This is a genomic window from Mumia xiangluensis (genome assembly GCF_010994095.1).
In the GTDB taxonomy this organism is placed as follows: Bacteria; Actinomycetota; Actinomycetes; order Propionibacteriales; family Nocardioidaceae; genus Mumia; species Mumia xiangluensis.
Window position 1 is genome coordinate 397830 of sequence record NZ_WJYO01000005.1, and the last position, 57671, is coordinate 455500.

Sequence of the window (57671 nt, forward strand, 5' to 3'; positions counted from 1 at the left end):
CGAAGGCGATTCCTCGAACCATTCGCCCGGATAGTCGTGCCAGGCAAGCCGCAGCGTATCGAACGCTCGCTTCTTCGAAGCTGGGTTGTCGCCACTCTTGAGCTTCACTGAGAAGTAGTAGGTCGTGGATTCGAATCGAGTGGCAAGCGGTGCTTTGGTGTCATCCCTCATGCCGAGGTAGTTCTGAAGGAGCCGGTTGCCTTGACCTGTGTCTTCAGCCACCAGGTCCCAGAGATCGTTCGATTTCGCGCCCGCCTGTGCAGGACCGTAGAACGAGGAGACCAAGACGGTCTTACCCGAGCCACTCTCGCCGAATACTGCGATGTGCTGCTCCCGGACCCTGGGGTATTTGGCCATGGCGGGAACGTACCTCATCCATTCAGTGCGAGCGGGCGATCCGCCGAGCAGCCAGTCGAGTCCCGGTAGAGGGGTAGGGCAGCGCGGTCGCCGAGGTGGTCCAGGCAGCGGCAGCCTCGACGCCCGCGGAGTCGGGCAGCGACAGTTGCGCGATCGGCTGCAGTCGCTCGGTCGTACCGTCGGGCGCGGTCGTCCCCCGCCGCCAGCGACCTCAGGGCGACGACGTCCGCTGTCCGCTTCTTGAGCTGCACGTCCACCTGGCGTGCGCGGTGCGCCGTCGACCTCCGCCATCGCAGTACCGAGCGCCTTCGTCGACCCGACTAGCTGTACCCGGCCATCAGGTTGGTGGCAGTCGGCTGATCGGCGGCTTGCCTCCGAGTGCGCCAGCGCGTCGTACAGCTTGCTCGGTTCCTCGTTGAGGATCTGGCCGAGCTCCCCGTATGACAGGAGGGGCCGGAAGTTCTCCATCGGCGGCTTCGCCCTAGCGCATGACCTCCTTGGCGCCGTGCGTCATGCTAACGTCATGACGTGGCGATGCTTCAGCTCAAACGGCTTCCGGACGACCTCCATGCCGCACTGCGCGAGCGTGCCGAGGCCGAGGATCTGTCGATGAGCGATTTCGTCATCCGCTTGCTGCGGGCTGAGCTCGCGGTCCCGTCACGCCGCGCGTGGCTCGACGACGTCGCCAGCCACCGGCCCGAGGAGCCGCTCGGGCTCGACATCGAGCAGGTGATGGACGACGTACGTGAGTCCGAGCGGTGATCGTCCTCGACGCGAGCGCCGTGGTCGATCTGCTTGCTGGTACGACGCGCGCGCCGCAGGTTGAGCGCCGACTCGCGAAGGACGATATGTGGGTGGCGCCGGAACTGCTGGTGGTCGAGGTGGTCTCCGCGCTCGCGCGGTTGGAACGCGGACGCGACCTGTCGCCGCGAGTCGCACGCCAGGCGATGGACGACTTTGCCACGATGCCGATCCGGCTCCTCGGGAATCAACCCCTCGCGGCGGCTGCGTGGCTATGGCGGACGTCGACCCGGGCTGCCGACGCGTTCTACCTCGCGTGCGCAGCCGCTGTCGGCGCCCCGCTGGTGACGACGGACGGCCGTCTCGCTCGCGGTGCGCCGGACGGTGCGCAGGTCGAGGTCATCGGCTGACCGACGACGCTCGCGATGGTTCCTGCGATGACACAGAGGTGTTGATACATATCGCGGACAAAACGCCAGCGCTCCCCCTAGCGTCGAAGAGAGAGCGGCTACGGAAGGACGACCGATGGAAGCCATCAACACCGCTGGCCTGAGGTTCATGATCGATGCGCCGGTTGTCCATCCGGCTCCCCTCGCCGCTCTCACCGCCGAGGCATGGGTGCGCCCAGCAGGCCTCGACCAGGTCAACGGCGCGTACCCGCTCGCCGTGACGCTCGCTGCCTGGCCCAGCGTGGCAGTCGGAGTCAGGGCTACAGCGCAGGGAACAGCTCGCTGGACCCTGTTCGTCGGCGACATCAACACCGCCACGCCGGTCAGCGCCGCTGAGACAGCCTTCGACGGCACCGGCCATGGCCCCGGGCACGGGTTCAACACAGGCGTCGAGCTGCCGATGAGCGAACGATGGGTCAGGGTGTCGATTGGCGTGGACAGCGGCGTGGTGGAGGTATTCCTCGACGCCGACCTCAAGATCCGAGTCCCCACAGGCATCGCCACCTCCGGGATGAACGTCACCGGCGTCATGTTCTGCTCGACGTACGGCACGGGCTTCACTGCTACGTGCGATTTCGCCGGCGGCCGGTTCTGGTCCCATCGGCTGACCCAGGCCGAAGTCAGCTGGTCGGCGAACACCCCACAGCTGGCCGACTACGACTCTGCCCCGGCCGAATGGACGGTGGATCAACCTGAGCCGTGGATCAACCGATGCGGCCCCGCAGCAACCCAGCCGGTCTCCATCCTGCCCAACGGGAACATCGGCCCGCTGGTGACCACCGCCGACAGCCTCGGACCGATCCCTCAGATCTTCGACACGACGCCACCCGGTCAGTCCACGCAGCCACCGCCTTCCACCGACGAGCCTGATGTGCCAGATGGAGACCAGGACCGGCTCTTCATCTCCCACACCTTGCCCGACAACGTCGTCCACACCGGCCGCCGTGTCGTCGAGCTCGCTGTTCTCCCCGCCGATCACGCGCCGGCGCCGGCACCGGGTCCGCCGCACACCTCCAGGGGTGTCGCACCGCGATCCACGACGCCAGGCAGCGGACAGCCCTTGGCTGCACCGCTGGGCTCACCACCTCTGAACGACCTTCGGATGCGGTCCATCACGACGAGCGACGACTACCAGCCGCCCGCGCGGACGACGCAGACCGAGCAGGACCTCGAGGCGGCGATCCGTACGGGGCAGTCCATCGGGTATCTCGCGCCGACGTCGTTCCCCCTCATGGCGGGATCGATCGACGCAGTCTCGATGGAGGGGGTCAAGCAGGCTCTGAAGGGTGTCGACGCGCATCTCCTCGCTGCGGCGATGGCCAGTTCCGGCAGCCAGCTCATCGTCTATCCGACAGCGGAGGGCACCTACTTGTGGAGGCTGGTCCCGAAGCGGACCGCAACTGCTCCACGCCCGAGGCTGTTGTTCATCGAGACCTACACCCTGACCAGCTTCCTCGGCCGGTACGGCGCAGGTCGGACCCTGAAGACCCTCACGCTCCTGCCGGGGGAGAAGGTCCGCATGCAGGTCCGCAGCTACCACCGCATGTCGCACACCTCAGCCCGGGCCTCGTCGGTCCTCGACTCGTCCAGCCATGAGGCGGAGTCGGAGTTCGAACGCCTGGCGATGCAGGAGGACTCGACGACCAGCGACATCGCCTCCAGCTTCGAGTACCACGCCGACATCGAAGCGCGCGGTGACGCAACGTGGGGCTGGGGGAGCGCAAGCGTCGACGTGTCCGGCGGCATCAAGGGCAACAGCGCGGCGGACCGAGAGACGTTCGCCAAGTCGACCAGCAACGCCCTCGAGAAGCACACCTCACGGGCATCCGCGGCACGCGAGGTGTCCGTCACCACCGCAGACGAGGTCGCGGAAGAGTCGTGGGAGGAGGCGGACAACGAACGCGTCCTGGAGAACATCAACCTCTCCCGAACCCTCAACTACGTGTTCCGGCAGATGAACCAGGAGTACGTCACGGTCCTCCACCTGACCGACGTGAAGGTCGCCTACTTCGACGGCCTGCGGGAGTCTCGCGACGAAGTCCCCCTGCACCAGGCCGAGATCCTCATCGACCGCCACGCCGCCAAGCTCGATCCTGTGAGTGCACGCGCCGAGCTCAGGCGCGAGATCGAGACGCTCCGCGCGATGAGCGCGTCCGCCGGCGACCTTATTGCCACCCGCACGATCCAGGCGCCCGAAACTGACGACCCGGCCCACGTCCACTACCGCGTCGACACCAACTACACGAGCACCGTGACCGTCGACGACCAGCCGACGCCGTTCACGGTCCCCGGCGTCGTCCTGTCCACGAGCCGCACCGTCATGCGGACCGACGGTGTTCTGGTCGACGCATTCACCGGACAGGGCAACGCGCTCGACAGCTACTCGACAACCCTTCAGGAACAAGAAGCACGTCGAGTCACCCTCGAGAACGACCAGGCCGAGGCCATGACGGCGCTCCTCACCAGAGCCGCCGCGGCAGGTGCGGACGAGCTCACGGGCTACGCCCAGGTGATCGAAGCAGCCGCGATGCTGCGCCACGGCATGGCTCCGCTCGTCGCGCCATCACCTCTGGCGGTCCCCCCTCTATCGCTCGACGGCAAACCGTCCCCGGTATCCCCATGAGGCCGATCGACCGTCCGCAGCAGACGGTCAAGCGCTACCCAGGGATGAGCTACGCCGTGTACGGGCAGACGCTCGTCAAGACGTTCGGCGCCTATTGCATCGCCTGCGAGGCGCCGCTTCCGTCCGGGGTTCAGGTCGAGCACCGGTTGGCGCAACAAGATGGCCGAAACGCGACGGCGATGAAGTACGACACCTTCGAGCTTCAGTACCTCGTCGCGTGCGGTGCCTGCAACAGTCGAAAGTCGGCGAAGGTGGCGACCCTTGCCGACCTCGGAAAGTACCTGTGGCCCGACGCCATCAACACCTTCACTGCCTTCCAGTTCGCCAGCAACGGAGCAGTCCTCGCGTACGCCGACCTCGATGCCTTCCGTCAGGACCTCTTCCCAAACAGCAACGTCCGCCTCGTCGTCGACCAAGCGCTGGCGAAGAGTCTCGAGGATGGTTCGCTGGGCTCTCGCGCCCAGGCGACGATCAACCTCTGGGGCTTCAACAGCATGGACGTCGGGGCCTTCCGGACCGAAGTCGCCGCGGACATGCGGATGGCCACACGCAAGAGCGCATACGCGGCCGCTGAAGCAGTGGTCACCGAGGTGCCGGCGATAGCGGGCACCAGTCCGGCACTGCCTGCCGCGGTCGCGTACGCCATCATCGGAACCGGCTACTGGACGATCTGGCTGCAGCGCTTCCTCCGGCATGGTCGCACCGACCTTGTCCAGCGGATGTTCACCGACGCCAGGCTCAAGGAGAGTTTTCCCAGCGCAGCCGACTGTGTCTCGTTCACCGGGGACACCCTCACGCTGAAGCCGCACGCCGAACCCAAAGCCATCGAGAATTTCCAGGATCAGGCATGGGTCAGCTCGCGAGACTACGTCGAGATGCTCGGGTACGAAGCAGCAGGCAAACGAACGTACACAGGACCGTGTCCCAGGATCGGTGGCCGCGGTGGGCCTAAGAAGCGAGGCCGCGACAGCGATGACGACTCCGGCAGCGACGACGACTCGGGCAGCGATGACGACTCCGGGCTCACCCAGCCGAGCCGGAAGCGGGCCCGCCGACCGGACGAGTCATCGTCTGCAAGCTCCTCCCCAGAGGTTTCCTTCGCTGACGACTCCTCCGACGACGACATGGATGTCAGCGCGCCGGTGTTGACGTCATCGCCTGCGACCACCCATGTCGCGCTCAGCAACAGCAGGGCCGTGCGCCGCTCGGACCGCCTCACCAAGCACTGACCGACCCGGCCACCTCGCTCGCCGCCGGCGACGACGTGTTCGTCTACAAGAGCTGGCTCAGGCGTGATCGTGTGATATCGCATATCGCGCTTGCGCGAAGTTGCGCTAGCGGCGATAGTTCTTGTCATGGCTGTGACCTCCGCCACAGAGCAGATCACCCCTGACGGCGTCCTCACCCGCATGCGCCTCCTCCTCCCGGACCTCCCTGACTCCACCCGCCACACCGCCCAGCGGATCCTCGACGACCCGCGCTCCGCCGTCGCCGGCACGATCAACGACCTCGCCGCCAGTGCTGGCACCTCCACGGGCGCTGTCTCCCGCCTCTGCCGGGCACTCGGCCTCGACGGCTACCCGGCACTCCGGGTCAGCGTCATCACCGAGGCGGCCGCGACGGCGTACGGGAGCTGGAACGCCGACATCAGCCGCGAGATCGGCCCCAACGACTCGCTCGCCGACGTCGCCCGCACGCTGGAGGCCGTCCAGGCCCGCGCCGTACACACCACTCTCGCCGGCCTCGACCTCGACGCCGTCGCCGCGGCGGCGGCAGCGATCAGCGGCGCGACCCGCGTCAACGTGTACGCCGTCAGTGGCAGTGGCGTGATGGCGCGCGAGCTCGAGCTCCGGCTGAGCCGCATCGGTGTCGCGTGCTGGACGTACGCCGACGTCCACGACGGGCTCGTCGCCGCCGCGCAGCTCACCGACCGCGACGTCGCGATTGCCGTCTCGTACTCCGGCGAGACCGACGAGACCCTCGACATGCTCGCCACCGCACGCGAGCACGGCGCGCGCACCGTCGCGATCACCGCCGGGCCGCGCTCGCGCCTCGCCCAGCTCGCCGACCACCTCCTCGTCACCGTCGCCGAGGAGACCACGTTCCAGGACGGCCCGCTCGCGTCCCGGCACTCCGAGCTTGCCGTCGTCGAGATGCTCTACCTCGCCGTCGGCCAGCACGACTACGACCGCACCGTCCAGCTCTTGTCCGTGACCGAGCGCGCCGTACGACCGCGCCGACCCGAACGCCGTACCCGCTCCACCCGCACGAACTCACGCTGACCCACGCACGCAGCACAACCCGACAGCTCACCCGCTGACCCCTGGAGGAACCATGACCCCGGAATCCGACCAGCCCCACGGCCTCAGCCGCCGATCCATCCTCCAGATCGGAGGAGCGCTCGCCGCGGCCGGCGTCGTCAACCCGTTCGGAGCAGGAACGGCGAGCGCCGCAACCACCCCCGCCAGCGCCGCAACCGCGGCCGCCGCGACGGGCACCGCCGCCGCAGTAACCGGCACCACGGGCGGCCCCCTCATGAACAACGGCAAGTTCCCGATCGGCCTCTTCTGGCCGCCACCACCCACCGAGACCACCGTCGAGCGCTACCGCGAGATCGCAGAGGCCGGGTTCGGCTACGTCCACGGCGGCAACTACTCGAACTCCGACGTCCAGATCTCCACCCACATGCTCCGCGTCGCCGACGAGGCCGGTGTCCAGGTGCTCGTCGAGGACCCGGACGTCAAGTGGCTCCTCAAGAACATGAACGTGGGTGACTCGTCCAAACCGAACACCATCAGCGAGGACGAGCTGCGCCAGCGGATCACCGCGGCGGTCAACCGGTACGCCCCGTCGTGGCGCGCGGTCGGCGGTCGGCTGCACATCTCGAGCGGCACGGGAGAGGGCTCGATCGGCTGGGTGGCGGACGGCGCTGCCTGGAAGGACTACACGTTCGCCTTCGACACCGAGCCACTGCGCACGGGCGTCGGCGGGTACGCGCAGGCCGGCTGGGCCTTCCGCATCCAGGACGAGCGCAACGCGTACGTCTGGCTCCTCTCGACCCAGGGCTCCGACGGCAAGGCGGTGCTCAAGAAGGCCGTGTTCGTCAACGGTGCACCGACCGTCACGCAGGTCTCGCTGCCGTATCAGCTCGAGGTCGGCAAGAACTACCACGTCGAGACGACACTGAGCGGCTCGACGTTCACCACCCGGATCGACGGCGTCCTGGTCGACACGACGACGAACACGACGTTCGCCACGGGCTCGGCCGGCTTCCGCGAGGCCGGGCCCGAGTCGGCGTACTTCGACAACGTCGTCGTCACTGGCTCCGGCGGAGCGACGCTGTTCGAGGAGGACTTCGACGGCGGGCTCGAGGCGTGGCGACTGCCCGCGGGATCCGGGTACGGCGCGTTCGCCGGCCTGCACCTGTACGACGAGCCGGGCGTCCCCCAGCTCCCGCTGATGGCGAAGGCTGTCGCGATGGCGAACGAGGCGTACCCGGACGCGCTGTCGTACGTGAACATGCTGCCTGGGTTCGGTGCCGGGTACGAGCAGGCCGCGCGCGACATCGACTCGCCGGTGCTCTCGTTCGACCGCTACCCGATCCTGGCCAGCGGCGAGGACCTCGGCTACTTCCAGAACTGGGCCGAGGTGCGTGCTGCGGCGCTCAAGCACGGCCGCGACTCGTGGGTCTACATCCAGAGCGTCGGCTACGCGAACCACGCGATCCCGACCAAGGCCGACATCCTGTGGCAGATCTCGATCAGCCTCGCGTACGGGTGCAAGGGCATCCAGTACTTCACCTACTGGACTCCCGACCCGGCCCGCGGTGAGGCGTTCACGACCGGGCTGATCACGGTCGAGGGGAAGCGTACGGCGCTGTACCGCTACTCCAAGGACATCAACACGAAGTTCCTCGCGCCTCTCGGCAAGCAGATGCTCGGCCTCACGTCGACCGCGGTGCAGGCCGCGGGGATCGCGAGTCCGCCGGCCGGGCTCGCCCCGTTCGCCGCGGACGCGCTGGTGTCGGCGGTCAGCGGTGACCCGGTCGTGCTCGGCCGGTTCACCGACGGCGATGGCACGCTCCACACGCTGGTCGCGAACTACTCGCGCCACGAGCGGGCCCGCGTACGCCTGACGCTGCCCGCGGGCGCCGACGCGTACGTGCCCGACGAGGACCGCTGGGTGAGCGCCGGTGACGGCCACCTGAACCTGAAGGCGGGGGAGTCGGTGCTGCTCCGGGCGCGGTAACCCCTGAGCCGCGTGTCCGGACCGCTAGGTGCCGGCCGCGACCGAACGTGCGCGGTGGCGGCGTACGGCGGCGCGGTTGGCGCAGCGGACCGAGCAGTAGCGCTGGCGGCCGTTGCGGGTGACGTCGACGACGACGTTCGTGCACGGATCGCCAGGGTCGGTGCCGGCCTCGCAGCGGCTCAGCCGGTGCATGCCGCGTGTGGTCAGGTGCAGTGCTGTGCCGACGCTGATGACGGCCCGGAGGACGTGGGGGAGGGCGTCGTTGTCGTCGCGGTAGTGCAGGTGCCAGCCCTCGCCGTTGTGGTCGGTGAGCCGCGGGTACGCCGCGACCGTGGCCATCTGTGCGTTGAGCAGCCGCGCGCGTGCGGTGGGGTCGGTGGCGTCGACGATCGCCAGCCAGTCGTCGATGACACGCCGGGTGTCTTCGTGATCGTCGGGACCCACGGGGAAGGTCATCGTCATGCCCAGCTCGCGGGCCCGTGCGGCGATACCGTCGCGATCGTCAGGCCAGTCGTTGGCGAGTGAGGCGGCCAGCAGCACCGCATACTCGCCGTAAGGGTTGAGATGCATAAGACCATTACAGCACCGTTGTCCTCATGAGTACATGCCACCGCACAGCTTCCACGTCTCATGAGCAGGTCAGCACCCACGAGCACGGCTGGCATACCGAGTCCCGTCACGCGACGTCCGAGGGGACGGTCCACTACGTGCGTTGCTCCGAGTGCGGCGCGCGGCGGGTCGACCTCCAACGTCACCCGGCCGAGCCGCCGGTCGCAGCGAGTCGTGAGGTCGTCTGACAGGTGACGGCAACCTCACACGCTCGTCGCGGACTACACGCGCGTCGTCGTGTCAGCCGCGGACGCGAACCTTCACGACCTTCGACACCGACCCGGTCTCGGTGCTCGACGACGGCGTCCGCAGGCGGAAGGACATCGTGCCCTTCTTCTTCGCCTTCACCCGGAACGCCGTACGCCCGTTGTAGTTGGTGTACTCGGCGGCCTTGACGTTGCGCCACGTCCCCTTGACCTTCTGCTGCAGCCGCACGCGCGTCGTGGTGAGGGCGTAGTAGCCACGCGGCCGCTCGACCTTGCTCGTGCCGGTGAGCCGGACGACCTTCCCGACCCGTGTCTTCTTCGGCTTCGCGGCCAGCGCCGACGTCGTACGAGGCTGCCGCATCGTGAACGAGCTCGTCGGGATCGCGTACGTCGTCGCGTTGTAGTCGGCGTCGTACGCCGTGATGGTGCCGCGGATCTTGTACGTTCCCGGGCGGGATACGCCGCCGCAGAAGAAGACCGACGAGGCACCGGACGCCGCGTCGACGCCCGACATCAGGAAGTCGCCCCCGGCGCTGCGGCCGTCGGGGGCGATGACGTCGAGGTCGAGCGTCCAGTCCTCCGCGCCGGCGGCAGCGCCGACCGAGTACGAGACACGGTGGTCGAAGCAGTCGTCCCACAGGACGCCTGAGGCTGCGCGGGCGCTGCCAGTGGTGGCGGCGGTGCTCGGTCCGGCCGCCACGAGGACGAGGCCGGAGGCGATGGCGGTGGATGCAGCGACGGCGACGGCGCGCTTCATGAGGGCTCCTCGAGCAAGGGTTGTGGCTGTTTCGGTAGAGAGACGCTCGAAATCGGCCATCATGACGCGAGCAGGAGCCGCGACTACAGCGTGTGCGTCAGCTGCTCGCGCACACCGGCATACCGCAGCCCGCCGAACGCGCGAAGCGCAGCATCGAGGTCGCGGACGATGGGGATGTTCTCGCCCGTCGTGAACGTCGGCGCGGGGACGCGGATGCGTGCCGGCATCCGCCGCACGCCGCTGGCGGCGGGCTGCAGGACGATCGCGATCGTCGCCCGCGTACGGAGGCGCTTCGGCTCCAGCGTCGTCACGAACAGCTCGCGCCGCAGCGACACCTCCACGGCGACGTGCTCGAGGTCGCTCCATGCCCACGCGGCAGGTGCGAGACGGTTGCTCACGATCCCGTCCGGACCGACCGTGATCTCGGCCCGCCCGCCGCGCACCGTCCCGATGATCGCCGACAGTCCGAGACCGCCGAAGAACACCACGAACACGGCCAGCAGGCCGAACGCGAGCCACTCCTCCTTCAGCTTGTGGCGTTGTACGACGCCGGTGACCGCGAGCCCGACGGCGACGGCGAGCATCCCGCCACCGACCGCCACCGCCGTACGACGGCTGGGGGAGAGGTGACGGTGCAGCGGTCCGTGCGCCGGCGTCCAGGACCCCACGGGTGGTTGCGCAGACACAGCCTCAGCCCTTGCGTACGTCGGCGAGCCGATCGGTCGAGGCCCGCATCAGGTCCTGGAACGACTCCGCCGACGGGCCGCCGAGCCCCTCGGCGCTGACGGAGACGACGTCGTTGCCGATCCGCGCGAACCCGAACGTGATCTCCACCGGGAGGCCGGTCGGCTGCTGCGTCCCGGTGAGGCGGACGTTGATCTGGGCGTCGACGTCGTCGGAGGCTGCGGCGTCGTCGGAGTCGAGGGTCCCCGTGATCCCGGACCCGTTGTCGGCGGTGACCTCGAAGTCCGAGCACGACGCGAGCGCCTCGCTGGTCTCGTCGAAGGCTGCGACGACGGCGTCGTCCGCGTACGAGGTTGCCGCGCTGGTGATCGTGAGGACGCTTGCCCGGTCGAAGCTGGCCTCCGCCGTCGGCGCCTCGTCGGCGCCGTCGAGCTGGAGATCGGTTCCGAGGTCGAGCCCCTCGAGGCACTCGGCATCGTTGAGGCTGGCGCGGGCGCTGTCATCCTCGCCGCCGGCGCTGCTCGCCGGCACGGCGACGAACCCAGCGGGCAGGTCGTCCAGCGTCACGAGCACGCTCTCGAGCTGGTCCTGCGTCAACGTCGACGTGGCCTCTGACGAACCGCCGCCGCACCCGGCGAGGACCACCGGCAGGACCAGGACAGGGAGCAGAGCACGGGCGGACCCGCTACGTCGCCAATTCATCACGCGGCGACAGTAGCGGACCGCCCGTTCACTGCTACACCGCGACCGACGAGCGACGCGCCTTCAGCACGCCGTCCACGATCTCCCACACGGTCACGATCACGACGCCGACGGTGATCCACTGCAGCACGTCGTCCACCGTCGCCGCGCTCCACCCCAGGTGCTCGACCAGCTCCGGGTTCAGGAAGTCCCCGCTCGCCAGCACCGGCAGCGTCACCGCCGCGAAGGCGATCGCGAGCGCGGCGTTCACCGCGGCCGCTGTCCACGTCCAGCCCCCGTAGTGCACCCACAGCGTGAACCCGACCTCGATCGCGATCAGCACCAGCACCACCGGGATCCACCACGACCACAGGTCCGGGTCGAGCACCGCGATGCTGTCGCCGTCCGAGGTGATCGGCGAGCTGGCCTGCTGCCAGATCAGCAGCAGCGCCATCACCCCGAGGAACACCAGGCTCGCGATCGTGTCTCCCCACGACTGCCCTGCCTTCGTCCCGGCGGGCAGCTTGTCGACGGTCCACGGGTCGGCGTCCTCCTTCTCGAGCGCGCCCGTCCAGTCGAGGACGGCGAAGACGGCCGTCACCCAGAACGACACCTGGACGGCCGCCATGAACGCCACTCCGAGGGACCCGATCAGCGCCTGGATCACGTCGCCGCCGTCGGTGAGCTCGCCGATGAGGTTCCCCGCCGCAGCGATCGGCGGGACGATCGCGAGCAGCAGCACGAGCAGGCGAAGCCACATCATGAACACGCGCGGACCGATCAACCGCGGCTCGCGGCCCGTGTACTCGACGGCGACACGCAGCGGGTCGCCCATCTCCTCGAGCACCTCGCGCTCGGCCGCGGGGGAGTCACCCCTCGCGGCGACCGTGTCGGCGATGCGCTCGCGCAGCTCGGCCTCGACGTCACCCCGTGTCCCTCCGGGCAGCCATCGCGTGGCGGCGTGGACGTAGCGGTCGGTGAGTGTGGCGGTCATCGGTTCCCTCCGTCGGTGAAGCGCGTGAGTGCGGTGTCGAGTTCGTTCCATTCGGCGACGAGCGTCTCGGCGAGTCGTACGCCGTCGCTGCTGGTGCGGTAGAACTTCCGCGGCCGAGCCTCGTCGGTGTTCCACTCGCTGGTGAGCAGGCCCTGCTTCTCCAGGCGGCGCAGCAGGGGATAGAGCGTGTTCGCGTCCACCGCGATGCCGGCCTCGTCGAGCGACTCGAGCAGGCCGTAGCCGTAGCCGGGCTCGCGCAGAGACAGCAGGCACGCGAGCACCACGGTGCCGCGGCGCAGCTCCTGCACGTGCTGTCGAGAGAGTTCGTCGTACATGACTGACACGATACTGTGCGACGCACACTATAAGCAAGTCGCACATCAATGCGCGTCGTCTGCCGTCACGGGGACACGTGAGCGACACCGCGCACGACGAGGGGCCGACCGCCTCCCGGCAGCCGGCCCCTCGCCGTGTCACATCACCGACGTCACCGCCGGACCCTGATCGTCACCACCTTCTTGGCTGACGCTACGTCGTCGTTGCCGAGGTACGACACCGTCACCTTCTTCGCCCCGCGCGTCAGCCGCGGCAGCGTCACCGAGCCCTTCCCGCTGGCGTTGACGCGGACGGCGAAGGTCTGCTTGCCGACCTTCACCAGCGCCGTACCGTTCGCCTTCACACCCGGCACCTTCACCGTGAGGGCGACCTTCGCCCGCTTGCGGGTCGTGACCGTCTTCGGCGTCACCTTGACGCTCAGCGCCGTCTTCGCCTTCGTGACCCGCAGGACGACCGGCGCGGAGCTGGCCCCGCCGACGTCGCCCGACCCGGCGTACCGAGCCGTCACCACCCGCGCGCCAGCGGTCGCGAACGCGCCGAGCCGCACACTCGTACGCCCCTGGCTGTCGAGCGTGCCCGTGCCGACCTTGCGGCCGTCCACGAGCACGTCGACCTTGCCCTTGCCGGCCGACGTCGCGCCGTCCTGCGTCACCGTCACCCCCACCGAGGCGACAGCGCCCGACTTGCCAGCGGCGATGCTGGTCGGCTTGACGGCGAGAGACACCGCAGCAGTCGGTACGCCGGGGGCTGCCGTGACCTTCAACGCCACTGGCGCGGACGTGCTCCCCGCGAGCTCGGCGCTGCCACCGTACGACGCCGTCACGAGGTGGTTGCCCGCCGCCGCGATCGCCGGCAGCGCGATGTCCGCGCGGCCTTCGTCGTCGATCTCCGCCGAGCCGGACGCCTCGCCGTCGATGGAGACCGTCACGACACCCTCAGGCTTCGGCTGGTCACCCGGACCCGGTGCCGTGACCTGCACCGACGCCGTGACGCCGGTCTGGCCCGCGACGACCGTGGTCTTGTCCAGCGTCACGGCCGTGGCCGACGCCGGCAGCGGCGGCTCGTACCCGACCGTGGCGATCCACGACCGGTAGTTGCCGTCGGTGCCCGGCACGAAGTGACGCTCGACGTTGCCGCGGCTGTCGATCGCGATCCAGCGGACCTCCGCACCCTCGTCGACCTTGATCCGCTCGCCGCCGTCACGCAGGCCGGCGAACCCGTACGCGGTCGAGCTCAGGTTCGGCACGGTCCCGTCGGTCGTGTAGTAGATCGCGGCCGGCTCGTTGGTGCTGAACTCGACGTTGACCTTGCCCTCGACCGAGCTCGGGCTGACCGTGATCTCCGAGACCGGCGTCACGTCGTCGAGGTCGTACTCACGCGCCAGGCGCGCCATCTCGACCAGACCGTTCGCGAACTCCATCGCCTCCTGGTGCGCGCCGGCACCCGTCGGCGTGGTCGCCTCGAACGCCGGCTGGAACGTCGTGCCGACCTCGAAGTCCCACGCGTGCAGCCCGTACTTGTACCAGAGCATGTCGCCGGAGTTGCCCGCCGCCGAGTAGAGCGTGTCGACGACACGACCCGTACGCGCGGGGGTGACCGTCATGCCGCGGTACCGCTTGATCGCGGTGAGGATGCGCGACGACGACGCCTGGAACATCTCCTCCTGCTCCATCGTCGGCTCCGGTGCCGTGACCCGGCCCTCGGACTTGTACGACGCCGGCGACCACATGAAGTAGTTCCCCGAGCTGTGGACGTTCATCGACCACTTGATGTTCGGGTTGTTCGCGACCACCCAGTCGACGTTGCGCGACTCCGGCTCGCTCAGCTCCGACGGACCCGCGTACGTGCCGCTGGTGCAGGAGTCGCTCGCGCCGGAGTAGCCGTCGAACAGGCTGTACTCGTCGTAGTTGCGGTTGACGTCGACGCCCCACGAGTTGCGCGAGTTCGCGTCCATGCTGCCGGTCTGCGGGCAGTGGTTGACCATGTTCTTGCGCTGCGACGCGAAGTCGTAGAACGAGTAGTGGCCGCCGTCGGGGTTGACCGACGGGAGCACCCAGATCTCCAGGTTGTCGACGAGATCCTTGGTCGCCGGGTGCGACGCGTAGTTGCGCAGCAGCCGCTCGGCCGTCTCCAGCGTCACCAGCGGCGGCACCCACTCGCGCGCGTGCTCCTGGGCGTAGAAGAACACGCCCGGCTTCGAGCCGTCGCGGTGCTTGCCGATCTTGATCGCGTACACCTGCTGCGGGCCGCGCGTCACCTTCGCCGGAGCGAGCAACCCGTCGGTCAGCGTGGTTGCCGCCGTCGCCGGCACCACACCCGCACCGGCGTCGCCGCGGTAGGTGTAGACGTTCACCAGCGCGCTCGCCTCGGGGTGCGCGTTGACCGCGGCCGCGACCTGTGCTGCGGTGCTCGTCGCCGCGCCCGCCGAGTCCGTCGCGGAGGTGACCGTGATCGCCTTGCCGGCGACCGCGACGGACAGCGCCTGGTCGGCCGCGGTCGGGTGCACGACCGTCACCGTGATGCCGTTGCCGCCCTCGGACCCGTATGCCTTGGAGTCGATCGCGATCCTGCGCGGGTTGTCCGCTGCGCTGGCGCCCGCCGGGATGACCGCCTGCGCGGCACGCCGGTAGCCGTTCGTCTGGTGCGGCAGCTCGACGATCTCGGCCAGGTTCGGGAACTGCGTCGCCAGCTGCTTGATCCGGTCGTACAGGTCGGTCGGGTCCATGTAGGACCGGATGAAGTCCTCCTGGTAGCCCTCACCCTTGAACGGGTCGTTCTCGTCACCGGTGGGCAGCCAGTCCTTGACCTTCGCGATCGCCACGTCGCCGCTCGGGCTGACGACGCGGACCCGGTCCGGCCGGGTCGTCACCGCCTGCGCGCCGCTCGTCGGGCTCGCTCCCCGGTGGTACAGGTACACGCCGGAGTCGACGAAGCGGGTGATCGTCTGCGTGCCTCCGCTGCCGAACTCCGTGCCCGCACCGCTGTCACGCTCGACCGTCAGCGCGGCCGTCTCGGCCTGGCCGTTCGCGTACCGTGCCTCCACCGACAGCACCGGGATGCCGAACGACGTGAAGTACTGCGCGCGGGTGATCTTGACGTCCGACACGTCCGGATCGGTCGCGTCGTCGGCGAACTCCTCGTTGGCCGTCACCGCGGCCGCGACCGTCGCGTCGCGCTCAGCCAGCGCCGCCTCGGTGTCGTCCTGCGTGTACAGGGTCTCGCCGGTGGAGAAGCCGGCCTTCTTCAGTGCCTTCACCTCGTTGGGTGTGACGACCGCGTGGACCTCGAGGCCGTCGGGCGTCTGCTCGACCCCGTGGTCGAGGTCGACGCCGGTCGCGACCAGCCGGTCGAGCTCGTCGGCGCCCGGGACCTCGATCTCGACGACCGACGGGATCTCGTCGGGGAGGCGTTCGAGGGTGACCGTGCTCGAGGACGCGGAGTCGGTCGGGTCGGCGAACGCCGCAGGACCGGTCGTGCTGGCGAGGATCAGGCCGGGGACCGTGACCACGAGGGCGACGGCCGCCACCTTCCTGCGCAGGGGAGAGGATCTCTGCATGAGGGACACACCTTTTTCTTGAGGTGAGGAAAAGCGGATGGAGCACACCGTAAGGTGAAATGCGTCACACCGCTTGAGTGGCGCGCGCAGGTCAGTCGGGCAGCCCGAAGCTGAACGTCGAGTACCGGCCGGCGTCGCGCAGGTCTCGCGCGTCGAGAGCAGCCGCGAGGTCCGGGTCGATCGTCGCCCCATCGGTCCCGCCGCTGGTGGTGCGGCCGACCGCGTCACCCGCGAACAGCCGCGCCAGCACGTCGTACAGGGTCGGCAGGACGTCGTCGATGTGCCGGTCGTACGCGTCGATCACGAGCCACGCGTCATCGATGGCGCCGATGAGTGCGAGGGTTCGCTGGAGGCTGTAGCCCTCGAACTGGATCTCGTCGAGCAGACCGCGGGGTGTGAGCTCGAAGGTGAGGTCGACGCACGCGGTCGACATCTGCTGATACTCCGGGTCCTGTGCCTGAGGCAGATACGGAAACCGCTCGGCGATCTGGAAGAAGGCCGCACAGTAGAGGGCGCTGTCGTGGCCGCCCTGAGCCGCCAAGAATCCAGCCTCGACGAGGAGTGGGTCCAACCGGTCGGCCAGCCGTCGTGACGCGTCGCCTCCTGTCATCGCACCAGCGTGCCAGCGGCGCCGTGCGACCGTCGCGCGAGTTTTCGGCCGACGGCGTGGAGGCCTTCGCGGCGTTAAGGTCCCGTCATGAGCGCCGCAGCGAAACAGCCGAAGCTCACCACCAAGGCGTACGACGCCGAGCTGGCGCGCCTGCAGGTCGAGCTGGTCAAGCTTCAGGAGTGGGTACGCCACACCGGAGCCCGCATCGTGATCCTCTTCGAGGGCCGGGACGCGGCCGGCAAGGGCGGGACGATCAAACGCGTCTCCGAGAACCTCAACCCTCGCGTCGCCCGGATCGCGGCGCTGCCGTCGCCGACCGAGCGCGACAAGACGCAGTGGTACTTCCAGCGTTACGTCGCGCACCTGCCGGCAGCGGGGGAGATCGTGCTGTTCGACCGCTCCTGGTACAACCGTGCGGGCGTCGAGCACGTGATGGGCTACTGCACGCCGGAGCAGTACGCGCTCTTCATGCGCCAGGCGCCCGCGTTCGAGCAGATGCTCATCGACGACGGGATCCAGCTGCGCAAGTACTGGTTCTCCGTCTCCGACGAGGAGCAGCTCAAGCGGTTCCGGTCGCGCGCCGACGACCCGATCCGGCGCTGGAAGCTCAGCCCGACGGACATCGAGTCGGTGAACCGGTGGGAGGACTACTCGCGGGCCAAGGACGAGATGATGGCCTACACCGACACGCCGGCGAGCCCTTGGTTCGTCGTCGAGTCGGACAGCAAGAAGCGTGCGCGGCTCAACATGATCGCCCACCTTCTCTCGACCGTGCCGTACGCCGACGTCGAGCCGCCGCGCATCGACATCCCCGATCGGCCGGCACCCTCGGGGTCGTATGAACGCCCACCGCGCGACAACTCGAACTACGTGCCGGACCACGTGGCCGAGCTGCTCGCCGGGAGCTAGGACACCCCGTCGGCACGGTAGACGGTCTCGAAGCGTGGAGCCGCATCCTTCGGTCTCGCGTGCTCGAGGATGCGGGCGATCCCGGTGCCGGGCCGATACAGGAGCAGGTGGTCGAGCTTGCCGGCGCTGGCTCCGTCGAACGCGATGATCTGATCGTCGATGGAGGTCAGCTCGTAGCCGCCGAGGCCCGGATCGTGATCGCCCTGCGTGTAGACCGCCCGGAACTCGAGGGTGCCGTCGCTGTTCGGGCCGTCGCACTTCACGATGAAGAGGATGCCCTTGTACGAGGGACTCGTGCCGGGGCGATACATCACGAGATGGTCGAGCTTGCCAGAGCCGTCGAAGTCGAACGCGATCACCTGGTCGGTGGTCTCCGACAGGTCGAAGCCGCCGATCCCGCTTCTCCCGATGTAGACCGGCGTGAACGCGAGACCGCCCGACGCCTTCACCCCGTCGTACTTCAGGACAAAGGCGATGCCCTTGCCTGGCCGATAGCAGAGCAGGTGGTCGAGCTTGCCCGTGCCGGCGGCATCGAAGGCGATGATCCGATCGCGGCCCGAGGTCAGGTCGAAGCCGCCGATGCCGGAGCCGCCCTGGGGCTGCTGATAGAGCGCCGTGAAGTGCAGGGGTTCGGCTCCGTCCACGCTGTCGCGTCGGACGACGTAGATGGCGCCCTTGCCGGGCCTGTACAGCACCAGGTGGTCGAGCTTGCCGGTGCTCTCGAGGTCGTACGCGATCAGCTGGTCGCTGGTGGACGACAGGTCGAAGCCGGCGATGCCGTTGGTCCCCGCATAGACGGTCTTGTAGATGGGGGTGCCGTCGGCCTGGTCGCTGGCGTGCTTCAGGATCTGCGCGATGCCGGTGCCTGGCCGGTAGCAGAGCAGGTGATCGAGCTGGCCTGCGCTGGCGCCGTCGAACGCGATGATCTGGTCCTCGTACTCGGTCAGATCGAAGCTGCCGATGCCTTGTCCGCCCTGCGGCTGTTGGTAGAGCGCCGTGAACCGACCATTGCCGTCGGGCCCCTTGCCGTCCTGCTTGACCAGGTAGAACGCACCCTTGCCGGGCCGGTACAGCGCAAGGTGGTCGAGCTTGCCGGTGCCGCCGAAGTCGAGCGCGAACACCCGATCTGCCTTCGTCGTCAGGTCAAAGCCGCCGACTCCTGCGATGGCGAGGCGCACGTTCATCTTCTCCAGCACCCGCTTGATCGGAGTGATGGTCCCTCCGCCTCCGCCTCCGCCGAAGAGCAGTCCGACAACCCGGTCGTGCTCGTCGACGACCACCGATCCGGAGTCTCCCGCTCCCGCGAAGGTCATGGTGGGGGAGACGCCCGCGATGGTGACCTGGTGGTTGAACGTGACCTCGCCCACGCCGTTCCCGTACTTGATCGTGACGGTCTTGTCGACGCCGTCGACCTCTCCATAGGTCAACCCGGTCGTACGACCCCGCTTGCGGACCTTGAGGCGCAGCGGCGCGTCGGCGGTGCCCGTGAGGACTCCGACCTCCTGCACCTCGCACACGAAACCCGAGAGCAAGCCGTCGAGGCGGGCGACCGCGGCGTCGACGTCGCCGCCGAGCAGCGCCCGCTTGACGGTGGCGATGGGGCGATACGTGATCGGGTTGTCGTTGACGCTCGGCTGGTCGATCTGCTTGGAGTGTCCGCCATCCCGCCAGCCTTCGTTGACGCACAGCACGTGATAGTTGCTCAGCACCATGCCGTCGCCGGTCTCGTTGTCGACGACGATCGCGCCCAGCGTCCCCGAGTAGAAGCTGTTGACGAAGGCGCTCGGGCCGATGCTGATGCCGCCCTTCAGCGGGCTGTACGAGCCCAGGTCCGCCAGCGGCTCGTAGCGTCCCTCGATGACGTCCGTCGGGATGCCGTCGATCTCGGCGGGGATGCGCTCCTCCTCGGGCACATCACGCTTCTCCGCGACGTGGACCCGGATCACGATCTCGTCGGTGCGTTCGCCGTCGACGTACTTGAAGCCGATGTCGACCGCGGTGACACCGGGCCTGCTCAGGAGCTCGTCCTCGGCGGCTCGCTTGACGGGCAGGATCTCTTGCACACGGTCGGTCACGACGTCTCCCCAAGGGTCGTTTGTACCAGTGGATGTCCCGAGAGGCTGTCAGCGTGGCACATGCGACAGGATCTGGCGCGCCGCACTAGGCTCGACGCCCATGAGCATCACGGTGCGGCCGGCCACGTCGTACGAGGACGTCGCGACCATGGTCGGGCCGAAGCGCCCGGATGCCAACGTGTGCTGGTGCCTCAGCTATCGCCTCACGACGTCGAAGGAGAACCGCGAGCTCGTCGGCCCTGAGCGCGGTGAGCGCGTGCGGGAGCTCGTCCGCCAGGACCCGCCGCCGGGTGTCCTCGCGTACGACGGTGACGAGGTCGTCGGATGGGCGGCGGTGCACCCGCGTGCCGACACGAGCTTCGCCCGCAACCGCAGGATCCCGCACGTCGACGATCTCGACGTGTGGTCGCTGTGGTGCGTGCGGGTGCGGCCGGGACATCGCGGGCAGGGCATCGTGCAGCCGCTCATCGAAGGTGCCGTGGACTTCGCGCGTTCACACGGCGCGCCCGCGATCGAGGCGTACCCGGTCGACAACCGCGGCGCCAAGGTCGACCTGACGATGGCGTACGTCGGCACGCTCGCGATGTTCGAGCGCGCGGGCTTCGAGAAGGTGGCAGACACGGACTCGGTCCTGAACCGCTTCCCACGGGTCCTCGTGCGCCGGGATCTGTGAGGCCGCGTCACTCCCCGGCGATCCGTGCCGCCTGCGTGGCGAGCTGGGCGACCGCATCGTCGCCGACCGCGTCGTTGACCTCGACCACGCCGACACGCGTGCCGACGTTGAACACGACGTAGCCCCCGGCGACCTGATCGGAGTCGAAGGCCGGGAAGTACCAGACCATGTGGTGCGGCTCGGACGACACGAGGACCGGGTCGCCGTACCCGAAGTCGCCACCCTGGATCGCGTCGCACTCCTCGACCAGCGTCACGATCGAGTCCGCGGCCTCGGCGGCGAGCTCCGGGCTGTCGGTCTCCGCGAGCTGCTCGGTGACGTGCCTGTCACCACCCCCGACGAGCCGCCCGTCGATGCGTGTCACGTCGTCGGCGACGACGTCGCCCATCTGGAGGTCGCCCGTGCACGGACCGAGAACCAGCCACGGAACCCGCTTCTTGCGCGTGAAGTGGTGCCCGGTGATGTCGAAGTAGACGGGGGTGCTGACGAGGTTCTTCGCGCTGAGTCCCTCGGCTGTGCTCGTTGATGCTGCAGTCGGCGTGGTCGGTGCGGTCGGCGCGGACGATGTCGGGCTCGCCGTCGAGGGCCCGTCAGCGTGCGACCCCGTGTCGTTGCTGACCTGGACGACGGCGACCGCGCCGCCGAAGCCGGTGAGAGCCGCTGTGGCGCCCGCGATGATCGCGTGGTCGAGCCTCATGGTCGTTCCTCCTGCCGGTGAGGTGCTGCGTGCACCCGTTCACTCCTTCTGATGCACGCGCCCGCGCTTTCGTTGGCGGCCACAGCAGGAAACTTCACGACGTCGCGCGGAGCGCCGCCCGCATGAAGGTGCGAGCCGCGTGGATGCGGTCGCGTACGGTGCCGACGGACGTGCCCGTGATCTCGGCGATCTCGGCGTACGGCAGCGAGCCGAGGTCGCGCAGCACGAACGCCTCCACGACCTGCGGCTTGCTCCGCTCGAGCTGGTCGAGCGCCTCCATGAGGTCCAGCCGCGTCCCCGCGATCACACTCGTCGTCCGCGGGTCAGCGGCCTCGGGCAGGTCCGGTACGCCGCTGTCGCTCGCGCGTCGACGCAGCCGCCGGTAGGTCATCCGCGCGCTGTTGGAGGCGATGACTGTCACCCAGCCCTCGAACGACCCCGTCCCCGTGTAGCCCGTGATGTTCTGTGCGATCGCGACGAGCGCGTCCTGCGTTGCGTCCTCGGCGTCTTCGGTGTGAGGGAGGAAGCGGGAGCAGCGTCGTACGACTGCGGGCCGGACGATCGCGAGCAGCTCCTCGAGCGCGTCGGCGTCACCTGAGCGAGCCCGCGCGACCAGGTCGTCCGGCGCCCAGCCGGGGGAGAGGGAGCTCATGGGCCACTATCTTGGCCCCATGAAGCGGCTCGGGCGCTACCGCCTCGTGCGTGTTCTCGGCTCCGGCGCGTTCGCCACGGTGTGGCTCGGCGAGGATCCCGACCTCGAGACCGAGGTGGCGGTGAAGGTGCTGGCCGACAACTGGGCGACCAACGCCGACGTACGCGAGCGGTTCCTGGCCGAGGCACGCCTGCTGCGTCGGGTGGACGACCCGCGCGTCGTCCGGGTGTTCGACATCGGTGTGAGCGAGGACGACCGGCCGTTCTTCGTGATGGAGCACGTCCGTGGTGGCACGCTCGCCGACCGGATGGGCGGCCTGAGCACGGGGGAGTCCCTCGCGTACGGCGCCGCCACGGCACGCGCGCTGCACGTGCTCCACGAGGCCGGGGTCGTCCACCGCGACGTGAAGCCGAGCAACCTGCTCGTCGACGATCGTACGACGCCTCCGCGCCTCGTCGTCTCGGACCTGGGCAGCGCCAAGGTGCTTGCCGAGGCATCCGGTCTCACGGTCACGACCGGCACCCCGCTCTACATGGCGCCGGAGCAGGTCCACCAGAGCGACGGGTTCGATGCCCGCGCTGACGTCTATGCGGTCGCCGCGGTCACGTACCACCTGCTCGCCGGGCGTCCCGCGTTCGGCGACACCAGCCCGGCAGCGGTGCTGGCCCGTCGTGCCGGCACCCGACCGGCACCGTTGGCGGCCTCCCTCGGCCAACCCGCGGCGCTGGACCGGCTGATGCTGCGCGCGCTGAGCTGGGATCCGAGCAAGCGTCCCGCGACCGCCGCACAGCTTGCGAACGAGCTCGAGCGGTTGGCAGACGACCAGCCGGCGAGCGTACGGCGGGAGGTCTCGCCGCTGCTCGTGCTGGTGATCTGCGTCGGGCTCTTCTTGAGCCTGTTCACGATCACGTACTTCGCACTTCGCTAGCCCGTCGACTCAATACGATATATGATCTGCGCCATGGCCTACAGCACGATCACCAACCTCGACGCAGCCTCCGCCCAGCAGCACAGCCGCGAGCTGCGCGCGCGCCTGCTCTCCAGCGCCTCCACCACGTACGCGACCGGTCCGACCGGCAGCGGCAACGGCGAGCGGGTCCTGGTGCTCGGCGGCACCGGCTACATCGGCCGGGCACTGGTGCCGGAGCTGGCCAAGCGCGGATACAAGCCTGCGGTGCTGGCGCGCGACGCGGCCGTCAAGGACGATGCCGTGTTCGCCGACGCGGAGATCGTGGTCGGCGACCCGACACGCGCGGCGGACGTCGAGAACGCCGTGGCGCTGGCCCCGACGGCGGTGGTCATCTCCCTGCTCAGCGGGCGCCGCCCCAACGACGCCGACGAGTGCAAGGCCGTCGACTACGACGCCGTCATCAACGGCATCCGTTCGGCCGTCGCGCACGACGTCCAGCAGTTCATCCACATCAGCGACTTCGGCGCATACCGGCCCGAGCTGATCCCGCAGGTCTATAAGCTGCAGGTCGAGGGTGAGCTCATCGGCCAGCACCACGGCGCGCTGCCGTGGACGATCATCCGGCCGACCGCGTACTACCCGTACCTCTCGATGACGTTCGGCGACGTCAAGAACGGCCTGCCGTACCGCATCTTCGACCACGGCGAGTACAACGTGGTCAACCCGATCGCACGCGAGGACCTCGCCGAGTTCATCACCAACCAGGTGCTGTCGGCCGACGCGTTCGGTCGCGTCCTGCCCGTCGGTGGTCCGTGGGTCCCCGAGAACGTCGTCACCCTCAAGGACGCCGGCCAGATGATGTTCGACATCACGGGCCGCGAGCCGCAGTGGGACGTCGTGCCGATGGCCACGTGGGACAAGAAGATCGCCCGCCTCGTCCGCATCGGCAAGCTCAGCAAGAAGGTCGCGCCGGTCGCCTACTACCTCGAGGCCGCGAAGTACTGGTCGGTCGTCGACCACGTCGCACCCGCGTACGGCACGCGCACGCTGGCCGGGTTCATGGACAAGCTCAAGGACCGGGAGTTCCCGACGGGCAGCTTCCGTGACCGCATGAAGAACGGCACCGCCGTGATGCCGACCGACATCTGAGTCACCGCAAGGCCGGTCGGCCTCACGCTCGGCGGCTGCGCAGGTGGTCGCCGAGGTGCCCGACGTAGACCTTGCCGGTCGGCCCACTGGTGTCGTCGTAGAAGTACATGCGTGGGTTCGGACGCCCGCCGCCGAGCTGGATCCGGATGTGCGTCCCGTAGAACGCGCGTCCTTCGGAGGCGACCTCCACGGGCACCGCGAACGTCCGGATGCCTCGCAGCTCGCGGTCTCGCTGGGTGTACGAGGTCTCGCCGGTGGCGACGTGCCTCTCGCTGAGGAGCTCGTGGGGGCGGTCGGCCACGTACGTGCGCAGGTTCGCGGCACGGGTCCGGCCGTCCGCCTTCGCTGCGGCGTACTGGTCGAGGATCGCGAGCGCCGCCCAGGTCCGTCGTCGCCATCGTGCGGCCTTCGGATAGCCGTCCAGGGCGCCGGCGCGGTCGGCGAGATCGTCGGCGAGCACGACGTGGGTCAGCTCGTCGCCCGCCGCTGACAGCAGCTCGGCGAAGGTCGCGAACTCCCGATCGGCGATGGGTGGCTGCGGGTCGGGCTCAGGCCGTGGCACGACGGCCGGCGCTGCCGCCGCCTTCTCCGCCGGCGGTCGTACGCCGTCGCTCGGGGCTCGAGACCCCGCACTCCGCTCGTGCTCCAGCTCGCGGATGCGGCGCCGCGCCTTGCGGAGATCGCCCTCGAGCGCGGCGATCCGGCCACGCTCGCGGCCCAGCTCTGCGACCAGCGCGACGTCGGCCGCGGACTCGGCTTCGGCGTCCTGGTCGACCCCCGGCGCAGCCCCATGGGCGGCGAGCGCCTCCTGGATGATCGTGCCCACCTCGCGGGCGGCCGTGGCGACGGTCAGCGCTGCGGCGCGAGGGTTGGTCCGACCGGGCGTGAACGTGACGATCGGGCGTGCCGTCCTCTCCGCTGCCGTGGCGGCGACGACGGCGGACCCCGGACGAGGGAGCGTGAGCCCGCGCGGCCCCACCACGGCCTGAACGGCGTCGCGGACGCGGTCGGGGATCACCAGCACGGGGATGACCGAGCGGGCCGCCGAGGGGACCAGTGCTCGCGCGGCCGCGACGACGGGCGAGGCCGTGTCCTCGGCGCACACGAGCACGGCCAACGACGGCAGGTCGGCGTTCCACCAGCGTTCGATCACCGACACGGGGCCGCCGACGAGATCGATCACCGCGACCGGGTCGGTGAGCGGCTGGCCGAAGACGGTACGGAGCTCCTCTGGCGGCAGGCCGGTCGCCGTGAGCACGTCCTGGCCGAGGGGTCCGGCCTGCATCGGCGCGGTCCCGACGAAGACCGCCCGCGGGTCGGGAGGTCGCTGTCCCGCCTCGAGGGGCGAGGGGATCGCCAGCGCGCGATGGGAGTCGTCGATCTGAACGCGTGCGACGGACTCGATGTGGCTGCCGCCGACCCGAGCCCGGACGTGGCTCACGACGATGTCGTCGCCGGGCTTGCGAACCAGGCTCTGATCGCGGTAGGCGTCCCAGACACGGGCAGGCACGAGAACGACACCACCGCCGAACCGGTGCATCGGTCGTCACCGCCTTTCCCAGGGGAGCGACTACCCTCGCACGTCGCGAGGGTCGCGCGGAGCGGTTGTCCACAGTCACTCCGAGACTTCCACTCACCCTGATCAGGAGTCTCCCGGCACCCGGTGGATGTCGTTAGCCTCGAACGGCTTGCGACCGTCACCGAGCTCACCAGGCGAAAGGCACTCCGTACCCTCATGCCCACCACCGAGGCACCCGAGCACGCCACCGACCCGTCCCGCCGCGCCGTCCTGCGGGGCATCGCCGCATCCGCACTCACCCTGACCGTCGCGCCGATGCCGCGGGGCGACGCCGACCCAACATCATCGTCGTCTCGATCGACGACCTCGGGTGGGACGAGCTCGGCTGCTACGGCAACACCTTCAACGAGACGCCCCACATCGACCGGCTCGCACGCGAGGGCCTGCAGCTCGACACCGCGTACGCCGCCGCGCCGCTGTGCTCGCCGACCCGCGCCGCGCTCATCACCGGTCAGTACCCGGCCCGCACGGGGATCACCGACTTCCTCCGCGGCGAGCCGGCACCCAGCGACAAGCACCTCTCGCCTGACATCCGGACCGTCCCCGACGTGCTCGGACCGTACGGCTACACGACGGGGCTGATCGGGAAGTGGCACCTGACCGAGCGCTACTCCGGCGACTACCGCAGCCGCCCCGGCAACCCGTACGCGCACGGGTTCGACGAGGTCATCGCGTCGGAGCAGAAGTACATCGGCGACGGTGACTACTTCCACCCGTACTTCTTCATGCCGGACCTGCCGGCGCGCGAGCCCGACGAGTACCTCACGGACCGGCTGGCGCAGGAGACCGTCGACTTCATCGGCCGCCACCGTGACGAGCCCTTCTTCCTCCACGTCTCGAACTACGCGGTCCACACGAGGCTGGACGCGAAACCTGATCTCGTGGCGAAGTACGCGGCGAAGCCGGGCGCCGGCGACTCACCGAACCGTCCCGTGCTCGCGGCGATGCTCGAGAGCGTCGACGACCAGGTCGGCCGGATCGCGGCGACGCTCGTCGAGCTCGGCATCGCTCGCGACACCCTGCTGCTCGTGACGTCGGACAACGGCGGCCCGTACCGCGACGCCAACAGGCCGCTGCGCGGAGGCAAGGGCGAGCTGTACGAAGGCGGGATCCGCGTCCCGCTGATCGCGTCGTGGCCAGGCACGATCCGTCCGGGCCGCCGGGACGCGACGCCGACGAGCACGATCGACATCCTGCCGACGGCACTCGATCTGGCGGGTGGACGTCTGCGGGGCAACGACTTCGACGGCGTGAGCATCGCGCCGATCCTCACCGGACGCGGCCGCGTCCATCGCGACTCGTTGTTCTGGGTCTACCCGCACTTCATCGGCAGCACGCATCCGCACGCGGCCGTACGCCGCGGCCGCTACAAGCTCGTCCAGTACCTCCGTGACGGGCGTACCGAGCTGTACGACCTCGCTCGCGACCCGGGCGAGACCACCGACATCTCCGCGGAGGAGGTCGTCACCGAGCGCATCCTGCGGGCGCACCTGCGCGCCCACCTGGCCGACGTCGACGTGCTCCCGCCGCCGCCCTCGCGTGCGGCCTACCCGCACCGCGAGCTCGAGGAGACCTTCGACGGCGACCTCTCGCGCTGGGAGACCCTGCCGGTCGGGGCCGCCTTCGGCGAGGTAGCCGTGCGGGACGGGCAGCTCGCGGTCACCGCCGCGCGGATGACGCATCTCGTCTTCCGCTCCGACGTGGCACCGAGCTCCGACGAGGTGGCCGTCGTCCTCGACACGGGCACCTTCGCCGAGTCCGGGAGCCAGGACACCGTCTTCGTCGGGCTCGCGAAGGACGCCGGCAACTACCTGCTGTTCCGCTACCACAACGGTCTCCACCGGGTCGGTTGGGACCTGCGCATCGACGGCGCGCTGATCACCGCCGGTGGCGAGCCACTGGGGAACCTCGACGGCTCGGTCGATCTCACCGGTCCTGCCGCTCGGTACGCGTTCGTGCTCCGCGGCACGTCGGCGACCGCCTACGCCGACCAGGGGAGCGGGTGGGAGTTCCTCTACTCCGTCGACGTCGGCGGAGCGGTCGACCTCGCCGACCCGGCCGTACGCGCGTCGTACCGGTACGCGGCGAGCGTCCGGCTCGACGACGGCACGATCACGCTCGACGGGATCACGGCTCACCGCGCACGGCCTTTTAGACCACATTAAGGCAATAAAGTGGTGTAAGATGCCAGGATGGACCACGGAGACGGCGGTTTCGCGATCGGGTGGGAGTCCCACCCGTGGGAGCGCGAGCCCGATCGCGCCGCTTCTCGACGTCAGCGCCTGTCCGCTCGCGGCCCGTACGAGGCAGCCGTCCCGGCCCGCATCGCCGAGGTCTCCGTGCAGGTCGGCGCCGAGCTCCAGGCAGAGGCCGAGGACGCGGTCCGCGAGATCACGCGCTTCGACGCGGAGGTCGGCGGCCTCGCCGGCCGACGCGCTGACGCCGAAGAATCCGCTGCCGAGCTGGCTCCGCTGGCCTCGGTGCTGCTGCGGACCGAGTCCGCGTCCTCGTCGGAGATCGAGGGTGTCACCGCGGGAGCTCGAGCGTTGGCCATGGCGGCGATCGCCGCGAGGTCCGGCCCGAACGCCCAGCTCGTCACGGCGAACGTCGCCGCGATGCAGCGTGCGGTCGCGCTGGCCGACGACATCAGCGTCGGCTCGATCCTCGCGGCCCACGAGGCGCTGCTGATCGGTCACGAGTACGCCGCACCCGGTCGCCTCCGCGATCAGCAGGTCTGGATCGGGAGCAACGCCCTCAGCCCGCACACCGCGTCGTTCGTCCCGCCCCACCACTCGCGGGTGGCGGCAGATCTCGACGACCTGATCGCCTTCGTCAAGCGGGCGGACCTGCCTGTCCTGGTGCACGTGGCCATCGCGCACGCTCAGTTCGAGACGATCCACCCGTTCAACGACGGGAACGGGCGTGTCGGGCGCACCCTCGTCCACGCGATGCTGCGTCGCTCCGACGTCACGCGGCGGTTGACGGTGCCGGTGTCGGCCGGTCTGCTGACGGACACGTCCGGATACTTCCGCGCGCTGACGGACTATCGCGCCGGCAACGTCGAGCCGATCGTCCGACAGTTCGCCGACGCATCGTTCCGTGCCGTCGGCAACGGGAGACAGCTGGTCGAGGACCTCGACCGGATCTACGACGCGTGGCTCGAGCGGCTCGGGTCCCGTCGAGGCTCGGCTGCTCGACGCCTCCTGCCGTCCCTGCTGAATCAACCGGCAGTCGACGTCGCCTATGTCGAGAACACCGTCGGCGTCGCGCTCTCCGCTGCCCAGCGCGCGGTCGAGCAGCTGGAGGATGCCGGGATCCTGTCGCGCTCAGGCGATGGCCGACGAAACCGGGTGTGGATCGCGCCGGAGGTCATCGACGCGCTGGACCGGTTCGCCGAGCGCGTGGGCCGTCGCGGCTGGTGAGTGCCGATCGGGGGCGAGCTGAGATGGCTCGCCCCCGATGGCAGGTCGTACGACTCCGGCTCAGCCTGCGGACTGGGCGACCGCGCTGCGCGACTTCTCGACGAGTGCCGACACCTCCGGCAGCACCGCCGTACGGACGTCGACGGCCTTCGGCAGGAGTCCGTTCGCGAACAGCAGGTCGGCGGCGTGCTGCTGCTCGTCCAGGAAGGTGTCGTCGACCGGGTTGAGGCCGAACGGACGGTGCGCGAGCGCGTGCTCCCAGGCCTCGACGCTGGCCGGCTGCCCGTGCGCCTGCGCGTCGGCGACGAAGAACTCGGCAGCCTCGCGGGGGTCGGCGACGATCCGCGCGTCGGACTCCTGCAGCGCGTCGATCACGGCGGCGAGCTCGTCGGTGCGCTCGACCGCGAAGTCGCGCCGCGTGAACCACAGCGACGGGTGGCTGAACAGTCCGTCGGTCTCGACGAGCGTCGTCACCTCGGTCTCCTGCTCGACGCGCGAGAGCTCCGGGTACGACCCGGTCCAGGCGTCGATCGCACCGGCGAGGAAGAGGTCGGCGGCGTCACCGCCCACGTCCACCGGCTCGACGTCGTCCCAGCCCAGACCGACCTGCTCGAGCGCGAACAGGAGCAGCGTCGTCTGCCACGAGCCGTGCCCGATGCCGATCTTCTTGCCGCGCAGGTCGGCGACGGTCGAGATGCCGGAGCCGGCCTTCGCGACCAGCCGGCCGTTCTCGACCCGCGGCTGCGAGATGCCGATGTAGACGAGGTCGTGCCCCTGGCCGAGGCCGGTGATCGGAGGCGTGAAGCCCGTCCCGATCACGTCGTAGCCCTCCTCGGTGAACAGGTGGTCGGCGTGGACGGTCGGCAGCCCCTCGCGGACGCCGGGCTTCGGGCCCGACGGCAGCTCGCGCAGGTCGACCCAGGTCACGTCGTCGAGCTTCTGCTCCAGGAGGTTGCGGTGGCGCAGGACGAACAGCGAGTTGTTGTGCGGGAAGAATCCGACGCGGGTGGTCATGAGGCGCTCCTGAGGGTTGAGGTGAGGGAGTTCGTGCGGTCGAAGGTGACGCGGGGGAGGACTTCGCTGCCGATCCGGTACGCCTCCTCGAGATGGGGGACCGCGGCGAGGATGAAGGCGTCGGTGCCGAGGGCGACGAGCTCGTCGAGGCGCTGGGCGACCTGGTCGTAGCTGCCGACGAGCCCGAAGACCGGTCCGCCGCGGAGCAGGTGGAACCCTGCCCACACGTTCGGCTCGACCTCGAGGTCGCGAGGACCGGTGACCGGTTGCTTGATGAAGCCACGCGCGCGGGCAGCGCCGACGGAGTCACCCGTCGCGTCGAACGACAGCTTCGACGTGTCGATCGCCGGCCACGCGCGCTCGATCTCGGCCCACGCCTCCTCCTCGGTGGGACGGGCGAGGATCTCGACGCGCAGCGCGAACCGCGGCGTACGGCCGTAGGCGGCGCTCTCCTCACGCACCTGGCGGAACTTGTCGGGGAGCGCGCTGAACGGCTCGAGCCATGACAGGTAGTAGTCGGCGTGCTTGCCGGCCGTCTCGATCGCCGCCGGAGACGAGCCCGAGAAGTAGACCTCGGGCACGGGCTGCGCGGCGAGCTCCGACGGGAGGTGCGCACCACGGACGTCGAAGAAGCGGCCGTCCAGGTCGTACGGCTCGGTGCCCCACGCTCCCTTGAGCGCGTCGAGGAACTCGGCCGTCCGGGCGTACCGGTCGTCGTGTGCGACAGTGTCACCCCACCACGTCTGCTGCGGGCCGCCGCCTCCGGTGATCACGTTGTACGTGAGGCGGCCGCCGGTGGCGCGCTGCAGGCTCGCCGACAGCCTCGCCGCGTGCACGGGATCGAGGAACCCTGGCTGGTAGGCGACCATGAACCGGAACGTGCGCGTCTCCCGCGCCAGCAGGGCCGCGGTCGTGAACGGGTCGTCGGTGAACGGGAAGCTCGGCAGCAGCCCGCCGACGAACCCTGCGGACTCGGCGGCCTTCGCGACGTCGGCCATGTGGTCGACGTACGTGTAGCCGTCGTCGCGCCCGCCACGCCGGCCCGGGGTGATGCTCCCGGGCTCGTGCGGTGCCCAGTCGCCTCGCGTCTGCGCGTGGGGTCGGCGGACCGAGGGCTGGTCGCCGTGGGTGCCGATGCGCCAGTAGACGTCGACCATCAGCGGACTCCTGTCGTCTCGAGGTCAGGTGTGCTGGTGCTGCTTGAGGCAGGTCGTACGAGGGGGAGGAGGTGCTCGCCGATCCGGTACGTCTCCTCGACCCGGGGACGGACGTCGAGGATCACCGTCCCGACGCCCTGGCTCGCCAGGCGTGCGAGCTCGTCGGCAACCTGTGCGTACGAGCCGACGAGCCCGCCCGGCGAGGAGTGCCCGCGGGTCGCGAACCCGTCCCACCAGGACGCCCCCGAGGGGAGTGGTACGAGGTCAGGGCTCGCGCCGGTCTCCGCGGCGAGCTCGCCCAGGGCCTCGCCGACGGTCTCGCGGACGAGCAGCGACAGACGGATGCCGAGCTCGACCGCCCGTCCGAGGGCGCGCGCCTGCTCCTGCAGCGCGGGCCCGCGCTCGGCCACCTCGTGCGCCGTCGTGAACACGTGGACGTCGCCGTGCTTGGCGGACAGCCGGAGGGCGTCGTCGTCGCTGCCGGTGAGATGAACACGCGGGAACGGCAGGCCGGCGAGCGCCTCGCGGAAGCCGCCGCCCTTCACCTGGTAGTACGTCCCCTCGAGATCGAACGTCTCGTGGTTCCACACACCGCGGCTGATCGTGAGGAACTCGTCGGCCCGGGCGTACCAGCTCGCCGCGTCGGTGCTCGACGGCCGCCGCTGCGACGGGGTCGCCGCAGTCACGAGCGGCGCCCAGTCGAGACGCCCGGCGGTGAACCGCTGGTACGAGGCGGCGACCTTCGCCGCGTACACCGGGTTGAACGCGGCGACGTGGAACTCGTGCAGCGCGTGCACCCAGCGGGTGTGGCGGAGCGCGTCGCCGACCAGGACCGTCGACTCCTCGCCACCCAGGTCGTACGGGGCGACGACGCCGTCGAGGCCGGCGACCTCCGCCGCGCGGAAGGCGTGCGCGCGCTCCTCAGACGGCGGGAGGTGGCCCCAGTCGCGCTCATCGCGGGTGGCGAGCGTCGTCCAGACTCGGAGGCTCATCGGACCGACGCTCCGTCCTGCTGCTCGGCGACCTGGCGTGCTGCCTCGGCGAGCGGCTCGTGCGCGGCCCAGGACGCGACGTCCACCCGCGACGCGAGGAAGCCGTGGTCGTGCAGGAAGCGCTGCTGCTGGTCGAGCAGTGCGAGACGCTCGCCGTCGAGGGTCGGGGTGAGCGAGAGGTGGACGTCCTCGCCGTACGCGGCGATGACGCCGTCGGCACCGGAGCCGACCTCGCGGCCGAGGATGGCGCGCAGCTCGTCGACGTGCGTCGCTGCCCAGCGCGAGGCGCGGAGGGTCTCGACCAGGAACTGGACGACGATCTCGGGGCGTTCCGCGAGGAGGTCCTCGTGGACCGTGATGGGCCGGGGCGTGCCGTTGTTGACGCGTGACGACCGCTCCGCCGTGGCGTCGAGGTCGATCGCGACGACCGCGCCGAGCTCACGTGCCTGCTCTGCAGAGCGCGCGCCCTTCACATAGACGGCGTCGACGAGGCCGTCGGCGAGCTGCGTCAGCCCGGGCCACGGCGCCGCAGCCGACGGGTCGTTGCCCGGTGCACGCTCGACGCGTGACTCGACCTCGACGATGTCGACGTCGTCCAGGGTCAGGTCGGCGAGCGCGAGCGCGTTGACGAAGCCGTGCAGCGCCATGGCCCGCGGGAAGCTGGTCGCGCGCGAGCCGGCCCAGCCCGGGATCGCGACCCGGCGCCCACGCAGGTCTGCGGGACTGGTGATGCCGGCGTCGGGGCGCGTCAGGATCGACTGCCACTCGTCGATCCAGGTGAGGCCGATCAGCCGGGTCGGGGCGCCTTCGGAGCGCGCGACGAGCGCCGGCACGTTGCCGCCCTCACGGAAGAGGCCGACGAGCTGGTGGTCGAAGTGGTGCCGCGCGATCTCCGGCGGAGCGTCCTGGAGGACGCCGACGGACAGACCGGCAGGGGTGAAGGCCTCGTCGAGCCACCCGAGGTTGTACGCGAGGCCGCTCGCGGTCGGGACGGGGCACCGCGTGTACCAGAGCTGGTTCACGTCGGTCCGTTCGGAGACGCTGGTCATGGGTTCTCCTTCGTGGGGTTGGGGTCGATGCCGAGCTCGCCGAGGAGGCGCTCGCGGAGGTCCACGACGCGCGGGTCCGTGATGGTGCGGGGATGCTCGACGTCGATGCGGACGTCGATCGCCACCGATCCGGAGCGCAGCATCACGATCCGGTCCGCGAGCCGGATGGCTTCGTCGATGTCGTGGGTGACGAGCAGGATCGCGGGCCGGTGGCGCTCGCGGAGCCGGTCGAGCAGGTCGTGCATCCGCAGGCGGGTCAGCGCGTCGAGCGCCGCGAACGGCTCGTCGAGGAGCAGCAGCTGCGGGTCGCGTACGAGCGCCCTCGCCAGCGCCACACGCTGAGCCTCGCCTCCGGAGAGCGTCGCCGGCCATGAGCGGGCGTGCCGCTCGAGTCCGACCTCGGTCAGCGCGGCGAGTGCGGCGCTCTTGTTGCCCTTCGTACGACGCTGGCCGAGGAGGACGTTGCGCAGCACCCGGTGCGCCGGGACGAGTCGAGGCTCCTGGTAGACCGTCGTGACCCGGGGCGGGACCAGGATCTCGCCCGCGTCCGGCTTCTCGAAACCGTTGAGCAGGCGCAGCAGCGTCGTCTTCCCTGTGCCGCTCGGGCCGAGTACGGCCACGAACTCGCCGGGCGCGATCGTCAGGTCGATGGCGTCGAGGACGCGGGTGTCTCCGTACGCCTTGCTGACGGCGGTCAGTCGTGCGGCGGCTCGGCCGGTCGTGGCGGACGGCGTCGTACGGGTGGTGGTGGGCGCGCTCATCGTGCGGCCACCCCCGATCGCCACGGCATCGCGAGGCGCTCGACGACGCGGATCCCGAGATCGATGAGGACGCCGATCACCGCGTACAGGACGATGCAGAGCACCATGTAGTCGTTGCGGAAGTACTGCTGGGACAGCGACACGAGGTAACCGATCCCTGTCGTGGTCCCGATCTGCTCGGCAGCGATCAAGCCCGTGAGGCTGACCGAGAGGCAGATCCGCAGCGCCATGAGGATGTTGGGGAGCGCTGAGGGCAGGATCACCTGAGCGACCAGGCGTGCACCCGACAAGCCGTACCCCCGTGCGGCCTCGACCACCTTGCGATCCACGCCGCGGACACCGAGGTAGGTGTAGGCGTACATCGGCGCCACGGCGGACACCGCGATGAGCACGATCTTGAAGCCCTCGCCGACACCGAACCACGAGAGCAGCAGCGGCACGAGCGCGAGGAACGGGACCGCGCGATACATCTGCATCGTCGGGTCGATGAGGTCCTCACCCAGTGCGGAGATCCCGGACAGGATGCCGAGGACCAGACCGACTGCGACGCCGAGCGTCACCCCGATCGCCGCGCGCCGCCCGGACGCGGCCAGGAAGTCGGTGAGCTGTCCGCTCTCCCACAGCTCCTCGGCCGCCTGCACGACCGACCCGGGCGACGAGAGGATCTGGGGATCGAGCCAGCCTGCGCTGCTCGCGACCTGCCACACGGTGAGCAGCGCGATCGGCACGGCGAAGCGCAGCGTCACCGACAGTGTGCGGCTGCGCTTGCGGCTCCCGAGGAACCGTGGACGGGCGAGCGTCACGGCGGTCCTGTCCGCATCGGCCGGTTCGCCGGCGTCGGCGCGGTCGGTACGAGGCGTCGCATCCAGAGCGGCCGTCATGATCCGAGCTGCACAGCCGCGTCGGAGGACTTCACAGCCTTGCTGATGAACTGGTGCGCGAGGAAGTAGTCCGCGACGACCTGGATCTTCTCCAGGTCCTTGTCCTCGACCGGGGGGAACGGCAGGCTGTAGCGCTCGACCTCGATGTCGCGTTCCAGAGCGTCCCCGGAGGTGGCGGTCGGCCCGGAGTCGGTGAACACGTTCTGGAACTTCGCGGGATCGGCGGTCGCCTCCTTCTGAAGCTCGGCGAGCGTGTCCGTGACGATCTTCAGAGCCTCGGGGTTCTCGTCGACGAGCTCCTGGCGCGCTGCGAGGATCGTGAGGTCGTTGTCCTCGACGTCGTTGTTGGTCACGATCGTCTTGGCTCCGGCTGCGACAGCAGTGGGGTAGCCGCGCACGATCGCCCACCAGGCGTCGACCTTGCCGGACTGGAACGCGCCGGCCGCCTGCACCGGGTTCAGATAGACCTTCTCGACCTCGTCGTGACCGATGCCCGCCTTGTCGAGGGCCAGCCCGAGGAGGTACTCGCCGCGACCGCCCTTGTTCACGGCGACCTTCTTGCCGACGAGCTGGTCGACCGAGGTGACCGAGCTGTCCTTGGGGACGACGAGGCCGTCGCCGACGGGGGCCTTCGGGTCCGTCGTACGGTCGGCGACCGCGAAGATCTTGAGGTCGTTGCTGGTGGAGAGGTAGCCGATGGCGGGGGAGATGGCGCCCTCGAGGAGGGTCACGTCACCGGACCGGACGGCGTCGATCGTGGCGGTGAACGATCCGTACGAGCCGCCCCACTCCACCCGCGCGTCCGCAGCCTCGAGCTTCTCGTCGAGGACGCCGGTCTTCTTGGCGTACGCGAGAAGACCGGCGTTGCCCGGGTCGACGAGCTTGATCACGGTCTGGTCGTCCGACCCGGCGTTCGCGTCTCCGCCGGCGCAGGCCGTGGTCGTCGCAGCAGTGGTGGCGAGAGCGACGGCGGCGGCGAGGTGCCGGAGGCGGAGACGTGGCGAACGGTTTGACATGGCTGCTCCTGGGTGGGCTTTCAGCGGGTCGATCGACCCACGTGAGATGAGTATGTCCATCAACTAGATAGTCATTTACTCATGATCAATTATCGAGACGGGAAGGCGAGGGTTCAGGTCCTGATGAATGGAACGGTCGACGCCTGAGGGCGTCGGCTACCGCGGGTCGATGACCGGGTGGCGGGCGCCGGTGTTGGCGTCGAGCTGGAGCAGCAGGCGGCGGAGCGTACGGAGGTCGTCGGCTCCGATCCCCGTCGCGAGGCGCTCCTCGACGGCGTTGACCGCGGCGTCCGCGGCGTCCCGTCTCTCGAGGCCCGCAGCGGTGATCGAGACGAGGCGGCGCCGGCCGTCCTCGGGGTCACGCGTGCGTTCGACGAGGCCGAGCATTTCCAGCTTCTTGGTGACGAACACGAGGTAGTTCGGGTCCATGTCGAGCAGCTCGCCGAGGCGCTGCTGTGCCAGCTCGCCGTGCTGGCGGAGGACGAGGAGGGCGGCGGCCTCGCGGGGGAGCAGGTCGAGCGGCGCGAGGGCCTCGGTGATCCAGGTCTGGGCGACGCGGCCGATGTGCGACAGCAGGAAGCCGGGACTGCTGAAGCGCGCCTCGGACGTCATGGTCGGGCGGCGGTCAGTCCTGCTGACGGGCATGGTCACCTCGAGTGGGATCGTCGACGCGAGAGGCGCGCAGATCGTCATGATCGCATGACGATATGCGGCGATGACGCAGAACGACCGCCAACCTCCGATCACGGCGAGGTTGGCGGTCGGTGACTGGCTCGGGTCGTTCAGACCTTCGACTTCCGATAGCCGGCGGCAACGGCCGCGCCCTCAGTTCGGAAGCACTCTTCGGGCTTCGTGCGATCGTAGAAGCTCTGCTCCGGCATGTGGTAGATCATGCTGTCGCCGTTGCCCTTGATGGGAGCCCAGGAGGGACAGTCCCACGTAGAGATCGGATCGGTCCGGTTGGGTCGCTGACCAGCCTTGACCTTCAACTTCTGCGACTTGACCCGCGTCTTCACGGTGGAGTACTCGCGTACACCGTCGACGACAGTCCAGCGCTGGAACTTGACCCGGGTCTTGACGCGGTACGTACCCGGATTCAAGCGAACCTTGGCGCGGTTGCGCGTGATGACCTTCTTGCCGCGCTTGACCGTCAGAGTCTTGGAGAGCACCTTCACCTGGCCGCGGACTCGGACCACCGGCTTGACGAGAGCCTTGCCTTCGTACGGCGCGGTCTTGGTCTTGATCTTCTTGATCTTCACAAGCGGCCGCGGCGCGGCCTCGGCGGGACCTGCCGTGGTTGCCACGAGTCCGAGCGCAACCACGATGGCGACGAGGACTGCGATGGACCTCCGCGTCGCCAGCGTCTCGACGGTGAATGAACGATTCACAGAACTACTCCTGAGGGTGTGCCCTTGCGATCACCCGAGACGCGGGCCTGGCCTCATCGGTCGGGTCAACGACCCCCAACCATCTTGGCCTCGCCAGCGCCGAGCTCTCAGCGAATCGAGAAAACTTCCTGCTGTGTGCGGGCCTCAGGTCTTGGGTGGTGTCGTCACGGCAACGGCGACGCTGTTCACCACGGTCGCCGCGACCGTGCGGGTGACAGCTTCAGCGGCCGCGCCTGCTCCCCAGTTCCCGTTCTCGAGCTCCTTGGCGCGGGCAATGACGGGCGAGGTCCACGGGATCTCGCGGTCGAGCTGCGGAAGCGCTCCAGTCGCGGAGATCAGCGCCGTCAGCGCCGCGACTCGTGCGGTCGGTTCATCGCCGTCGACGAGAACCTGCCGCACCGCCGAGATCAGCGCTGAGCGGCTCCCGGTTCCACCGTCCTCGAGGATCGTTGAGGTGAAGAGGCCGAGAGTCTTTCGGCGTCGCCGGCGGATGTCGCCGCGGGCGACGAGTCGGTCGAGCACTGGCTGGCGAAGACTCGGGCCGACCGCTGCCAGGACGGTCTGAACGCCACGGGGCTTGCTGGCGAGGTAGTCCCAGGTCGAGCGGAGGATGTCGTCCTGCGGTGGAGCCTCGCTGACCGCCTCGAGCCGGAGGGTCCCCAGCTTCCCAGGCGTGGCGGTGACGTGGCCGCCTAGCGAGAGGTCCGCGAGGACCGCGCCGGCGAGGGGATAGAAGAGCGTGCCCTCGCCCGCGATGGTCCCCGAGTCAGGTTGGAACAGCAGCAGCATGAGGTCTTCGGCGATGGTCGGACGCGTGCGCTGATCGTCGGGGCTCACCCTGCCAGTCTGCCGGGACCCTGCTCCCGAGGCAGGACGCCCCTGGTGAGGCGGTTTCGGCGAGCGTTCACCTGACCGCCGCCGAGCCGACACCGCACCTCCACCCACCATCGAGAGCCTCCTCGAGGGTGCGCGTCCGCGCGCCCGACAACTTGAGAGAGGTGCCCCTCGTGAGACACGACCGCAGACTCGCGGTGATGATCGTCGCCGGAGCAGCCATGGCGGTGACCGCCGGCCTCGTTCCCGCAGCGGCGAACGCACAGCCAGCGCCGTACCCGACGCCGGACCCGGCGTTCGCGCCGGCTGCGGAGCCTGGTGATCCGAACGCTTCGCCGATCCTCATCTCCGAGGTCACGAACGGTGGCGCCGGAGTCGACTCCAACGCCGACCGGGTGAGCACCGACGACTTCATCGAGATCGGCAACTTCGGAACCGAGCCGGTCGACGTCTCCGACTGGCGGATCCTGCGGTGCGGTCAGACCGGCGACGGGTACGGCCCGCAGAAGGTCGTCCCGGCAGGCACCGTCCTCCAGCCGGGGGAGAAGTACACCGTCGGCAGCGCCACCAGCACGCACAAGGACGTGGTGAAGCGCGACGCCGACTACGACACGACTGGCTCGACGCTCCACAGCTTCGGGTTCGGCGCCTACCTCGAGGACCCGGCGCACCATGTCATCGACCGCGTCGGCTTCTACGCCGACAGCGTCGACAGCGACTGCAAGAACCCCGTCTCGTTGCAGCGGTCGCTCGACCACCGCCTCAGCCAGAGCCACCAGCGCATCGCCAACAACACCGGCGACCCCGAGCAGGACTGGGCGGTCGCGACCCGTACGCCGGACGACGCCAACGCCGCCGCGCCGAGCCCGACACGGGTGGCCGACACGCAGATCCGCATCAGCGAGCTCGCGAACGGCAACGCGACGAGCGATGCGAACCAGTACGTCGAGCTCACCAACTACGGCACCTCCGACGTCGACGTGTCGGGCTGGCGGCTCTTCCGCTGCGGCGAGAACAGCACCTCGTACGTCCAGCACCGCGGGCTGCCTGCCGGCACCACGATCCCGGCCGGCGGCAGCTTCCTCTTCGCCCACGCCTCGGCGCAGCTCGGGAACGACGTCACGCCGAACGCGACGTACACGACGGGGATGCACTGGCGCGACTACGGCGCGATGGTCGTGACCCCCGACGAGGCGATCGTCGACCGCGTCGGCGTGTACGCCGACCGCAACAGCATCTGCAACGCAGGCACCGGCGTGAAGGTCAAACCGAACAACCTGCAGAACGAGTCCCTGCACCGCGTGGCCGACACCGGCGACAACGCGACGGACTTCTTCCTCGCCGCCGAGCGCACTCCCGGTAAGGCGTCCGAGCGCAACGAGCTGAGCGCGACGCCCGCGTTCCAGCGCGGCGACCTCCGCTTCAGCGAGATCGTCGGCGCCGGGCCCGGCGGGAGCAGCGACGAGTTCGTCGAGCTCGCCAACTTCGGCACCACCGATCGCTCCCTCGCCGGCTACTCGCTCATCCGCTGCGAGGGCACCGGCAAGGGCAACGCGGGCACGCAGGTCGCCGACCTCGGCGACGTCACGCTGGCGCCCGGTCAGACGTACGTCGCCGCCGCGGCCGCCGCACCCGCCGAGCTCCGCGCGAAGGCCGCCGCGACGTACGCGACGGGCCTCAACGAGACCGACGGGTACGGCATGTGGCTGCGTGCGCCCGACGGCTCGATGGCCGACGCGGTCGGCGTCTACCACACGGTGACCTACAGTCCGTGCGTCATCGGCTCCGAGCTGCGCAACGAGACGAAGAACGACAAGGGCGAGTCCTACCAGCGTGCGCGCACGACCGGCGACAACGAGGAGGACTTCGTCAAGACGGCCGACCGTACGCCCGGCGTCCTGGCCGACGTCGAGTGGGTGGATCCTGCCAAGCCGCTCGCCGGTGAGACCGATCCGGTGACGATCGAGACGCCGCGCGCACCGGGAACGCCGGTGACCGAGGGCAAGAAGACGCGCACCGGCTACCGCGCGACCGTCACGACCGAGGACGCCGATGGTGGCAAGCAGTCCGTCGATCTGCGCACGTCGATCGCGCTCGAGACCGACGGCACGCGGATCTTCGCCGGATCGACCCAGCGCAGGATCCCGAAGTCGCTCACGATCACCGGCGAGCGTCGCGTCGAGACCGCGCCCGCCCTCGAGACGACGGCCACCCGCGACACGTACCCGTTCCAGCGGTACGCCGTGCCGGTCACGGAGGTGCCCGCCGAGGGGCTGGAGTTCACCTGGAGCGGCTCGACGCGTGAGCGCAACGAGATCCAGATGTACGCGTGGAACGGGGCGGAGTGGACGCTGGTCTCGGCCGGCAACCCGTCCGCCGACGGCGACCTCACGCTGGTCGGAACGATCGCGGCTGATCAGGTCGTCGACGGCACCGCCAACGTCCTCGTCATCGACGGCCCGCGCTCCGAGGGCGGAGCCGTCGACGCGATCGGAGTGACGGACCAGAAGTTCCTGGATCCGGAGGACTACGACCTTGCGCTCAACCACATGACGGACACGCAGTTCCTCTCCGAGGGGTTTCGCGGCGTCTTCCGGCGCATGGTCACGTGGGTGATCCAGAACGCCGAGGCGCGCAAGATCGCGTACTCGACCAACGGCGGCGACATCATCGAGAACTGGATCGGCGGCAACGCCGACCCGGTGCGTGCCGACAAGGAGTTCGCGTTCGCGCGCGACGTGCACCAGCTGCTCAACGACGCCGACATCCCCAACGGCGTCCTGCCTGGCAACCACGACAACCTGTGGGGCCGCAACAACGACCGCTTCAACCAGTTCCTCGGGACGGACATGTACGAGGCCGAGAGCTGGTTCGGTGCGTCGTGGAAGAAGGGCGACAACAGCGCGCACTACGACTTCTTCGAGGCGAACGGGATCGACTTCGTCGCGCTGTCGCTGCCGTACCGACCCAGCCAGGAGCAGATCGACTGGGCGCGCGAGGTCGCGGCGGCGTACCCGAGCCGCAACGTCGTGCTGGTGACCCACAGCTATCTCGACACGGAGAAGAACATCGAGAACCGCGACAACCGCTACACCGCTCGCGGGGAGGACATCTGGCGCGACCTGGTGGCGCCGAGCGACAACATCTTCCTCGTGCTCGGCGGGCACTACCACGGCGTGGCGACGAAGTACGGCGACCCGGTGACAGGGGAGCAGGTCGACGCCATCGACCTCGCCGCCGACACGGTGGCCGTGCGCAACGTCGGCGAGACCGGTCGTACGGTCGTGCAGATGCTGGCCGACTACCAGGGGTACCGCTCCACGCAGCCGGCCGGTCGCGCCGACACGCTCGACCGCGACACCGGCTTCCAGCGACTGCTGCAGTTCGACGTCGACGCCGAGCTGATGGCGGTCAACGCATACTCGCCGACGCTGGAGTCCTTCGAGGCCTACAAGTACGACGAGCCGGGCATGCGCGGCACGCCGGCGAACGACTACCAGGACGGCCGCTACAAGGCGGTCGACGACGAGTTCGTCGCGAAGGTCGATCTGCTCGTGCGCAAGAAGCTGGCCACGGCGCAGTGGGGCGTGACGACGGCGTCCACGTCGGCAGGTACGGCGGAAGTCGCGGCCGGCAGCTCGGCGACGTTCGCGCTGGGTACGCCGATGGTGGGCACGTCCTGGTACGCGACGGTCACCGACGACAGCGAGCGGACGGTCACCTCGACACCGCTCGAGGTCGACTCGGCGGCAGAGCCCGGTGCGGCAGCGACCGCAACGACGCTGCAGGCGGCGCCGGCGCGGCAGGTGTACGGCGCTGTGGCGGCCAAGCGGGTCCAGCTCACCGCCTCGGTCAAGGATCAGGAGACGTCGGACCCGGTGGCGGGTCGCGTCGTGTTCCGGTCCGGCACGCGCGAGGTCGGTCGGGCGGCGGTGACCGCCACCGGTCAGGCGACGCTGAGGCTCCCCGCGAACCTCGCCGTGGGCGCGCACACGCTGACGGCGGAGTACGTGCCCGCGGACGCGGCGGCGTACGCTGCATCGATCTCGATGCCGGTGCGGGCGACCGTCGTGAAGGCGACCGCGACCGCGCAGGCGCGGCTCGTGAAGCCGACGGTGACGCGCAAGCAGCGGGCGAAGGTCGCCGTGACAGTCCGGACGAACGGTCCGGTGGCCTCGGGTCCGGTGCGCGTGACCGTACGGCGTGCCGGGTGGACGCGGGTCGTCAACGCCACCGTGCGGAACGGTGCGGTGACGGTGCGGCTGCCGAAGCTGCCGAAGGGCCGCTACAAGGTCGCGGTCGCCTACCGCGGCACGGCAGGCATCTCCGCGGACGCGGCGCCGACCCGTACGCTGCGCGTGCGGTGACCCACGCAGGGTGATGCGCCGCGCGGCCCGTCCCAGGGATCGCACCTGGGGCGGGCCGCGCCGACGCCGATCGTCAGCCTCGCTTGTAGACCTTCGACACCCGCGGCTTGCCGCCCGACCACGCGAGCTTGCCGACGTACAGGTACTTCGGGCCCTCGCCGCGCACGCTCTTGGGGCGGTGGCCGTTCCAGAAGAAGTTCCAGGTGCCCTTCTTCAGCCCGACGACCGCCTGCGCGTTGCCGCGGCCCCACGTGCGGGTGCCCTTCGGGAACCCGAGGGTGCGGGTGGACTTCGGGAAGGCCTTCCAGAGCTGCTTGCTCTGGCGGTAGCGCGTCCAGTACTGGTCACGCGTGCCGTACCAGCCCCACGACGTGAACAGCGTGAACTTCCCGGCGCGGTAGATCAGCGACGGGTTCTCCTCGATGTACTTGTGGCGCACGCTCGTGAGCTGGATGCTGGCCCCGTTCTTGTGGACCGGGTTCGCGAGAACCTTGGTCGGGTCGTCCGGGTTCAGCCGGAGCATCCGGATCGTCGTGTGCCACATGGTGCGGCCGCTCTGCTTGTAGGCGTGCGACGTCTTGTAGGTCAGCACGGTCTGGCCCTTCACGACGGAAGGGGTCGCGTCGATCAGGCTGGTGCTGCGCTCGTTCTTGACCGCGTCCTTGGGCTTTGTCCCGCTGCCCTTGTAGCAGGCGATCGGGCGCGCGTCCGGCACGAACGGCCCGAGCGGACTCGTGGAGGTCCCGGTGCCGATGCAGCGCGGCGCACTGGAGCTGCCACGGACGGGTGCGGCGTAGTAGACGACCCACGTGCCGTTGCGGCCACGGATCAGCGACGGTGCCCAGACGCTGCGGCTCTGCTTCGCTCCGGCCGGGGCCGTGGCCCACTTCGGAGCCTTCGTGAGGAGCGGGCGGTCCTTCGCGATCTTCCACGGGCCGTTGGGCTTCGAGGCGCTCGCAGCCGCGCCCTTCGCGGCCCAGTCGGTGGTGTGCAGCATGACGTAGCCGTTGCCCACCTTGGCGATCCCCGGGTTCGCCCACTTCTTGAGGATCGGCGGGTCCGGCGGCGCGGCGTGCGCGGCCGGTACGACGAGGGTGGCGGCGGCAGCGAGGGCGACGGTCAACGCGCCCACCGATGCGATTCGAGCTCTGGTCCGTGACATCGCTGTCCCTTCCGAGAGGCCTGAGAGGTGATGGCTCCGAGCAGCGTACGGGCGTGAGGGTTCAGCTGCCGATGGCGAACGCGTCGTTTGAATGCGCCGGCCGCCCCTGCAACGGTGGGGGGACTGTTCACGACGAAAGGAGAGCCCATGCTCACCCTCACCGAGAACGCCACCGAGGTCGTCACGGCGCTGGTCGCCGACCGGATCGACACCGCAGACGCCGGACTGCGGATCAGCGGTCCGACGGACGGCAGCTTCGCCGTCGCCGCCGTCCCCGTGGGAGAACCCGGGGACCAGGTGGTCGAGAGCGGCGGTGCCAAGGTCTACATCGAAGGCGCCACGTCCGAGCTCCTGGACGACAAGGTCCTGGACGCTCAGGTGACCCCCGAGGGTGGGGTCCAGTTCGCGCTCGGCCAGCAGCCGGGCTAGTCACTGACCTCGTACGGGGCAGGGCCGGCATCGGCCCTGCCCCGTGTGCGGTGGCCGTAACCGGTCACCTGTGTTGTCCGCGTCACATCGCGTGTGGTTACGTTCCCTCGTTGAATCGTTCCAATACCGAGGAGAACCGTGACGCCCCCCTCGTCCGACCCCCGACCACGTGACCCCCGCCGTGTCGCCGCGGCTCTCACCGTGGCGGCTGCACTGATGCTCCCGGCGCTGAACGCGGCCCCCGCCGTCGGCACCAGCTCCTCCCAGTCCTCGGCCAAGGTCACGCTCGCCGACCTCGAGGTCGAGAAGAAGAGTGCACCGATCGGCATCGACCTGGAGAAGCCCCGGTTCAGCTGGGGGATCCGCACCGACCGCCGCGACGTCACCCAGACCTCGTACCGGATCCGTGTCGCGACGAACGAGCGCGATCTCACCGGCAACAAGGCGACCTGGGACAGCGGCGTCGTGAAGTCGGCGGAGTCGGCCAACGTCGCGTACGACGGTCCACGGCTCGCCGCCGCGACCCACTACGTGTGGCGCGTCGACGTCGTCACGACTGCAGGCAAGGCGAGTGCATCGAGCGAGCTGCGCACCGGGCTGCTCGACGAGGACGACTGGGCCGGCAGCGCATGGATCGGCAACGCCCGCACCGACGACGCTGCCAGCCTCGACATGTCCGGCGCCTCGTGGATCTGGTCGTCCGACGCGACCACCGGCGGTGCACCGGGAGAGCCGCGCGCGTTCCGGCGAGCCTGGGACGCACCCGAGGGCAAGACCGCGACGTCGGCGGAGGTCCTCATCACCGCCGACGACTCGTTCCGTGTCTGGTTGAACGGCGAGCTGCTGGGCGAGACCCAGGGCGCCGAGAACGAGTGGCAGCAGTCGCACCTGTACAAGGCGGCGCTGAAGCCGGACCGCAACGTCATCGCCGTCCGCACGACCAACGGTGCCGGCTCACCCGGCGGCCTCCTCGCCAAGGTGCGGACAACCTGGTCCGACGGCACCACCTCCGTGGCGACGACCGATGCCACCTGGAAGGTCAGCAAGCTGATTCCTGCCGGCTTCGAGGCTCCGGGCTTCGACGACTCGGCGTGGGAGACGGCCAAGGTCCTGGCGCCGTACGGCAGCGGGCAGTGGGGCAACGGCGTCCGCCCGCCCAAGGGCAAGACGGCTCCTGCTCCCCTGCTCCGCAAGGAGTTCTCCGTCGGCAAGAACCTCGACGCCGCCACCCTGTACGTCGCTGCCGGCGGATACGCCGACGTCACCCTGAACGGCGCGCCGATCAGCAAGGACGTGCTGTCGCCCGGTTTCACCGACTACGACGACCGTGCGCAGTACGTCGGCACCGACCTCACCGACCAGCTCGAGGCCGGCAAGAACGCTCTCGGCATGGAGCTCGGCCGCGGCTTCTACGGCATGACCGGAGGCAACGTCTGGCGCTGGGAGTCGCCGCCGTGGCACGACGAGCCCGTCGCCCGTGCGGTGCTGCATCTCGAGTACGCCGACGGCACGACCCAGGACGTCGTGACCGACGACTCGTGGACGATCCACGACGGCCCGACGGTCTTCGACGACCTGTACGCCGGAGAGACGTACGACGCGCGGCTCGAGCAGGACGGCTTCGACACGGTCGGGTTCGACGCCTCCACCTGGACGCCGGCGAGCGAGGTCGCCGGCCCGAAGGGCGAGCTGGTCAACCAGCGCCAGCAGCCGATCCGCGTGACGGAGTCGCTTCCGGCCGAGGAGATCACCGAGCCTGCCGACGGCGTCTACGTCGTGAAGTTCCCGCGCGTCCTCGCGGGCTGGGTCGAGCTCGGTGTGAAGGGACCCGCTGGGACGACCGTCAAGGCTCAGTACGGCGAGAAGCTCAAGTCCGACGGTCGCCCGAACTTCTCCAACAACGGCGGGTTCCAGTCCGGCTTCCAGACCGACCGGTTCATCCTGGCCGGCACCGGGGAGAAGGAGTCGTGGGAGTCGAAGTTCTCGTACAAGGGCTTCCAGTACCTCGAGGTCACCGGCTGGCCCGGTGACGCGGCGCCCCCGCCGAGCGCGTTCACGGCGAAGGCGGTCCACACCGATGCAGCCGAGACCGGTTCGTTCGAGAGCTCCGAGCCGGTGATGAACGACGTGCACCGTGCCGTCGTCGACACGCTCAAGAACAACATCCACGGCATCCCGACCGACACGCCGATGTTCGAGAAGAACGGCTGGACGGGAGACGCGGCCGTCGGCGCCGAGATGTTCATGATGAACCTCGACGTCCACGAGCTGTTCGCCAAGTGGGTCACGGATATGAACGACACACGCGACGCCGAGGGCGCGCCGCTCGTGATCGCCCCGAGCTCCGGCAACTGGGGATCGTGGGGCGTCGCTCCGCCGTGGCACTCCGCGTACGTGATGATCCCGTGGTGGCTCTACCAGTACGGCGGTGACTCGCGCACGCTCCGCCAGACGTACGACGGGATGAAGACGTACGTCGACCTCGAGTTCAACCGTTCCGACAAGGGCCTGGTCACGAACCCGCGCCTCGGTGACTGGGTCAGCCCCGAGGCGAGCCCGGCCGGCGGCAACGCTCCGGAGGACGTCCGCGTCTCCGGCACGGCGTACCTGTACGCGATGCTCACGTCGATGGAGCAGTCGGCGCAGTTCCTCGGCAAGGACGCCGACGCGGCGGCGTTCGCGCAGAACGCGGCCGTCGTCAAGAAGACCTTCAACGAGCGCTTCCTCGACGCTGGTGCCGGCTACTACCGGGGCAGCGGCGACCGCGGCTACCGCCAGACCCACAACGTCCTGGCGCTCGCGTTCGGGCTCACTCCGGACGACAAGACGGCCGACGCGGTCGCGGCGAGCATCGTCGCCGACGTCAAGGCGAAGGGCATGCACCTCAACACGGGTGTGCTCGGCACGAAGTATCTGCTGCCGGTGCTCACCGACCACGGCTACGCCGACGTCGCGTTCCAGCTCGCCACCCAGACGTCGTACCCCAGCTGGGGCTACATGACGGAGAACGGCGGCACGAGCATGTGGGAGCACTGGGCCCTGGAGGCGCGCTCGCGCGGCCACTACTTCCTCGGCACCGTCGACGACTGGTTCTACCACGACGTCGCGGGTATCAGCCCGTCGCAGAAGACGGGCTACCGCAACATCAGCATCGCGCCCGAGGTCACCGACACGATGCAGTGGGCGAAGGCGTCAACCAAGACGCCGTACGGCCAGGTCTCCAGCAGCTGGCGCCGCAGCGGCAATCGGCTGACGCTGGACGTCGACGTCCCGGTCGGCTCGACCGCGACCGTCCGTGTCCCCGCCGCGAACGCCGGTGCCGTCACCGAGGGCGGCCGTCCGGTCGCCGGCGCGGACGGTGTGCACGACGTCGCGTACGACGACGGCGACGTGGTCGTCGAGATCGGCTCCGGCGCGTACAGCTTCGTCTCGGACCGCCAGGCCGGGCTCGTCGGGGCGGCCTCCGAGCGCATCGGCGCACTTCGGACCGCGGCCGGTGACGTCGAGGGAGGCCGTACTGCGGTCAAGACACTGATCCGGGTGGCAGTGGCCGGCGCCGACGTGGCGACCGACCGGGCACTCGACCACGCGCAGCAGGATCGCGACGCGAAGGCGGCCGACGCGCTGCTCGTGGCGCAGCACGCGCTGCAGACGATCGACGGCCTCGTCGCGGTCGCTGGACTCTCGGACGCCGACGAGGCGACGCTGCTTGAGGCGGCCAAGGCGGCGCGCGGGTCGGTCTCGACCGCGGTGGCCGACCTGGTGGGGCTCACGTTCACGGCGTCGGGACCGACCGACGCCGTACGACCTGGTGACGAGGTCGCCGTCGCGGTGACGGCCAAGAATGCCGGAGCGCGACAGGTTCGCAACGTCACCGGCGTCGCGGTCGACCTTCCCGAGGGGTGGAAGGCCGGACCGGCGGCCTCGCTCGCCAAGGCGCTCGACGCGGGGGAGGAGAAGAGCGGTGAGTCGACCCTGACGGTCGGCGAGACGCAGCTCCCGGGCACGGAGTCGGCCGCAGTACAGGTGGGGTTCGAGATCTCGGGGGCCCGCTTCGCGGTCCGGCGGGGGTACGAGCTGACGGTGGCGTCGCAGGTCGCGCTCGACCAGGCGGCCGTCACCCCGGACGAGGTACGCCCAGGGGCAGACGTCTCCCTGTCGGCGCGGGTCAGCAACCTCGGCCGCACGGACCTCGTGGGTGCCGTCAAGGTTGTCGTGCCGGAGGGATGGGCAGCGCCCGATCCCGTGCCGGTCACGCTCGTGGGCGGCGAGTCGCGCGAGGTCTCCGTCTCGGTGGCAGTGCCGCGAGACACCGACCGTGCGCGTGCGGCAAAGACGCTCCAGGCGCAGTTCGTCCGAGGCGGCGACACGCTCGCGGACACGCGTGCGGGTGTCACGGTGGTGATCGATCCGTCGGTCGCCGACGCGCTCGACCACGTCGACCTCGGCGACGCTGCCTCGGAGCAGGCACACGGGCTCACGGCGTCGAGCTCGTCGGGGACGAGCAGGGAGGCCGGCGTCACACGCCGCTACGCGGGCCACCTCACCCCGTTCTCGCACTTCGAGTTCGACCTCGCGGTGACACCGGGTAAGGCGTTCGTGCTCCGTGCCGTCGAGACGTACGACAAGGCGCAGACCAAGCGCTACAAGGTGTACGTCGACGGCACGGAGGTGCTCCTGCGCACGCACGTGCGCACCGCCGGCGCAGGGACCGAGACGTACGAGGTCGTCGTACCGGCCGAGCTGGCGGCCGCCGACGGGACCGTGCGCGTGACGTTCGAGAACCAGGACGACTCGGCGTTCTACGACCCGTCGATCGCCGACGTCTGGACCCGCCCGCTCGGGTAGGCCCGCAATTCGTGCGCCGGTCGTCGGGCGATCCTCGACGGCCGGCGCGCGCCGCTGCCTCGGACCGATAGGTTTCCCGCCATGGAGAACGCCGGGCACGTGATCGCGCTGAACCATGTCGGCATCAGCGTCGCTGACCTCGCGGCGGCGCGCCGCTTCTGGGTCGACGGGCTGTCGGCTCGCGAGCATGGCGCCTTCGGGTGGCCCACCGGCACGGCGCCGGCAGATGAGTCGCTCGCGACCCAGGGCACCGCCGCGGAGGTGGTGCTGCTCCGTACGGACGCCGCGTTCATGGAGCTGTTCGCGTTCTCGTCACCCACGCCTGCGACGCGAGCTGCCGGGACTCCTGGGGTGAAGGGGCTGGTGTGGGCGTCGGCAGACCCTGACGCCTCCTACGCTCGCGCGGTCGAGGCGGGTGGTACGCCGCTGGCGGAGCGCCGCGTGACCTGTCCCGACGGCACTCCGGTGACGCTCGTCGAGGCCGACGGGCCGACCGGGCTCATCGGCGTCCTCGTGCAGGTGGTCGATGCGGACGCGAACCCGTTGCCACCGGTCCCAGGGCCGGTGGCCGTCGAGGTGCGCGGCGGGGCTGATGCCGACCCCGCACGCCCGGTCGACCTCGGCGTGAACCACCTGTGCCTCGACGTCGACGGAATCGACACCGTACGCGGGAGCATCCCCGGCATGTCCTGGCACCACGACGTCACTGAGTCGAGCGGTGGGATCGCGGCGGTCTGCTACGGCACCACCGGGGACGGCGTGCTCGTGGAGCTGCTGGAGTCACGCACGCCGGAGGCGTTCCTCTCCCGCACGCGCCTCACCCACCCGGGGTAGCCGGCTTCGGCTCGGCAGCCTTGTCCGCGGCACCGCCGAGTCGGGTGAGGATGCCGAGCAGCCAGGGCTCCGAGAACCCTCCGACGAACGCGTAGACGATGCGACTCGTGGCCTGGCGCATCGCCTCGGGGGAGTCGGAACCGGGCAGGATGATGACCGACGACGCCAGCAGCGCATAGACGAAGAGCCCGACCGCGAAGCCGACGGCCGGCTGGACCCACCACCAGGTCTGGAAGAAGAGCGCGTCGCGCAGCCGCCGCGAGTCGCGGATGCTCCGCGCGCCGGCGAGCGTGCCGCCGATCGCGCCGGCGAGGCCGCACAGGAGGACGACACCGTCGTCGTCTCCGACGACCACCGCGACCACGGTGCCGACGACCACGAGGGTCGTCAGCGCGAACCCGGCGTTACGGAGGTAGCGAGCGCGCAGCGACTGCCGGGCGCGTGCACGCCCCCGTGCCCGCTGGTGCTCGATGTGCGAGCCGAGGAGCCAGTCGCGCTTGTCCGCGTCCGGGAGCTGCTTCGGTGCCCGGGGCTCGGTCACTCGGCTCACGGCGTCGGCGACGGCGGCGGTGCTCGCCGTGCAGATCCAGAGCGTCTGCAGCTCGTCGACGAGGGCCCACGCCTGTTCCTCGGACGGCGGGTTCTTGGGCGTCGCCGTGGTCAGCCAGGCGTGCTCGCGTCGGATCGCGCCGATCCGGGTGTCGCGCAAGGTCGGATCCGATCCGACACCCGCCAGGCTCGACAGCGCCGTGAGCCGATCGAGGGCCCGCTCGAGGACCTTGCGCACCTCAGGATGAGCGCGTGACGTCCGTGCGGCCGGCTTGCGCTCGAGCAGACCGATCACCGAGCGCATCATCAGCTCGAGGTCGCTGGAGGTCGGCGGAGGGCTCGGCGGGACGGACTGCTGCGTCACGGTCGACCGCCTCCTCCGGAAGCCCGGCGGCCGCGCGGCGACCGGCCTTCTCATGCTCCCGCAGCGGCGGGCCAGCGGCGCGGGTGTTGCACGCTCAGCCGGGTGTCCTCGCGTGTCGGTCGATGAGCTGCTTGAGAAAGCGCTCGACCACAGAGCTGGGGTGGGCGGGCGCGTCCGGGGCCGGGTCGGCGGGCGCCGCGGCCTCGTCGAGGCGGCGCTCGGCCGCGACGATCCGACCTGACGGGAGCCGCCAGGCCCAGTCGCGCTCGTCGCGATCGGGTCGGTCGCGGGCGACGGGCGTGAGGTATCCGTGCGACTTCAGCTGGTGATGGCGTCGGCACAGCGGCCAGAGGTTGCTCCCCGAGGTCGTGCCTCGTGGCCAGGGGACGCGGTGGTCGATATCGCAGCGTTCTGCCTGCGCGGTGCAGCCGGGCGCCTGACAGACGCCGTCTCGTAGGCGCACCGCACGTGCGAGAAGGTCCGGCGCGAACCGGCCCAGGTAGGTGTGGTCCAGCATCCGGCCGGCAGAGGTGGTGAGGATGCGGTGCCAGAACAGGTTGTCGCTCGCCCGGTCGGCGAGGAGGTCACGCACGTCCTGCGCGGGGATCACCCACGCGCCGTCCGACGACACGACCGGTTCGTCCGTCGCGCCGGCCAGCGCCTCGGCGGTCATCACGACCGCCACGTCGACCGCCGGGCGTCCGGAGGGGGACTGGTCTGCAGTCGCCGCCGGGCCGGTCGCCCACGCGACGAGCAGGTCGGCGCGCTTCTGCGCGAGCGTCCGCTCGTCACGTCCCTCCTGCGGCTCGGCCCCGTCGGCGCTGTCGCTGGGCTCGGCCCCGTCGGCGCTGTCGCACAGGCGGCCGGCCTCCCGGCGCAGGCGGGCGTCGATCGTCGCGGCCTGCAGCGTCGGCAGCAGGGCCCACAGCTCGGACATGCCGTCGTCCCCGTGCCGGACCGCGACCTGTCGGTCGTCACGGCCGCGCCGGGCTCGCTCGGCGTGCGCCTCGGGCTCGGCTCGTGCGACGAACCGGCGCAGCCACGCCCGCAGCTCGCTCGCGGTGTGCGACTGCGCGTAGGCGACGGCCTTCGCGCCCAGGCGCTCGGCCGCCGCGTCGCCGTCCAGCCGACCGAGCGCTTCGGCGACCAGGTGGACTCGGTAGCCGTCGACCAGCCCGGCCCGGTGCGCGGCCCACACCGACGGCAGCCGGTCCCGCACGTCACGCACCTCGCGCAGTCGAGACTGCAGCTGTCCCTCCGACAGACCGGCCGCCACAGCGATCTCCATCCGCAGGGCGCGGACATGAAGCTGCCGCTGCAGCGCCGACTCCATCGCCGCAGCCTCACGTTGGCCAGCCTCGTCCGCAGCCAGCAACGCCGCCGACTCCGCCGCCTCAGCCGCAGCACGACACCGGGCCACCTCACGGAGGTGACCCGGATCGAGCTCGCCGACCAACGCCATACGACCACGCTACGGGCGACCACCGACACCCCAGAACTGCCGTGCAGACCGCGGTGCCGCCCACTACGACGACGCCTGCGCCTGCGCCTACGACTGCGCCTGCCAGCGGCGTGCCGCCACGAGCTCCATCACGAGCGTCTCGCTGAGCAGGCGTACGTCGTCGTCCTCGTCGCCGCGGTAGCGCACCGTCGTCGTCGCGGTCGGCAGGTCTTCGCCGACCGACACGATCGTCGTTCCGCGGGGATCGGTCCACTCGCGGACACCGTCGAGCCAGCGCGACCCGCCGAAGAGCACGAGCCGGTAGTCGGTGTTCTTCGTCAGATACACGTCGACGTGCGCCCAGTCGCCGGTCTCGCACCCGACAGCGGCGAGGCGCGGCCCCTCGCGGAGCATCAGCGCCGACTGCTGGGCCGAGCTGAACCGACGCGCCGGCGCCGCCAGGTGCGTGCCGTCCGGTCCGAGCGCCGCCGCTGTGACCGACGGCAACCACGACGCCTCGCGCTCGAGCAGGTCGGCGGAGGCCTCGGCGGCGGCGCGGACCAGCGCCACCGGCATCGGCCGACCGGTCAGCCCAGCCTCCAGCGCGAGCAGCAGTGCGAGCGTGTGCTGGTACGACCGGCACGCGACGCCACCGTGCTCGGGCCCGGCGAGCATCGGGACGACGACGTCTGCGCGCTCGGCGAGTGCGGAGCCGTCGGTGTTCGTCATCCCGACGACCCGTGCACCGGTGTCGCCGATGCGGTCGAGGGCGTCGAGCGTCTCCCGCGAGCCACCGGACGCTGACACGGCGACCACGGTCGTACCCGGTCCTGTCCGGGGGAGGAGGTCGCTGCTGGCGAGCTCGGCGACCGCCCGGATCCCTCGTGCCCGCAGTCGCGCCGCCGCCACGCTCGACGCGTAGTGGGACGACCCCATCCCGAGGAAGACGAGGTCGGCGGTGCCGGCATCGAGTCCGACCGGTGCCCAGGGGGCGTCGGCCTCCAGCGCCGCAGCGAGCTCGGCCAGGCGGTCGGGCTTCTCGGCGAGGTCAGCGGCGAACGCGTCGGGATTCATCGGTCGGACCCTTCCGTCGGGGATTCGTAGCGGTCGCGCACGGCACGGTCCGGCACGTAGCGCCAGTGAGGCAGGTGCCGGCCCGCGTACACGTACTCGCGGCACACCTGCCGCATCCGCAGCGGCGCGAGCAGCGCCTCGTCGAGCAGCGCGGCGCGACCGGCCGCAGCGAGCGTCGCACGGTATGACGCCAGGAAGGCGCCGACCACCGCCGTACGCCAGGTCTGGACGGCGTCGGCGTCGACACCGGGGGTGCGGTGCAGCACCACGTACGCGACGTGGTCGAGGCTCTGCGCCATGCCGGCCACGTCGACGGCCGCGGGCTGCGGCGCGAGGCGTTCCGCAGGTGTGGCGACGGGATTGCCGTCGAAGTCGGTGACCCGGTACGACGCGTCCGCGCCGCGCAGGACCTGGCCGACGTGGAGGTCTCCGTGGATCGGGATCAGGGGAGTGCCCGCAGCGTCGGCGAGGGCGCCGAGCTCCTCCCGGAGCGCGTCCGCGTGGGACTCGAGGCGGACGAGCTCGTCGCCGTCCATGAGCGCGAGAGCGTCGTCGAGCCCGGCGGTGGCCTCGTCGCGCCAGGCCACGGCGCGCTCGGGGTCGGCGACCGGGGGCACGGCGTCGGCGAGCCCGAGGTGCATCGCGGCGACGATCCTGCCGAGGGTCTCGCCGGGCGCTGTCGCGGTCGTGTGGAGCGACGCGGCACCGGACGCGTACGCCCGGGCGTACGCGACTGCCCACTCCCAGCCGTCGCGGGCGTCGCGGACGAGCTCGGTCACCATCGCCACGAGCGCGAGCGGCCCGCCGGGCGCGGTCTCCCACTGCACCATGCCCCACGGCGTCGGCATCGCCTCGAACCCCGCGTCGACGAGCCGCGAGACGCGTGCGGGAGCCGGGTCGTCCCCGTCGCTCACACGCACGACCCACTTCACGACAGCGCCGCCACCGGGCCCGTGGACGATCACGGACTCGTTGGACTGGTCGACGTCGATGGCGCGCTCACTGTCGACGGGGGCGTGCTGCCAGGTGGTGAGGGTGAAGGGGTGGTCTCGATCGCTTCGCGCCTCGACCAGCGGGGGGAGGGGCGCCTCGACCAGCGGGGGGAGGGGCGCCTCGACCAGCGGGGGGAGGGGCGCCTCGACCAGCGGGGGGAGGGGCGCCTCGACCAGCGAGAGGTGGGACACCAGCGCGAGTGCTGCGCCGTCACCCGGCAGCGCCCGCCGTACGCGGTCGCCGTCACGCACCAGCGGCGCGGCGAACCGGCGTCCGTCGGCGTCCTCGACCACCGCCAACGTCACCGCCGGCGACAGCGGCGTCGACGCGACGAGCGTGAGCGGGCCGCGGACCCTGCCTGCCTCCGCTGCGTGTCGTGCAGGGAGGACGTCGGCGGGATCCGCGGCTCGTACGGCGTCGGCGAGTGCGTCGATGTCAGGCCCCCACGTGCTCCAGGCCGACCTTCTCGATCAGGTCGGCGCCCTTGCGCAGCCCGTCGCGCTTGCGGACGGCCTCCCCGATCTCGGCCACCCGCGCGCGCAGCGCCGTGTCGGTGAGCAGCGTCTCGACCGCGTCGACGAGCTCGGCGTCGCCGAACCCGTACGTGTCGAGCCGGATGCCGTAGCCGAGCTCGTGCACGCGCTGCGCGTTGTCGTACTGGTCCCAGAACAGCGGCAGCACGATCATCGGCTTGCCGAAGTGCAGCGACTCCGTCGTGGTGTTGTTGCCGCCGTGGGTGATGACGAGGTCGACCTGCGGGATGACCTTCGTCTGCGGCACCATCTGCGCACCGACCATCGTGTCGGGCAGGGTCAGCTCGTCGGCGCGCGGGCCCTTGCTCACGATGAACCGGTGGCGCGTCGTGCCGAGGACGTCGACGAGACGCTGCATGAGACCCAGGTCGGCGCCGCCGAGCGAGCCCAGCGACAGGTAGATCAGCGCGGAGTCGTCGGGACGGTCGGCGACCTCCGGCGGCACGACGTAGTCCTCGTCGGTCTCACGCACGCTGGAGTCGATGCGCGCCCAGGTCTCGTCGAGCGGCCGCACGTCGTGGTAGTCGGCCTCCTCGGGGAACACGTACAGGTTCAGGGTGTCGGAGCTGTGGATGAACTCCAGCTCGGGCAGCGGGGGAGCGCCCTGCTCCTGCACCCAGCTGTTGTACGCGTCCCACATCTCGCGGTGGGTCTCGTCGAAACGCTTCGTGTACGCGTCCCAGCCGTCGCGGTCGGCGACGGGATAGCCCGCGAAGAGCGGCGGCAGGTCGTCGCTGCCGCGCACCTCCAGCGGGTTGCACGACACGATGCGGACGTACGGCGCCCCGGAGGTCATCAGGGCGGGGAAGGTGACGACGTTGTCCTCGACGATGACGTCGGGCCGGTGCTCGGCGATGATCGCGCGCAGCTGCGGCTCGCAGTAGACGGCGCCGTCGATGAGCGCCTGGTACGTCGGGGCGACGAACGACTCGAGCTGCTCGATCGTCGGCTTGCGGAACTCCGGGGCCGTCTCTGCGATGAAGTCGGTCCAGAACTTGCCCGCGTCCTCCTCCACGGCGCCCTCGGCCGGCTCGGCGAGATCGACGAGCGCCTCCACGAACCCGAGCGGCTCGAGCTTGCCCTTCCACGACGCCTCGGCCGCGAAGACGACCTTGTGCCCTCGCTTGAGAAGGATGTCGCCCAGGCCGACGCACTGGTTCGTCGGTCCGTACGCCGACTCCGGCATGAACAGGATCGTCAGAGGTCGGTCAGTCATGGGTGGGTGTCCCTTCGTCAAGAGCAGCCTTGGTGATGAGCGGGTGCCCGGTGGCGAGACGGGCGTAGTCGAGCAGCAGCTCGCAGGCGACCTCGTGGTCGATCGTCGGGTGACCGGCCATCATGCGGTAGCCGTACGCGTCCTCGAGCGCGACGAGGTTGCGTCCGATGGTCAGCGACTCCTGGCGGAGGTCGAACGTGCCGCGGGCAGCACCGGTCTCGAGGATCACCTGGTACATCGCGACCTGGCGGTCGTACAGCGACGTCAGCAGCGTCCCGTAGATCGGGTGCCGCCGTGCGGCGCCGCCGAGCTCGCAGAACAACCTGACCGCGTCGTCGTCGGCGTCGGTGGGGAGGCCGGAGCGGATCGTGCTGACGAGCTTCTCGGCCGGATCGTCGATCTTCGCGATCATCTGCATGCGCTCGTCGTAGAACCGCTCGGTGCCGGCGCGGTTGGCCTCGAGGATCAGCGACTGGACGTCGGGGTAGTGGTAGAGCACCGCTCCTGACGTGAGGCCCGCCTGCTTGGCGATCTCGGTCAGCTTGACGTCGGCGCCGTGGGCGATGACGGCCTTCTGGGTCGCACTGATCAGCGCCGCGCGCCGGTCCTTCTGGCCCTGGGTCTTCGCCATCGGACCCCCTTCCCGTCGATGCGCCGCAAGGTGCGCGTGGTGATTGTCCGACAGCCTCGCACTGTTCGTCAGAAATTTGAAGACTTCTTCAGTGACGAATGTGTTTCGTCCATTTATCTTGTGTTTCGGGTCTTGTCAGATCCTCAACGGGGATGCAAATGTGGGTCCACCCGCACCATGCGGGTCACTCTTTCGCACACCTGGAGCCACCATGAAGGCACTCGCGTTCACCGGCCGCCGCCCGCTGGCCGCCGCGGCGTCGCTCGTCCTCGCCGCCGCACTCGTCGCGTGCGGCGGGTCCGACGGGGACGACTCCGCATCCGACCTCGATCCCGATGCGGACCTCAGCAAGCAGTCGATCGTCGTGTCCAACTGGGCTGACTACATGCCCGAGGACGTCGCCGAGAAGTTCGAGGAGGCGACAGGTGCCTCCATGGAGGTGACCAACCACGCCACCAACGAGGAGCTCATGGCGAAGCTGACGGCGGGGTCGGACTCCGGCATCGACGTCGCGTTCGTCTCCGGCCAGTTCGCCCAGGCGCTCGCCGAGCAGGGCCTCGTCGAGCCGATCCACGCCGACCTCGTCCCGAACATGGACAACCTCGCCGAAGGCGTGCAGAACCTCTCGTACGACGAGGGCAACAAGAACTCCGTCCCGTACACGTGGGGCACCACCGGCATCTGCTATCGCGCCGACCTCGTCGACGAGGCGCCGACCAGCTGGAACGACCTGCTCGAGCCTGCCGACGAGTACAAGGGCAAGGTCACCATGATGGCCACCGACCGCTGGCTGATGCTTCCGGCACAGAAGGCCCTCGGCTTCTCGGCGAACACGACCGACGAGGACGAGATGGCGCAGGTCAAGGACAAGCTCGTCGCCGCCAAGAAGAACCTGCTCGCCTACGACGACACCACGTTCTACGAGCGGCTCATCTCCGGCGAGGCCGTGATGGTCGAGGCGTGGGACGGCTGGTGCAACTACGGCACCGCCGAGAACGAGAACATCAAGTTCGTCGTCCCGGACGAGGGCAGCGACCTCTGGGTCGACACGATGGTCGTCCTCAAGACCTCGAAGAACAAGGAGGCGGCGCACGCCTTCATCAACTACCTCCTCGAGCCGGAGAACGGCGCGTGGGCGGCGGAGAACATCCTCTACAACGTCCCGAACCAGAAGGCGATGGACATGCTTCCGGCCGATCTGAAGGCGCAGTACCCGCCGCT

47 protein-coding genes (2 of these 47 cut by a window edge) are annotated in these 57671 nt (G+C 69.9%); 17 read left to right on the forward strand and 30 right to left on the reverse strand.

Annotation, left to right across the window (positions count from 1 at the left end; translation table 11 throughout):
- Positions 1 to 357, reverse strand: the 5' portion of a protein-coding gene (locus GH747_RS17310; RefSeq protein WP_149770859.1) for a TRAFAC clade GTPase domain-containing protein. The gene continues 831 nt to the left of window position 1, outside the view; the window shows 357 of its 1188 coding nt (coding positions 1-357); its start codon is at positions 355 to 357; the stop codon falls past the left edge of the window.
- 534 nt (positions 358 to 891) lie between these two features.
- Here GH747_RS17310 and GH747_RS17315 point away from each other — a divergent pair.
- From GH747_RS17315 to GH747_RS17340, 6 genes are all read left to right on the forward strand, one after another.
- Entirely contained in the window at positions 892 to 1119 is a 228-nt protein-coding gene (locus GH747_RS17315; RefSeq protein ID WP_377036083.1) for a FitA-like ribbon-helix-helix domain-containing protein, read from the forward strand.
- Positions 1116 to 1508, forward strand: coding sequence for a type II toxin-antitoxin system VapC family toxin (locus GH747_RS17320; RefSeq protein ID WP_149770861.1), 393 nt, complete (start codon positions 1116 to 1118; stop codon positions 1506 to 1508). The genes GH747_RS17315 and GH747_RS17320 overlap by 4 nt, the downstream gene beginning before the upstream one ends.
- Positions 1509 to 1623: 115 nt before the next feature.
- The gene (locus GH747_RS17325) at positions 1624 to 4170 is read left to right on the forward strand and encodes a hypothetical protein (RefSeq protein WP_149770862.1); all 2547 of its coding nucleotides are present in this window, start codon (positions 1624 to 1626) and stop codon (positions 4168 to 4170) included.
- Positions 4167 to 5399 (forward strand): hypothetical protein, encoded by a 1233-nt coding sequence (locus GH747_RS17330; protein WP_149770863.1) that lies wholly within the window; start codon positions 4167 to 4169, stop codon positions 5397 to 5399. Before GH747_RS17325 ends, GH747_RS17330 begins: the two co-directional genes overlap by 4 nt.
- A 126-nt stretch (positions 5400 to 5525) precedes the next feature.
- The gene (locus GH747_RS17335; RefSeq protein WP_149770864.1) at positions 5526 to 6452 is read left to right on the forward strand and encodes a MurR/RpiR family transcriptional regulator; all 927 of its coding nucleotides are present in this window, start codon (positions 5526 to 5528) and stop codon (positions 6450 to 6452) included.
- 52 nt (positions 6453 to 6504) lie between these two features.
- The gene (locus GH747_RS17340; RefSeq protein ID WP_153816635.1) at positions 6505 to 8418 is read left to right on the forward strand and encodes a hypothetical protein; all 1914 of its coding nucleotides are present in this window, start codon (positions 6505 to 6507) and stop codon (positions 8416 to 8418) included.
- A 24-nt stretch (positions 8419 to 8442) separates the two neighbouring features.
- Here the strand turns inward: GH747_RS17340 and GH747_RS17345 are convergent, their stop codons facing one another.
- The 8 genes from GH747_RS17345 to GH747_RS17380 all read right to left on the reverse strand — a co-directional run bounded on the left by GH747_RS17345 (position 8443) and on the right by GH747_RS17380 (position 16851).
- Positions 8443 to 8988 (reverse strand): CGNR zinc finger domain-containing protein, encoded by a 546-nt coding sequence (locus tag GH747_RS17345; protein WP_149770865.1) that lies wholly within the window; start codon positions 8986 to 8988, stop codon positions 8443 to 8445.
- A 279-nt stretch (positions 8989 to 9267) separates the two neighbouring features.
- Positions 9268 to 9990 carry a hypothetical protein gene (locus tag GH747_RS17350; protein WP_149770867.1) on the reverse strand — a complete coding sequence of 241 codons (723 nt, stop codon included), beginning with the start codon at positions 9988 to 9990 and terminating at the stop codon, positions 9268 to 9270.
- Between the two features lie 83 nt (positions 9991 to 10073).
- Positions 10074 to 10676 carry a hypothetical protein gene (locus tag GH747_RS17355; protein ID WP_149770868.1) on the reverse strand — a complete coding sequence of 201 codons (603 nt, stop codon included), beginning with the start codon at positions 10674 to 10676 and terminating at the stop codon, positions 10074 to 10076.
- A gap of 4 nt (positions 10677 to 10680) precedes the next feature.
- A complete protein-coding gene (locus tag GH747_RS17360) occupies positions 10681 to 11376 on the reverse strand; it encodes a hypothetical protein (RefSeq protein WP_149770869.1) in 696 nt (231 codons plus the stop codon).
- Between the two features lie 34 nt (positions 11377 to 11410).
- Positions 11411 to 12349 (reverse strand): HAAS signaling domain-containing protein, encoded by a 939-nt coding sequence (locus tag GH747_RS17365; protein ID WP_149770870.1) that lies wholly within the window; start codon positions 12347 to 12349, stop codon positions 11411 to 11413.
- Positions 12346 to 12684 carry a PadR family transcriptional regulator gene (locus GH747_RS17370; protein ID WP_149770871.1) on the reverse strand — a complete coding sequence of 113 codons (339 nt, stop codon included), beginning with the start codon at positions 12682 to 12684 and terminating at the stop codon, positions 12346 to 12348. The genes GH747_RS17365 and GH747_RS17370 overlap by 4 nt, the downstream gene beginning before the upstream one ends.
- Before the next feature lie 152 nt (positions 12685 to 12836).
- A complete protein-coding gene (locus tag GH747_RS17375; RefSeq protein ID WP_205602998.1) occupies positions 12837 to 16241 on the reverse strand; it encodes a M14 family zinc carboxypeptidase in 3405 nt (1134 codons plus the stop codon).
- A 91-nt stretch (positions 16242 to 16332) separates the two neighbouring features.
- The gene (locus GH747_RS17380) at positions 16333 to 16851 is read right to left on the reverse strand and encodes a hypothetical protein (RefSeq protein WP_149770873.1); all 519 of its coding nucleotides are present in this window, start codon (positions 16849 to 16851) and stop codon (positions 16333 to 16335) included.
- Between the two features lie 87 nt (positions 16852 to 16938).
- Between GH747_RS17380 and ppk2 the strand changes: the two genes are divergently transcribed.
- On the forward strand, positions 16939 to 17760 hold the full coding sequence (gene ppk2 / locus GH747_RS17385) for a polyphosphate kinase 2 (RefSeq protein WP_149770874.1): 822 nt from the start codon (positions 16939 to 16941) through the stop codon (positions 17758 to 17760).
- Here ppk2 and GH747_RS17390 read toward each other — a convergent pair.
- Positions 17757 to 19835 carry a chymotrypsin family serine protease gene (locus GH747_RS17390; protein ID WP_149770875.1) on the reverse strand — a complete coding sequence of 693 codons (2079 nt, stop codon included), beginning with the start codon at positions 19833 to 19835 and terminating at the stop codon, positions 17757 to 17759. The genes ppk2 and GH747_RS17390 overlap by 4 nt on opposite strands.
- A 100-nt stretch (positions 19836 to 19935) precedes the next feature.
- On the opposite strand from GH747_RS17390, the gene GH747_RS17395 reads away from it, so the two are divergent.
- Entirely contained in the window at positions 19936 to 20508 is a 573-nt protein-coding gene (locus GH747_RS17395; protein WP_149770876.1) for a GNAT family N-acetyltransferase, read from the forward strand.
- A gap of 7 nt (positions 20509 to 20515) precedes the next feature.
- Here the strand turns inward: GH747_RS17395 and GH747_RS17400 are convergent, their stop codons facing one another.
- Entirely contained in the window at positions 20516 to 21205 is a 690-nt protein-coding gene (locus GH747_RS17400) for a hypothetical protein (protein ID WP_149770877.1), read from the reverse strand.
- 94 nt (positions 21206 to 21299) lie between these two features.
- Complete coding sequence (locus GH747_RS17405; protein WP_149770878.1) at positions 21300 to 21857, reverse strand: RNA polymerase sigma factor; 558 nt, start codon at positions 21855 to 21857, stop codon at positions 21300 to 21302.
- Positions 21858 to 21876: 19 nt separating this feature from the next.
- Here GH747_RS17405 and GH747_RS17410 point away from each other — a divergent pair, with 19 nt between their 5' ends.
- The gene (locus GH747_RS17410; RefSeq protein ID WP_149770879.1) at positions 21877 to 22785 is read left to right on the forward strand and encodes a serine/threonine-protein kinase; all 909 of its coding nucleotides are present in this window, start codon (positions 21877 to 21879) and stop codon (positions 22783 to 22785) included.
- Between the two features lie 33 nt (positions 22786 to 22818).
- On the forward strand, positions 22819 to 23916 hold the full coding sequence (locus GH747_RS17415; RefSeq protein WP_163695730.1) for an NAD(P)H-binding protein: 1098 nt from the start codon (positions 22819 to 22821) through the stop codon (positions 23914 to 23916).
- 22 nt (positions 23917 to 23938) lie between these two features.
- On the opposite strand, the gene GH747_RS17420 is transcribed toward GH747_RS17415, so the two are convergent.
- Complete coding sequence (locus tag GH747_RS17420) at positions 23939 to 25426, reverse strand: hypothetical protein (RefSeq protein ID WP_149770881.1); 1488 nt, start codon at positions 25424 to 25426, stop codon at positions 23939 to 23941.
- Between the two features lie 353 nt (positions 25427 to 25779).
- On the opposite strand from GH747_RS17420, the gene GH747_RS17425 reads away from it, so the two are divergent.
- Positions 25780 to 27660: a sulfatase gene (locus GH747_RS17425; protein WP_228552981.1), complete on the forward strand. Its 1881-nt coding sequence runs from the start codon at positions 25780 to 25782 to the stop codon at positions 27658 to 27660.
- Positions 27661 to 27687: 27 nt separating this feature from the next.
- On the forward strand, positions 27688 to 28917 hold the full coding sequence (locus tag GH747_RS17430; RefSeq protein WP_149770882.1) for a Fic family protein: 1230 nt from the start codon (positions 27688 to 27690) through the stop codon (positions 28915 to 28917).
- 60 nt (positions 28918 to 28977) lie between these two features.
- Here the strand turns inward: GH747_RS17430 and GH747_RS17435 are convergent, their stop codons facing one another.
- The 10 genes from GH747_RS17435 to GH747_RS17480 form a co-directional block, all read right to left on the reverse strand.
- Complete coding sequence (locus GH747_RS17435) at positions 28978 to 29931, reverse strand: ABC transporter substrate-binding protein (protein WP_149770883.1); 954 nt, start codon at positions 29929 to 29931, stop codon at positions 28978 to 28980.
- Positions 29928 to 31088, reverse strand: coding sequence for an LLM class flavin-dependent oxidoreductase (locus GH747_RS17440; RefSeq protein ID WP_205603000.1), 1161 nt, complete (start codon positions 31086 to 31088; stop codon positions 29928 to 29930). Before GH747_RS17440 ends, GH747_RS17435 begins: the two co-directional genes overlap by 4 nt.
- Entirely contained in the window at positions 31088 to 32080 is a 993-nt protein-coding gene (locus GH747_RS17445) for an LLM class flavin-dependent oxidoreductase (protein WP_149770885.1), read from the reverse strand. Before GH747_RS17445 ends, GH747_RS17440 begins: the two co-directional genes overlap by 1 nt.
- Entirely contained in the window at positions 32077 to 33129 is a 1053-nt protein-coding gene (locus GH747_RS17450) for an ABC transporter substrate-binding protein (RefSeq protein WP_149770886.1), read from the reverse strand. The genes GH747_RS17445 and GH747_RS17450 overlap by 4 nt, the downstream gene beginning before the upstream one ends.
- Positions 33126 to 33890: an ABC transporter ATP-binding protein gene (locus GH747_RS17455; RefSeq protein WP_149770887.1), complete on the reverse strand. Its 765-nt coding sequence runs from the start codon at positions 33888 to 33890 to the stop codon at positions 33126 to 33128. Before GH747_RS17455 ends, GH747_RS17450 begins: the two co-directional genes overlap by 4 nt.
- Positions 33887 to 34771 (reverse strand): ABC transporter permease, encoded by an 885-nt coding sequence (locus GH747_RS17460; RefSeq protein WP_149770888.1) that lies wholly within the window; start codon positions 34769 to 34771, stop codon positions 33887 to 33889. Before GH747_RS17460 ends, GH747_RS17455 begins: the two co-directional genes overlap by 4 nt.
- Entirely contained in the window at positions 34768 to 35787 is a 1020-nt protein-coding gene (locus GH747_RS17465) for an ABC transporter substrate-binding protein (protein WP_163695733.1), read from the reverse strand. The genes GH747_RS17460 and GH747_RS17465 overlap by 4 nt, the downstream gene beginning before the upstream one ends.
- Positions 35788 to 35943: 156 nt before the next feature.
- Positions 35944 to 36432: a MarR family winged helix-turn-helix transcriptional regulator gene (locus tag GH747_RS17470; protein ID WP_228552982.1), complete on the reverse strand. Its 489-nt coding sequence runs from the start codon at positions 36430 to 36432 to the stop codon at positions 35944 to 35946.
- A 137-nt stretch (positions 36433 to 36569) separates the two neighbouring features.
- Positions 36570 to 37091 carry a sunset domain-containing protein gene (locus tag GH747_RS17475; protein ID WP_149770891.1) on the reverse strand — a complete coding sequence of 174 codons (522 nt, stop codon included), beginning with the start codon at positions 37089 to 37091 and terminating at the stop codon, positions 36570 to 36572.
- Positions 37092 to 37319: 228 nt separating this feature from the next.
- Positions 37320 to 38012: a GOLPH3/VPS74 family protein gene (locus GH747_RS17480; RefSeq protein ID WP_228552973.1), complete on the reverse strand. Its 693-nt coding sequence runs from the start codon at positions 38010 to 38012 to the stop codon at positions 37320 to 37322.
- A 170-nt stretch (positions 38013 to 38182) separates the two neighbouring features.
- Here GH747_RS17480 and GH747_RS17485 point away from each other — a divergent pair, with 170 nt between their 5' ends.
- A complete protein-coding gene (locus GH747_RS17485; RefSeq protein WP_149770892.1) occupies positions 38183 to 42376 on the forward strand; it encodes a lamin tail domain-containing protein in 4194 nt (1397 codons plus the stop codon).
- A gap of 73 nt (positions 42377 to 42449) precedes the next feature.
- Here the strand turns inward: GH747_RS17485 and GH747_RS17490 are convergent, their stop codons facing one another.
- Positions 42450 to 43508, reverse strand: a complete 1059-nt coding sequence (locus tag GH747_RS17490; RefSeq protein ID WP_149770893.1) for a glycoside hydrolase family protein — start codon at positions 43506 to 43508, stop codon at positions 42450 to 42452.
- Positions 43509 to 43685: 177 nt separating this feature from the next.
- Between GH747_RS17490 and GH747_RS17495 the strand changes: the two genes are divergently transcribed.
- The 3 genes from GH747_RS17495 (at position 43686) to GH747_RS17505 (ending at position 49649) form a co-directional block, all read left to right on the forward strand.
- Positions 43686 to 43967 (forward strand): Fe-S cluster assembly protein HesB, encoded by a 282-nt coding sequence (locus GH747_RS17495; RefSeq protein ID WP_149770894.1) that lies wholly within the window; start codon positions 43686 to 43688, stop codon positions 43965 to 43967.
- Positions 43968 to 44105: 138 nt separating this feature from the next.
- A complete protein-coding gene (locus tag GH747_RS17500; RefSeq protein ID WP_149770895.1) occupies positions 44106 to 48815 on the forward strand; it encodes a family 78 glycoside hydrolase catalytic domain in 4710 nt (1569 codons plus the stop codon).
- Positions 48816 to 48896: 81 nt separating this feature from the next.
- On the forward strand, positions 48897 to 49649 hold the full coding sequence (locus tag GH747_RS17505) for a VOC family protein (protein ID WP_149770896.1): 753 nt from the start codon (positions 48897 to 48899) through the stop codon (positions 49647 to 49649).
- On the opposite strand, the gene GH747_RS17510 is transcribed toward GH747_RS17505, so the two are convergent.
- From GH747_RS17510 to GH747_RS17535, 6 genes are all read right to left on the reverse strand, one after another.
- Complete coding sequence (locus GH747_RS17510) at positions 49633 to 50562, reverse strand: hypothetical protein (protein ID WP_149770897.1); 930 nt, start codon at positions 50560 to 50562, stop codon at positions 49633 to 49635. The two genes, GH747_RS17505 and GH747_RS17510, sit on opposite strands and share 17 nt — an antisense overlap.
- A 94-nt stretch (positions 50563 to 50656) precedes the next feature.
- The gene (locus tag GH747_RS17515) at positions 50657 to 52024 is read right to left on the reverse strand and encodes an HNH endonuclease signature motif containing protein (RefSeq protein WP_149770898.1); all 1368 of its coding nucleotides are present in this window, start codon (positions 52022 to 52024) and stop codon (positions 50657 to 50659) included.
- Positions 52025 to 52111: 87 nt separating this feature from the next.
- Complete coding sequence (locus GH747_RS17520) at positions 52112 to 53077, reverse strand: SIS domain-containing protein (RefSeq protein WP_149770899.1); 966 nt, start codon at positions 53075 to 53077, stop codon at positions 52112 to 52114.
- The gene (locus tag GH747_RS17525; RefSeq protein ID WP_153816636.1) at positions 53074 to 54369 is read right to left on the reverse strand and encodes an aminoglycoside phosphotransferase; all 1296 of its coding nucleotides are present in this window, start codon (positions 54367 to 54369) and stop codon (positions 53074 to 53076) included. The genes GH747_RS17520 and GH747_RS17525 overlap by 4 nt, the downstream gene beginning before the upstream one ends.
- Positions 54370 to 54505: 136 nt before the next feature.
- The gene (locus tag GH747_RS17530) at positions 54506 to 55819 is read right to left on the reverse strand and encodes a glycosyltransferase (protein ID WP_149770900.1); all 1314 of its coding nucleotides are present in this window, start codon (positions 55817 to 55819) and stop codon (positions 54506 to 54508) included.
- On the reverse strand, positions 55812 to 56450 hold the full coding sequence (locus GH747_RS17535) for a TetR/AcrR family transcriptional regulator (RefSeq protein ID WP_149770901.1): 639 nt from the start codon (positions 56448 to 56450) through the stop codon (positions 55812 to 55814). The genes GH747_RS17530 and GH747_RS17535 overlap by 8 nt, the downstream gene beginning before the upstream one ends.
- A 211-nt stretch (positions 56451 to 56661) precedes the next feature.
- Here GH747_RS17535 and GH747_RS17540 point away from each other — a divergent pair, with 211 nt between their 5' ends.
- Positions 56662 to 57671, forward strand: the 5' portion of a protein-coding gene (locus GH747_RS17540) for a polyamine ABC transporter substrate-binding protein (RefSeq protein ID WP_149770902.1). Its footprint extends 103 nt past the window's final position; the window shows 1010 of its 1113 coding nt (coding positions 1-1010); its start codon is at positions 56662 to 56664; its stop codon lies beyond the right edge, outside the window.

Coding starts and splice junctions, on each gene's coding strand:
- GH747_RS17505 (WP_149770896.1), top strand. CDS start 48,897: ATGGAGAACGCCGGGCACGTGATCGCGCTGAACCATGTCGGCATCAGC.
- GH747_RS17435 (WP_149770883.1), bottom strand. CDS start 29,931: ATGACCACCCGCGTCGGATTCTTCCCGCACAACAACTCGCTGTTCGTC.
- GH747_RS17520 (WP_149770899.1), bottom strand. CDS start 53,077: ATGAATCCCGACGCGTTCGCCGCTGACCTCGCCGAGAAGCCCGACCGC.
- GH747_RS17530 (WP_149770900.1), bottom strand. CDS start 55,819: ATGACTGACCGACCTCTGACGATCCTGTTCATGCCGGAGTCGGCGTAC.
- GH747_RS17395 (WP_149770876.1), top strand. CDS start 19,936: ATGAGCATCACGGTGCGGCCGGCCACGTCGTACGAGGACGTCGCGACC.
- GH747_RS17450 (WP_149770886.1), bottom strand. CDS start 33,129: ATGACCAGCGTCTCCGAACGGACCGACGTGAACCAGCTCTGGTACACG.
- GH747_RS17495 (WP_149770894.1), top strand. CDS start 43,686: ATGCTCACCCTCACCGAGAACGCCACCGAGGTCGTCACGGCGCTGGTC.
- GH747_RS17365 (WP_149770870.1), bottom strand. CDS start 12,349: ATGACCGCCACACTCACCGACCGCTACGTCCACGCCGCCACGCGATGG.
- GH747_RS17535 (WP_149770901.1), bottom strand. CDS start 56,450: ATGGCGAAGACCCAGGGCCAGAAGGACCGGCGCGCGGCGCTGATCAGT.
- GH747_RS17515 (WP_149770898.1), bottom strand. CDS start 52,024: ATGGCGTTGGTCGGCGAGCTCGATCCGGGTCACCTCCGTGAGGTGGCC.
- GH747_RS17350 (WP_149770867.1), bottom strand. CDS start 9,990: ATGAAGCGCGCCGTCGCCGTCGCTGCATCCACCGCCATCGCCTCCGGC.
- GH747_RS17415 (WP_163695730.1), top strand. CDS start 22,819: ATGGCCTACAGCACGATCACCAACCTCGACGCAGCCTCCGCCCAGCAG.
- GH747_RS17375 (WP_205602998.1), bottom strand. CDS start 16,241: ATGCAGAGATCCTCTCCCCTGCGCAGGAAGGTGGCGGCCGTCGCCCTC.
- GH747_RS17440 (WP_205603000.1), bottom strand. CDS start 31,088: ATGGTCGACGTCTACTGGCGCATCGGCACCCACGGCGACCAGCCCTCG.
- GH747_RS17345 (WP_149770865.1), bottom strand. CDS start 8,988: ATGCATCTCAACCCTTACGGCGAGTATGCGGTGCTGCTGGCCGCCTCA.
- GH747_RS17335 (WP_149770864.1), top strand. CDS start 5,526: ATGGCTGTGACCTCCGCCACAGAGCAGATCACCCCTGACGGCGTCCTC.
- GH747_RS17430 (WP_149770882.1), top strand. CDS start 27,688: ATGGACCACGGAGACGGCGGTTTCGCGATCGGGTGGGAGTCCCACCCG.
- GH747_RS17455 (WP_149770887.1), bottom strand. CDS start 33,890: ATGAGCGCGCCCACCACCACCCGTACGACGCCGTCCGCCACGACCGGC.
- GH747_RS17460 (WP_149770888.1), bottom strand. CDS start 34,771: ATGACGGCCGCTCTGGATGCGACGCCTCGTACCGACCGCGCCGACGCC.
- GH747_RS17470 (WP_228552982.1), bottom strand. CDS start 36,432: ATGCCCGTCAGCAGGACTGACCGCCGCCCGACCATGACGTCCGAGGCG.
- GH747_RS17340 (WP_153816635.1), top strand. CDS start 6,505: ATGACCCCGGAATCCGACCAGCCCCACGGCCTCAGCCGCCGATCCATC.
- GH747_RS17330 (WP_149770863.1), top strand. CDS start 4,167: ATGAGGCCGATCGACCGTCCGCAGCAGACGGTCAAGCGCTACCCAGGG.
- GH747_RS17405 (WP_149770878.1), bottom strand. CDS start 21,857: ATGAGCTCCCTCTCCCCCGGCTGGGCGCCGGACGACCTGGTCGCGCGG.
- GH747_RS17370 (WP_149770871.1), bottom strand. CDS start 12,684: ATGTACGACGAACTCTCTCGACAGCACGTGCAGGAGCTGCGCCGCGGC.
- GH747_RS17465 (WP_163695733.1), bottom strand. CDS start 35,787: ATGTCAAACCGTTCGCCACGTCTCCGCCTCCGGCACCTCGCCGCCGCC.
- ppk2 (WP_149770874.1), top strand. CDS start 16,939: ATGAGCGCCGCAGCGAAACAGCCGAAGCTCACCACCAAGGCGTACGAC.
- GH747_RS17400 (WP_149770877.1), bottom strand. CDS start 21,205: ATGAGGCTCGACCACGCGATCATCGCGGGCGCCACAGCGGCTCTCACC.
- GH747_RS17410 (WP_149770879.1), top strand. CDS start 21,877: ATGAAGCGGCTCGGGCGCTACCGCCTCGTGCGTGTTCTCGGCTCCGGC.
- GH747_RS17315 (WP_377036083.1), top strand. CDS start 892: ATGCTTCAGCTCAAACGGCTTCCGGACGACCTCCATGCCGCACTGCGC.
- GH747_RS17380 (WP_149770873.1), bottom strand. CDS start 16,851: ATGACAGGAGGCGACGCGTCACGACGGCTGGCCGACCGGTTGGACCCA.
- GH747_RS17360 (WP_149770869.1), bottom strand. CDS start 11,376: ATGAATTGGCGACGTAGCGGGTCCGCCCGTGCTCTGCTCCCTGTCCTG.
- GH747_RS17325 (WP_149770862.1), top strand. CDS start 1,624: ATGGAAGCCATCAACACCGCTGGCCTGAGGTTCATGATCGATGCGCCG.
- GH747_RS17445 (WP_149770885.1), bottom strand. CDS start 32,080: ATGAGCCTCCGAGTCTGGACGACGCTCGCCACCCGCGATGAGCGCGAC.